A 57671-nucleotide genomic window follows, 5' to 3' on the forward strand; every position below is an offset into this window, starting at 1 on the left:
TTTGACCAGGAATAGTATTTAAACGCAAAGAGGTAGCTGCCGGCAGGCAGCGTATTGCCATTATCATTGGCAATCGTAGCTCCTCCATGGTGGCTGAAGATTGAAGCTGTGCTGGCAAAGTGACTATCTGTCGCGCCACTCTTCGTGGTTTCAGCCAGGTAGTTTGCCAAGTCATTGTATTCACTTTCAATGATTGGAATCCAATCACCCTCATCCGCATTTTCGTAGGCAGTTTGCGAGTCATTCAAGAAAGCCCAAATATCATCCACATCGTTGATAGTCACCGTAACATTGATAACTTCAGAATCTGTACCGTTGGTTGCTTCCACAATTGCTGTAATCGTCGGAGTTTCTTCGTAATCAAAGACGAGCCAATCAGCTACACGAAGCTCTCCGTTATTAATGGTGAAGGCCAATGGTACAGATTGCGAAATAAGGTTGTAGCCAACAGTTTCAGTCAGCGTGGAGGTGAGAGTCCCTAGTGTATTTCCACTTCTTGGATATTCGTCTACAGACAGATCCAACTGGATCGGGTCGTCCATCATGTCATCATCTACCGGGTCTGTTATCCCATCGCACGAGATGCTGAAAACAATCAATGAAACGCTCACTACAAGCAAAAAAAGTCTTAGGATTTTGGATGTTCTTTTCATAATTCTTTGGATTTCAATAATCAACCTTATTAGGATTTAGCTTTGGTAGCCGAACCTGATCCAACAAACCTAGTTTTAGATGTTGTAGAAGGCTAATTTTCGGTATGGACAAAGTATGGACATCAATATCAGCACTACGTTGGCATTCATTGGATCGCAATACTTTTGACGTTCTTTGTTAAGAAAATCGATCTTAAAATATCAATTATCTTCGGTAGGTAAACTGACAGGTATGAAATGCATGCTGCAACTTGTTTCAATTCTGCTGATGCTTCAGCCAACGCTGGCACAGAACAAGCTCAATATTGACAGCTTATTAAGTGCATATGATCAACAACAGGGACGTGTAAAACTCGAGACATCCAATCATATTGTGAACTACTACATGTACCGTGATATTGATAAAGCGGGAAAGTATGCACGTGTGCAAATGGCTTTGGCCAATGCGGTGAATTCTGACTCGACGATCGCTCTTGCCAATTATCAATTGGCGGTTTACCACAGCAATCTCAACAATACTGATTCGTCGACTTATTACAATACCGTAAGCCTGGATATAGCTCGTAAGATCAAACACCCTGTATACATTTCGCAAGCGCTTAATAGTCTAACGATCCTGGCATTTTCCGAAGGAGATCTACTCAAATCCGACAGCATCAATGACATCAATCTTGCGCATTGCATTCAGTACAAAGATTCTGTTGGCATTGCACTTTCCTATGACTTAAAAGGAACAATCAATCAAAACAAAGGCTATTACTCTCTCGCGCTAGCTCATGTTCTTAAAGCACTCAGATTGTTTCAGCAACTGGGAGATTCTATTCGTATTGCTGATTGTTTCAATCATCTGGCAACATTGGAAATGAACCTTGAGAACTATGAGAAGGCCATATCCTATAATGAGAAAGCATTAAAGATTTATGAAGACTATAACGACATCTACTATCAGGCACAAGCGCTCAATGACATTGGTGTGATGTACAAAAATTTGAAGCAGGAACAAAAAGCACTCGACTATTACACGCGAAGTATTGCTAAAAGCCAGGAAGCAAAGGTTCCTGCAATTGAAGCAGCGTCACTTTCAAATATTGGGGCTATATATATCCAACTCAACCAGCCAAAACAAGCGATTGAGTGGTTGAATAAATCCATTCAGATATCGCAATCATTAAACGCCAATCGACGAATTGCAATAGCAGAAAACCAACTAGCAGATGCCTATCTACAACTGAAGAATCCCTTGTTGGCTATTCGCTATGCCAGCAGTGCGGCTGACTATGCTACTCAAAATGAAAACCTATCCATCCATGCCATTGCAATCAAGCATTTGAGTCATGCCTATGAACAAGCCGGAAATCTCGGCAGAGCTATTGAATACCAAAAACGGCATCAGATACTAAGCGATTCATTGTTCAACAAAGAAAAGTTGGTGACCATTGAGGAGCTACGCGCCAAGTACGATTTGGAAACAAAAGAAGCTTACATAGCTTTACAGGAAGCAGAGATAAAACGATTGAATATTCAGGCAGCGAACGACCGGTTAACCAAATCGCTTTTTGGTGTTGGCATGTTTTCCCTTATTGCGATCGCTGGATTGATTTTCTTCGGCTTACGCCAGCGGATTAAGAAGAATCGTATTCTACATGAGAAACAAGCTGAGATCTTGCGGCAAGAAATCGAGTTTAAGAAAAAGGAACTTGCATCTCAGACGCTTCATCTTGTTCAAAAGAGCACGTTCATCAGCGAACTAAAAGAGAATCTGGAAAAAATCAAGCAATCACCAGAACTGTTTAAGATTGAATTTAAGCGCTTGATCATGCTCTTGAAGAGGGAGCACGCAGAAGATCAAGATTGGGAAGTTTTCAAGTCCTATTTTTCAGAAGTTCACAATGACTTTGACGTCAAACTTAAAAGTATCAATTCCGAGATCACTGAAAACGAAATACGGTTGGCTTCTTTCCTCCGAATGAATCTGACAACCAAAGAAATTGCGTCTATGCAAAATGTGCTTCCAGACAGTATCCTAAAATCAAAATACCGATTAAAACAAAAGTTGAATCTATCGAAAGAAGATGATTTGAATGGTTTTCTAGATGGTTTGTAAAGGCTAAAACAAGTTCAGTTATAAATTTGCTAAAGCTTTGCTCTATTGCAGTAAGTCGCCGCTTCGAAATCATCTACATTCATAGCGATGGCCTGGATATCAGGAAGCATATCCGTCAACCGAGCCACAATAGATTTGGAAAGCACTGCTTTCATCTCTGTGGTGCGGCCTTGCATGATGTATCCAAACACATGCACAAATGGAGCATTGACCTTCCCTCCCACCATGGATTTTTCATATCGATCCATTCTAACTTTGATATCCTTTTCGGCAAATAGTCCGCTGGCCACTGCCTCCTCATGAATGGCTTGCAGGAAACGCTCTTCTTGTTCAAGTGCAATAGTGTCGGTAGTGGTGTGCAGTAAAAAGTGTGGCATGTGTTTGAGTTGTAGTTTGAAAATAAACAGCATGTAGTTGAATGAAGGTTCCTTCTGAATATGTATATCTATTAAAACATATACTTGAAGCTGCCAAAATTCTGAATTTTAGCCGTAACTAAATCAACCGATCCAGTTGACCTTTTTTCTTGACAATGTTTTTATAATCCCACTGTATGGATTTCGACTTTTCAAGCCAACGCTTGAGATCAGAGGGATTGATTTCATCTACTGAGGTATATCTGGCTTCAGCAGCTTTGAACTTTCCCCCGGGCTTCAGTCCTTTCTCTTCGAAGGACTGGCCACTCCAAAAGAGCAGTCTAATACAATCTTTCAACTTACTATATCCAACGACTGGATTTCCTTCAATAAACCAAACCGGATGCGCATGCCAGACTTTATTTTCTGCTTGTGGCAAGCTTTCTTTTATGATTGAGGACAGTCTTTCACATATCTTTTGATCTTCCGGTGTTTGCCTGGAATTGAAGGTGAGGATAACGGGATGCATGAGTCAAACATAAAACATATTGATGAAGATGCAGGATCAAGTTTGAATGACACAGAGTAGTGAGTCACATTTTAATTATTATCGACAAATCAGAACTTTATCTATTTTTATCCGTTTGCTTAAATCGACAAATCAGAATTTTATCATTCAAACCTATGAAAGGAGATCATCTCGGAGAGCTGGAGGAGCTTGTATTACTAACCGTCGGTTCGCTATTCCCAAAAGCATATGCCCCAGCCATAAAGAAGGAATTGTTCGAAAAAATGGATCGCAAAGTGGTGCTTAGCTCCATCCACACGGTGCTCAACCGATTGGAAAATAAGCAATTTGTAATCAGTTCTTTCGGTGAGTCCACACCGGAACGTGGTGGTAAGCGTAAACGCTACTTTGAAGTCACTCCACAAGGATTCAATGCACTGGAAGCCTTGAAATCTAAACGTGATGCGCTCTGGGGAAATATGGTTCAACTGATGCCTAACCCAAGCTAAGTATGCCCCCTGCCATTCCACCTAAGTTTGCCTCCTCCCTACTCGCTCGCCTGATCAGCACGGAGTTCTACGAAGAAGTTTCCGGTGATCTGACAGAGGAATATCAGGAAAATGTGCGTGAAAAAGGGAAACTCTACGCCAACGCCATGTATCTACTTGAAGTCATTCGTTATGCGCGCATGTACCGATCAGAAAGAAAATATCAATCGTCAAACTCATTCAGTATGCTCCAAAATTACGTCAAGGTTGCCTTTAGAAACCTATTAAAGCATAAATCCTATTCCCTAATAAACATCAGTGGTTTGGGCGTAGGACTTGCGTGTGTCTTCATGATCTTTCTGTTTATCAAGGTAGAGACCAGCTACGATAAGTTTCACCAAGATGGCACAGACATCTATAGACTGCAGCATGTCTATGGATATATCAACGCGCAAGCTGCTCCAACGTATGCACGAGACTATTCTGAAGTCGCCAGTTTCAATCGAATCAATTTTTGGAAAACGGACCGAAAAGTTTCATTATCATCCGATGAAACCTACTATGAAGACGTATTGGTTGCCGATTCTAACTTCTTCAACTTTTTTACTTTTCCCTTAATCCGCGGAGATAAGGTTACTTGCTTATCAGAAAAGAACAATGTAGCTATCTCTAAGTCTCACGCTAAGAAATTCTTTGGTGATGAAGATCCAATTGGTCAGGTGTTGAAGATAGATAACGTCATCAATGGAGTGGAAACGCCGTTCAAAGTAACTGCTGTATTTGAGGACATTCCCTACAATTCTCATTTGCAATTCGATATAGTATTACCATTTGAGTTGTTGCATGATGATCGATCACTCAACATCATGAATCTCTGGCCAAATGATTGGATTGGCAGCTATGTAAAACTTAAACCCGGAACAGACCCTCAAATGATGGAGGAGAAGTACCAGGAAATGTGGAATAAATATTATGATGCAGAAGCAGATTCGATTACAATAGACTTCATGCCGATCGAAGACCTCTACCTCAAATCATATGATCTACGATCAGATTACACGGCTCATGGCAACATCAATCAAGTGCGTATATTTTCAGCAATTGCAGTCATTATCCTTTTAATAGCCTGTATCAACTTCATGAATCTTGCAACCGCTCGAGCATCCAAACGATCCAAAGAAGTAGGCGTGCGTAAGGTGATGGGAGCATTCCGCAAACAATTGATCATCCAGTTTATGGCTGAGTCAGCGATCATGACCTTCATAGCGGTGATTCTTGCTTTCCTCATTCTTACTGTTGCTATTCCCCCTATTAATAGGCTTGCAGAAATAGATCTCCTTCTTGGTCTTAGCAACGTTGTTCCTGTCATTATCGGGCTTCTGTTACTCACACTGCTTACCATCCTCATTACCGGGAGCTATCCAGCTTTGTTTTTATCTTCTTTCAAACCAATCTCTATTTTATCCGGCAATAACGATGCACGTGGTGGGAAAGGTTGGATCCGAAAAACCTTAGTTGTTTTTCAATTTACCATCTCTATTGCCTTAATCATTGGAGCGATGGTAGTGTACAAGCAAATGCTTTTTGTAAAGCAGAAGGATTTAGGTTTTGAACCGGAAAATACGCTGGTCATGCATTTTGGCAGCACCGATGCTCTTAGACGGAAATGGCCGATCGTGAAAGATCAGGTTCAATCGATTCAGGGTGTGAAATCCGTAATGGCGAGTAGGCAGGTTCCGGGAGACAATGCTTTTTACTGGGGATATAAATTCGAAGACTTTACGGACTATGAGCACCCACATGGAGATGCGTGGTTGGGTTATTACGTAGGCTACAACACACTGGATGCCTTGGGTGTAGAAATGGTGTTGGGTCGTACTTTCTCAGAAGATATTCCAACTGACAGCTCTGCATTTATACTCAATGAAAGTGCCTGGAAACAAGCCATCAAAGATTACGGGGCATCATGGGAAAACCCAATTGGTAAGACCATCGAATACCTTACCACCCACAGTGGAGAATGGGCGGTTGATAAAAAAGGTATGGTTATCGGGGTTGCGAAAGACTTTCATCATCATTCACTAGAGCGACCCATTGATCCTTTGATCATCCACCATGCCGCTAGTCGCAGACTCCTCGTTAAGGTTCAGGAAGAAAAGACAAGTGAAGTACTATCCAGCATCGAAGACCTATGGAGCAAGTGGAATGTTCCTTCCGACTTCAATTATCAATTTTTGGATGAATACTTTGAAGGAGCTTATAAGGACGAAGAACAATTCAATAAATTCATAATTATTTTTTGCTTGCTGGCTATTGCTATTGCTTGTCTGGGATTATATGGCCTTTCCTCCTTTGTGGCCGAGCAGCGAATCAAAGAAATAGCTGTCAGGAAAGTGTTGGGAGCTCACGAACATACCATTGCCGGAATGCTTTCGAAAGATTTTCTAAAACTCGTCGGAATAGCAGTCTTGGCTGGAGTGCCAATTGCCTATTATTTCACGAATGAATGGCTTTCCAATTTTGCATTTAGAATAGATCTGTCCTGGTCATTTTTTGTACTTGGTAGTTTAGTGTCCGCCATTATTGCCATAACAACTGTGAGCTACCACTCGATAAAAGCGGCCACTTCTAACCCGGTAAATAGCTTGAGATCAGAATGAAATTAAAGTTGTGAGGTGAATAATTCTCAGTAAGATTGATTTGGATCTTTAAAACTGACCATCCAGTTGATCCCAAATTTATCAGCGCAAGAACCAAAATAATCTCCCCAAAATGTATCCGAAAGAGGCATAGTAACTTTTCCTCCTGATGACAGTTCACCAAAAATGCGGTCTGCGTGATCTTTGGAATCTGCCGTCACCGAAATTGAGAAGTTATTTCCTTCTTTGAATTTTGCTGCCCACTCGCCACCAGTATCGCTTCCCATCAATACAGTTTCTTTGCTTATCGGTAGACTTACGTGCATAATTCTTTCTTTCTGATCTTCTGGAATAGTATCACCTCCTGCTTCGGAAGGCATTTCACCAAACCTGCCCATGAAAGCAAAGTCGCCACCAAAAACAGACTTATAAAAAGTGAACGCATCCTCACAATTGCCATTGAAAGTGAGGTAAATGTTAATAGTTGCCATAATTGATAATTTTAGTAAAAGTTAGCGATAGGATAGCCTACTTAAAAGAATTAACCTTAAATCTTGAGAAGAGGGTAACCTATTCCATCTTCAAAAAAGCCCCAAATTCATTTCTGGCATTCAATTTGAATTATCTCTGGTCAAAAGGTCAAGATGTTTTACTAAATGAACTGCTTATGAAAAGGTTATATATACTCTTAGCGTTGGTTACTTTAGGTCTGTCAGGATGCTACTATGGTGAAGATACCAGAGGCCCCAGAGGTTACGATGGTAGGGACGGAATAGATGGAGTGGATGGCGAGGAAAGTTACGTCTTTGAATACGAATTTAGCTTCACAGCACCGGACTATAGTGTCCTCTTAAATTTACCGAATGACTTTACCATGTATGATTCAGACGTGGCGCTAGTCTATTTTCTATGGGAAGTGACCGAAGATGGTACTGAGGTTTGGCGAGCACTTCCCCAGACGCTTTACTTCAGCGATGGTGTGCTTATGTACAATTATGATTTCACGAAATATGATGTGAGCGTCTTCTTAGATGGAACAGTGAATCTGGATGGCTTAGGGGCAAATACTACTGATAATTGGATCGCCCGAGTCGTCGTAGTTCCGGGGCAATTTTCCGGGCGTATCGACTACTCAGATTATGAGGTAGTGAAGGAGTATTTTGAACTTTCACCTTCAAAACTGGCAACCAATAATTATCAAAAACGCCCATAACAATCAAGTGATTTAATGAGGGATTAAAACAGATTTAATCCCTCATATAACATTCAATCAACCCTGACGTTGAATTTTCAATGAATCGGTTAAAAGAATTTTTCTGGCTATGTGCCGGAGTAAACAAATCCATCCTCAGTAATTGCCCCTCAGAATCGAGTAAATACGTGGGCATTGGTGCTACCATTTTTTTCACAGGAGTCTTTGCAGCACTTGCTGGGGGATATGCTCTTTACACCATTTTTGACAGCTATTGGATAGCAGCCTTTTTCGGCATCATTTGGGGATTGATGATCTTCAACCTTGATCGATTCATTGTATCAAGCATGAGAAAGAATGGAGAATCACGACAAGAATGGTTGAGTGCGACTCCACGCATAATACTAGCAATCATTATATCTATCGTAATAGCCAAGCCGCTTGAATTAAAGATCTTTGAGAAGGAAGTGGAGGCCGAGATATCTCTCATGATTCAGGAAGATCTTGCAGGTCAAGAGCAAACGGTGAAACAACGATTTACAGATACCAGAACAAGACTCAATGATGAGATTCAAATCTTGAAAAATGAAATAACTGCCAAAGCAGGCAAAAGAGATGAACTGCGACAGATCGCTCAGGAAGAAGCAGATGGTACTGGTGGCTCAAAGCAAAGAAATGCAGGTCCTATATATAAAATAAAGAAAGCAGATGCAGATCGAGTTGAAGAGGAACTTGAGGAATTAGTAGCAACCAATAACAATCAGATAGTTGAAAAAGAAAACGCGCTCGCCCAAATTGAATCGGAGGAAACTTCTGCACTTCAAGAACTAAAGGAAAGTCAACTTACGGGACTTGCTTCGCGCATAGAAGCTCTTGACCGATTGACTAAGAAAAGTAGTGCCATTTGGGCTGCTCACTGGTTTATCATGTTGCTTTTCCTGGCGGTAGAAACTGCTCCGGTTTTTGTGAAGCTAATTTCTCAAAGAGGCCCATATGATTTTGTGCTGAAGAAAGAGGAATACGGATTCGAAGCTGCGTATTATGAAGATCTGGCTAAGGTTAATTCCATCATCAAGAAACGAGCTACACGTCTCACTCAAGATGAGATCGATTATGTTCAGAATCGTCTGCAGCTAAGTTTGGAGAAGACATAAGTATCATATGCCAGAAGTCTAAGGTCTTGTCACGATCGTTTATCTTTAGGAAAGACAACATCTAACTAACATGAAAAAACTTGACAAGAAAGATATTGACCCTCAGGTATTCAAATTGTATGATGACTATGCACACAACCGTATGGAACGTAGAGAGTTTGTTGAAAAGCTGTCGCTCTATGCTGTTGGTGGTTTGACCCTCACTACGCTTATGAGTTCAATCATGCCTAATTATGAGGCCATTCAAGTGAATCAGAACAATCCTAAACTCAACACAGAGACGATTGAATATCCTTCACCAAAAGGTGGAGGTACTATCAAAGCGCAACTTTCACGTCCTAAAGATGCAAAAGAAAAACGACCAGGAATCGTCATAGTTCACGAAAACAGAGGGCTTAACCCACACATCGCTGATGTGGGTAGAAGAGCAGCTCTTGCAGGATTTATCTCTATCTCCCCTGATGCACTTACACCACTCGGTGGATATCCAGGTAATGATGATGATGGCCGCACTATGCAACGCAAACGTGACAGAAATGAGATGCTTGAAGATTTCATTGCAGCTTTTGACTACTTAAGGAATCATGCGGAATGCACAGGCAATGTTGGTGTGGTTGGATTTTGCTTCGGTGGGTGGATTTCCAATATGATGGCAGTAAAAGTGCCTAATCTAAAAGCAGCTGTTCCATTTTATGGTGGGCAGCCTTCTGCTGAAATGGTACCAGATATTCAAGCTCCACTCCTTCTCCACTTTGGAGAGCTAGACACACGAGTCAACGCTGGATGGCCGGATTATGAGCAAGCCTTAAAAGCAAATGGCAAGACATACACCGCTCATATGTATCCAAACGTTAATCATGGATTCCACAATGACACCACGGCACGCTACGATGAAGAAGCGGCTAAGCTAGCCTGGGATCGTACAATTGCCTTCTTCCGTGAGAATTTAAAGTAACATCCAGCATCTTATTTAGACAAAGGTGAAAGAAATTTACTCTTTCGTGCAACCTTAATATTCACATTAAGTTTATAGACAAAGGTGAAACTAATTAATCTACCATGAAAGGAACCTATCTCGGTGAATTTGAAGAGCTGGTCTTACTTACTGTTGGCATCCTGAATGACGATGCGCATGCGCTGGCTATTCAGAAAGAATTAGAAAATCAAAGTGGCCGACAGCCAATGATCAGTTCTGTGCATAAAGTACTGGTGCGCCTTGAAGACAAAGGATGCCTTGTTTCTCAAATGGGTGGCGCCACTGCTGAGCGCGGAGGCAGACGAAAGCGGTTGTATGAGATGACCGCTACCGGAAAAAAAGCATTGGCCACTTCTCGTGAGTTACGCAACAAAATGTGGGACAATGTACCGCAGGTAGTTTGGGAAGGAGGTAACTCATGACACAGATATACCCACCCAGATGGATGATGAGATTATTCCATTGGTTTTGTAGGGAAGAGCTCTGCGAAGCTATCGAAGGTGACCTCTTGGTTGCCTATGCAGATCGGCGGAAGCGCATGTCTCGTTTTCGAGCAAACTTCCTCTATTTCTTAAACGTACTCACTTTTTTTCAGCCATTTGCCATGCGAAAAGGTACACTCAATCCATTCGAAAACACGACCAATATGTTTATCAATCACTTCAAAATCGGGTTCCGTGTAATGCGAAGACACTTAACCTACTCATCCATTAATATCATTGGACTAGCCATTGGACTATCTGCAGTGATTCTGATTGCACTATTCATAAAGGATGAACTATCGTATGACCGCTTTCATACCAACGGCGAAAATATCTTGAGGCTGTCTTATAAATTAGAAACGCCAAATTCTACACGTCGAGCAGCAAAAATGCCGTTTCCAGTCAAAGATGTTTTAGCATCAGAATACCCTGAAGTTATACATGTTGCTCGGTTTTACAATTGGGGCGGGGACACTCCTTTGCTAGAATATGGCAATCATAAATATACAGAAGAAGGTATCTATTTTGCCGAGACGGATGTTTTCAAAGTTTTTGATTTTGAATTTATTTCGGGAAATCCAGCAACAGCTCTCAAAGATCCCAGAAGCATTATTTTGACCGAAAAGATGGTAATGAAGTACTTCGGCAATGAAGATCCGATAGGCAAGGTTATGCGCTACAAAAACGAAGACGATCTGATAGTTACAGCTGTGATGAAAGACATTCCTGACAACTCGCATATCATGTTTGACGTGCTTCTGCCTATTGAACTCCAACGTCAACGCTGGATGGGCTGGGGAGAATACTCCTATGATCTTGAAAAGGACTGGAACTGGGCAGCTGCATGGGTCTATGCATACATTTCACCCGAAACAGATAAAGCTGCTTTCGAAAAGAAAGTACAGGCAATTGCTGATGAATTTTTAAACACAGATGATCAACAGGGATTCACACTTGAAGTACAACCTCTTTATGATATTCATCTCAAATCGGACAAATCTTCAGAAGCAAGAGCAAATGGGAACATGACCCAGATTTACGGATTTGGTGCAGTGGCTATTCTCATTCTCTTTATCGCATGTATCAATTTCATCAACTTAACCTCAGCACAGGCAAATGAACGACTTAAAGAACTTGGCCTACGTAAGATCATGGGAGCCCAAAAGCATCAGCTCATTTCCCAATTCCTCACCGAATCATTTATTCTAATCTCCATTGCTTCGATTATTGCACTGATTATCTCATGGTCCACACTGCCCTTCTTCAATGAATTTATGAACAAGAAGTTGGTTATCAATCTTAGTAATGTTTCATTTATTGCTACCTCTATTGGTGTGGCTCTTTTCATTGCGATGCTTGCCGTCTTAAAGCCATCTCTCTCGGTTATCCGAGTCAATGCGGTACAAAAGTTTGATCTGAACAAGTCTAAACAACGATTTAACCGAATGATGATCATCGGTCAATTTGTGGTCTGCAACCTACTTTTTATTGGCATATTGGTAGTCAATGACCAGTTGGATTACTTGAAAAATAAGGATCTCGGTTTCGATAAAGAAGAAATGCTCATTTTGCGGCATGGACGCAACCTATCAAAAGATCAGTTTGAGATTTTTGAAAACAAACTGGCCTCAATTCCTGCAGTCAATAATATCCACCGCGGCTATATTGCTGGTACGTCAGCTTATACAAACACGTTTAAAATCGTAGGCGGTGAAGATGAAGAAACATACTCATTGGGCATTAAATGGATTGGTGACGGTTTTACAGATATGTTTGGCCTTGATGTAATTCATGGGCGAAACTTAGATAGAAGTATATCATCCAATATTAAGTCAAGCATTTTAATTAACGCTTCAGCTGCAAAAGCCTTAGGGTGGACTCATAAAGAAAGTATCGGCAAAACGTTGAGTTTCCTTCCGGGTGGAGCAGACGAGCCTGAAGACATTAAAGTGGTGGGTGTATTGGCAGATGCAAACTTTGAAAGCCTATATGATCCTGTATTGCCTAGTGTATTCCGAATGTCAGAAAACAGTGTAGGTAGTGAGGTTTGCCTCAAACTTGCAGGTTCTGAAAACTTACTAGAAACTTTGGATCGTATCGAATCTGCCTGGGATCTGGCCATTCCTGACTGGCCATTTGAATTTACATTTCTTAATGATAAGATTCAAGAACAATACAACAAAGAAGAAAGATTGGCAAGCGCGACCAAATACTTTACACTTTTGGCAATATTTATTGCATGCTCCGGGTTGTTTGGACTGGCATCTTTTGTGGTGCAACAGCGGACAAAAGAAATTGGTGTACGGAAAGTTTTAGGAGCTTCTCTCCGATCCATCTTTCTATTGATCAGTAAACGTTTCTTGTGGTTGATCGGGATCTCCTTTACCCTTTCGATCCCAGCAGGCTATTACCTCGCCAATCAATGGCTTCAAGACTTTGCTCATCGAATAAATGTAAGCCCGATTATTTTTATCGTAGCAGGCATTACCTCACTTGCCATGGTCTTAATCGCCGTAGGAAGCCAATCGTTAAAAGCCGCACATGCAGACCCGGTGGATACGCTGAGGTACGAATAATCTTGAATTACTAATATCTGATCTCCTAAAACGGCATTTTTCATTATTTACCCATTTGTAAAAGAGATCGAATACTTCAATTATCTAATTCAGCCATTGAGTCAATTGAATTGAGGATATGTCTAAGATTATCACTTCGGGAAAGACCCATCTTTTTTCTCAAGCGATAGCGAGCAGTCTTGGCGCTGTGATTTGAGATATTTAAAATGAACGCCAATTCTTTAATCGATAGGTTGAGTTTTATTAAGCAACACAATCGCAATTCATTTCTGCTTAGTGTTGGGTATCTCTGCAGTAATTTTTGTGAGAAGTTGTCACTAATCTGATCAAAATGCAATCGGAAATCATTCCATGATTCTTCAAGTCTTGTATTTCGATCCAATCTTTTCACAAGATGTCTCAATTCACGATTTACGTTCTCTTTAAGGTTGTGCTTTTCTTGAAATTTTTGAAGGTTAGTTTTTACCTCATTTAGCAGTTTCTCCCTTTGCAGTAGGTTAAGTGAACTTGATGTTGTTTCTTTTTTCTTAAGCTCCAGCTCCAATTTATGGTTTTCCAATTCACTTGCCATTATGTTTTTTGTTGATTGGATGACGTTGATTTTACGTGTATAAAAGCCCTTTTTCCGTCGGAAATAAAAGAACAAACCTAAGACTGCTAATGTCACTGCTAAGCAAACTGCAAGAAGATACATGTTCCATGCAGCAAAGAATGAAAGGTCAGAATTTAATAGCTCAATTTCCTTGTCCTTTTCATCGGATTCAAACTGTTCCTTATATTTTGCAATAGCTTCATCATAATCTTGATGAAAAGTTTTTCCTGCAATTGAATCACTTAAATCTTTGTACTCCATTGCTTTTTTGTAATTACCAAGCTGTCTGTTTATCTCGCTCAGCAGCTCCACAGAATAGGCTACTTTCATTGGTAGCTGCAACTTCCTTGCTAGTCTTAAAGACTCCTCACCAGCCTCTTTTGCATTCATTAATCGTCCAGACTTAAGCAATGCTCGTGAATAATAGTACTGTGCGTATTGTTGGATTTTAACTTCGGAGCTTACATCGATAGATTTTCTTAAATAGAATAAGCAAGAATCATATTTCTCCATCTTAGTATAAGTTGTACCTATATTAATCAAAGAAATTGCCTCTTTATTTTTATTGCCTTGCAAATGATGATATGAATAGATGAGTTTATGATCCCTTAATGCACCAGCATAATCTCCAAATTGATTTTTAATTACCGCTAGATTGCTGAGTGAGGTATACATCTTAGCATCCTCTAGTTCTGAATAAATCTCATATGCTTCCTCAAAAGCAGATTTAGCATTGGTATAGGCAAAGGTTTCAGCATATATCCGACCCAGAAAACTAATACACTCTGCCAGACGAGCTTTATCTGCTTGCTTACGTGCTATTTCATTCAATTTTAAGCCTAAGGCCAGCGCTTCATCTAATTCATTTTTATCATGCAAAATATTACCGAGTCTCAAACCATAAACTAGCGTTGAATCAGATCTACCCGCCTCTAAATAGAATTTAAATGAACGACTGATTTGGGTTGAATCACTGGTATTAATACTTTGCTTTTGGGGCGTACCTTGTACAACTAAACAATTGACAAGTAAAACTGTGGTGAAAATTGATGTAAAGTTGATCGATGGTTTCATAAAAGCACTCATACCAAATTCACCTTTTAAAATGAATTAATCTCAACTTATCAAATGATAATCGCAAGACTGTCTACTTTTTGTTGACCTTTTTTATCTTATTTCTATCATCAACTGATAATATTCTTGTTGAACTTGTAATCCAGAAGGCAGATGTCTTCTTTATTTAACCAACTACCAACCAATGATCGCTACGATAATTTTAGTATTCGTGCTGTTATTCTGCATTTTCTACATCTATTCATTGAAAAGAGAAAATTCACACTTGATTAACAATGAACAAATACTAAAAAGTGTAAACAAAAATGTGAATGAGGGCATATTCAGAGTTCGGGAAGATCAAAACCTGATTTACGTAAATAATGAACTCGCACGAATGTTTGGGTATAATTCTCCCGATCAACTAGTAGGAAAACAAACAGAGCAACTATTTAAAAGGCCTGAGGAGTATAATTTGATTGGAGATTTCCTAAGAAGAGAAACTTCAATCTCTAATCAGGAAGTTCAATTTAAGAGAAAGGATCGCACTACATTTTGGGGCTATATGAGCTGCACAAAGGTGAGATGCAAAGATGGTCTTATCTACTTTGATGGTGCGATTCGCGACATTACTAGCCAGAAAAGAGCTCAAGATTTACTTCACTACCATGCTCAGATGCAAAAGATTCTGTTAAATGTTTCTTCTCGTCTTATGATAATATCAGAAGATAAAGTTGACAATGCATTTGATCAATGTCTCACAGAGCTTGGCGAGCTAGTAGACGCAGATAGAGTATATTTTTTCAAGTATGATTTCACTGAAAACACATGTTCTAACACCCATGAGTGGTGTAGAACCGGTATTCCTTCGGTGATTGACTATTCCCAAAGTATACCATTGGACGATTCTTTATATGATCTACTCAAATGTCATTTTGATGGTCGCCACTTATACATTCCAAATGTTTTGGAAATGCAAAATGGTACATCAAAAGAAATATTCCTGGAGCAGGATATTAAAAGCCTGCTATCAGTGCCAATGATGAATGAAGGGAAATGCACCGGATTTGTTGGGTTTGATTCAGTAAGAGAGCATAGGCAATATTCAGAGAATGAAATAGCAATGCTTAAGCTATTCGCAAACATGTCGATGAATGTGCTGCGGAGAGTTCAGAATCACGTGAAACTAAGAAAGTTGCTTGAAAAAAGTATCGAACAGAACGAAAGACTAAAAGAATTTTCATACATCACATCACATAATTTCAGGGCACCAATTGCTAACCTAATGGGCATTCTGGAAACCATAAAATACGAGCCATTCGATAGTAACTATTTCGAAATGCTCCAACTGTCCACACAAAAATTGAACGAAATATTAGACAGCATAAATCAGCTCTTAAATTTTGAAACAAATGTCTCGCTTCTTGAAAAAAAGCAATGCAATCTCAATGAGGCCATTCAAAGAGTACTGAGTCAGTATACCGATATTATAAAACAAAAAAACGTGAATGTCACAATGGATATCCCTGATAGCGTAACTATAGATGGTTATATCTCATATCTGGAAAATATCTTAAAACAAATAATTGCAAACGCACTTAAGTACGGAATCACGGAGAAATCACAAAATATTGATATTTCAGTTGCTAAGAACGATTCAAACCTCATCCTTTCAATACGAGATTTTGGGCTAGGTTTTAATTTTCAAAAATATGAAAATAAGCTATTCAAGCCTGGCACGCGCCTCCATTCTCAACTGGCTGATGGTCAAGGTATTGGACTATTCATTTCCCGATACCTTGCAGAAGCGATGGATGCGAAGGTTATGATAAACAGCAGTGAAAATGTGGGTACTGAAGTTAGCATCATTTTTATCACATGATTGATTATTATGCGCTTTACTCTATTTCAAATCATCAAGCTGGTTTTGGTACAAATCCGTTTTAGAATCTTCATTTTCACTGGCAATATCTACTGCTTTTTTTAGGTTTTTTCTGGCTAGTTTCTTCTCTCCTTTCCCCTGATATGCTAAGCCTAGTCCAGCATACATTTCCGCCAAGAATCTATCTTCAGAATAATCATCAATACCTCGATCAAAAAAAGAGATCGCTTTATCAAAAGATTCATACTTGAGGTAATACTGACCAAGCCTGTTTTGCCAGTAGGCATTTGCATATCTACGCGTAGAAAGGACATCTGAAAATTCGTTCATAAACATGTCAAAGGCCTCGAAATTATCCCTTTTCCATGCCAGCCATATGAGGCTATTTTTTGTTGAGGCGTCTATGTCAGTAGGTAAATCAAAACGTTCACCACGTTCTTTAAAGTATTTTTCCATAAATGGAATACCACCTTTCTCCTCCAACTCATCGATTGTGCCGAAGACCAACGAACCATAATTGTGGTAGAAGAATTTGAGGCCGTGATACATAGAAGCATAGCCCATGGTTTCATGTTCTTCTTCATTGAAGAGCTCGTACTTCCAATTTAGATTTTGTGTATTTATTGCTCCCAAGTCTTGAGCTGTCTGATCTGTATCGTCAATTGAATAAATATCTTTTTTTGAGCCAGCAATGAAAAAAAATCTCTCCTCTTCTAAACTGAGAGTTCCTAGTAAATCCTTGCTTATATAGGATCCACTGGAGGCAATGGCACAAGTAAATGGACTATCCTTTCTAAGTATAAGTTCACTGGTTAGAAAGCCGCTATTCTCCCATCCAAAAATGATTCGATCGTCGGAAGTTCTAAATGATTTGTCTACATAGGGAACCAACTCCGACTCGATAAATGTGATAAAAGCATCCCACTTGTTAAATAGTTCTGAGCGATATGGACGATCCACCATGTTGATCCCAACGACAATCATTTTGGGCATTACCTGGTTTCCTCTCAGTGATTCCTGAATGGCCACTCCATTTGTATAATACCATTGGCCATCTAAAATGTATAGTGTCGGATACTCATCCTTGCTTTCCATATAGCTCTGCGGCAAATAAATTTGCAGCTCTATTTCTTGAGATAGGCCATTCGAGTTAATTCTGTGAGTTTCACCTACACTTGTATTGCTTTGTGCAAAGAGATTAGTGACTAGGAAGCACAAGCAAATGGTCAAAAAATGAGTCCTTTTCATATCTTAATTTTGACACGAATATCCAATTATTTGACTCAAATCAAACTCTTTACAACCGTATTAACAGCTCATTAACAATAAATTAAAAACAAATAAAATTCGTAATGGAAACGTTTGTCGATTGTGCTGTGAAAGTTTGTCTGGAACTAGTTAAAATCTGCTTTGCCAAAATTTCAGGTAGTGATCTTCATAGCGATATGGATTGTTCTTTTTGACTAGCGCATTGTACTCACGAGCTATCCGAATGATATCATCTGCTTCATTTCTATATCCAATGATTTTGTCTTTAATCTTCTTAGCCAACTTAGGATAATCACCGACAAGCTTAGCAGCTTTCTTCTCAAATTTACCCAGGTAGAAGGTATCATCTAATTGGCTCTCTTTATAAATAGCAAATGCCGATGATATATTTTCTCGGGTAATTGGTGACGAATAATATTCACGATATATGCTAAGAGGGCCTTCTTCATAAACAATCATAAAATCTCCGTCGATGGCGTTTCCGATGATTGGATTTTTAAATAGATACCCGTCAAAGACGATATAGACTATATTTTCCATCTCATATCGTTGAAAATCCATGTCTTCTAATGCTTCCTTCTTATTAATTAAAGTAGATAGCCCACCATAAGACCAATTTATCTCAATAGCGCCTCCATCTTGATAAACAAGCAAAACAGGATATGAAGTATAATAGGTGTACGATGCATCAACATCCCAGAAAGTCTCATCGGTAATATTCACAGCCTTTTCCAGGTATGGTCTTTCTGTAAAGAATTTCGTCCACTTTTCTGTCTCTAGAAGGTTCTGCGAATAGCTTGCGTTCATTATAGCAAGCACAAAACTGAAAATAACTGTTCGTCTCATTCAAAGAAATATATATCCTATTAGATGCTTTTCAATTTGATTTTCTTGTCATGTACTCATTGTACACCGTTTTAAGGCTTCAAAAGCTCAAAAAAGCAAAACCTTTTATATTTTGCAACAATGATTCACCGATACCTCTTTTTAGCCATTTTTATCTTGATATTTTCATGTTCTTCTGATTTTAACAATGAATGGAAGCGAGATCCATACGAAGGCACACATTTCAACAAGCTGGTGGTAGTAGGACTATCACATGACCTGGAGAATCGAAAATTTTATGAAAAAGAAGCGGTTACTCAATTGGAAAAATCTGGATTTCACGCGGTAGAAGGACTGAAAATTTTCCCTCAAGAGGTTACAGAGTTAGATCACAATCAAGATAGTATCACAAGTCTTATCGAAGCTAATAAGGTAGATGCAGTTTTGGTTGTTAAAATATTGCACGAAAATGATGAAACATACATGATGCCTGAGGATTATAGTAAGTTTAAAAAGATGTATTTCAGAAGAAGATCATTTCATACATATAACTCCAACTACTATGAACGTCCAGAAAAATATTACATGATAGCTACACTTTACGACCTTAAAGAGAAGCATCATGAAAACGAAGAGACTGTAATTTGGCGGGCGTCAAGCCTAATCATAAATCCGGCTGAGAACGTAGAAACCAAGAGGAAATTTATTGATGATGTAGTGGCTCACATCACAGAACAACACCTAATCGAATAATCTATTTTCGAGGTAGCTCCACAACGAAAGTGGCTCCTTTTGAAGCCTCTCTATCGTACCACACTTTCCCTCCTATTTGCTCTGTATATCTCTTTACAAGTGATAAACCCAATCCTGAAGAGCTTTCTTCACCGGTTGGTCTAGCACTTAGTTTGGTGAATTTTTCAAATAATTGATCTTCTTCTTCAGGCTTGATACCTGGGCCTTCATCCATTACCTTCACCACAGTACGCAGTTCATCAACAAGAATCTCAATGTCTATTTTTTGGAATTTTTGAGAAAACTTTAGGGAATTTGAAATCAGATTTTCAAAGATCAGCATTAGGTACATGCGATCTACATAAACCTTGGCATCTTCACCTAATACACTTATTTTAATTTCTTTTTGCCTTGCTTGTTCAGAAAGAGAATTTACCGCCTCCTTTACTACTTCTTTGATATTCAAAGTTTCAGGCTTCAATCGAAGGGCCCCTTCTTCCATAGTTGCCATATCAAGCACGTTATTTACTAATCCCTGTGCTTGTGCAGACACCTTCTCTATCATGGCAATGAACTTCTTTTGCTGGTCGATCTCTTGTTCTTCTTTTAGAATATTTGAAATTGTGGTGATGTTTGCCAGCGGGTTTTTCAGATCATGCGCCAAAATACGAATGATGTGATCTTTATCATCGATCAGCTTTTCCAGCTTTTTGGATTGCTCTGCTATAGTTTCTTTTTGATTTTCAAGTTGCTCATTTTGCCTCTGGAGATTCTTTAGAGCATTCGTCTGCACAGATTCGAAAACAGTAGAAATTACCAAAATGATCAACAACAGGCCTGGTAAGACTGACACGAACCACTCAGCTTTAAGCTCGGTATTGTAGGCCAAAGGCAACTTTACTCCTTTCAATTCCAGCCACCCAAACCATAACATTACAAAGAATGATAATATGCCCCAAACAATTCCATAATCACGATTAACAACTAAAAGTGCTAGTACTGGAGTAGAAATAATCCATGGATATACTGCGGACCAAATTCCTCCTGAATAATAAGTGAGGACACACACGGCAATAGAGCCTACAAGAATATATAAGTTGGCAATGAGTAGCAGCGACAACCTGGTTTTCACAAGAAATGCCAAGGCAATAAACCCTGCCACATTGAATATCATCAGGTATACTCCCAGATCAAATTCAAACAGCATGCTAAACCAGATATACGAATTGGAAAATAAACTGGTGAGTAAACACGATCGCACAAACAGCCTTGCTTTCCTCAATTTGAGAGAATCCTCGTGATAAGAGGCGTGTATGAAAAAGTCTACGAGTCCAGCAAAATTCATAATGACAGTCTTGTAAATCTAGTTATCAATGCGCGATCGTAAAAGCGATGTATGCACTTAGCAATATCCAAACACCTTCAACTATTCCAAGATAAACTGTTTTTGTAATTGTATGACGTTCAGCATATTGAATCAAAAAAGGAAGTGAAAGTGAGATTAAAGCTTCACAAACGATCACATAAAGAGGAGCATTAAATATCATGGTTACATTCTGATGATACCACCACCAGCCTGCGTCTTTAGCTAAATGCTCGTAAAGTGGAATGTACATTCCTCCCGCTAAACACAGCACAATCGAAGCCACTAACAGGCCTTTTTTCTTGGTAAGCAAAACCCCAACAAAACTCAGCTGCAGCAAAACATTGGACCAGGCAAATGGCATGTACATTGGAGAACTCCACACCATCAACTCATTGCCAGGATAAACCAGACTGTCTATTGTATCTACCAAGTAATGATCGGTAACCAACTCCAAAATTCCGGCAATGGTACCAAATACCAGTAGCCTTTGAATCAATGGATTCCGATACCTTATCGCATAAAACCAATAAAAACAGTAAAGCCCATACGTAATGATGCTTGCCGAGACTGGCCCACTTTCGAGTAGAGATGATACCATGGACCATCCAATCAAAATGCCTGACGATACCAAGATCACCAAGGTTGTTTTCTTATCTAATCCGGGGATTTTAGTGGTTTCCATATGTAGGTTAGGTTAATTATTAATTTTCTTTTGTAAAGCCAACCTCCTCTTAAAAATGGTTGGGGAGCTAATCTCATTATTCCATTCATCAACCAAACCCCAATCCTTCTTTAGAGATGGTGGTATAAAGAATTGTACATTCTTCCCATCATTGAAATGATGAATGATTCCCTCTAACAGTTTACTGTTAAAATAAGATGATACTTTCTGCACAAACTTGTGCTCTTCCAATTGACTTAGCTTGCCAATAATGAATTTAGAGACACTAAGAAGTATTCTGTCTTTTCTGTCACTTCGACTAGAAATACCGATACAAGCAGATAAATTCTTTCCAGATGCGGCGGAAAAATCCTGAAGAAAATAGTCAATAAAATACGTCGGTACATCATTCAACGCATTACCAGGTGACAGGTAATTCATAAACTGTATACATGCCTCTGCAAGTGCTTTTCCAGCAGCTGATTCTGCCGATTGGTGTTTTAAAATTTTCGTAGCCAATTCAAACCCTTCCTGATACGTATTTGGTAACAGTTTATGATCGACGCCCATCAAATGACCGACCACTTTCCAGCAGTGCATATAATCGGTCTGTTGCTGATCTGTTAAGTCTACATTCAATCGTTTCAAACCAGAAATAATCACAGGACCAAACGACATCAGCGTACCTGCCAGATCCTCTTGATTGATTGGTTCTCCGTACGTACTTGTATCAAATGGTTCTCTGCTCTTATGCTTTAAATAATACCTTATAGAAGCATGAATTAAGCGTACCTTTTGAATGGTAACCACTCCTTTACCTTTATCCGAAAGCCCTCCTTCAGCAAGTACATTGACTACCATCTGGGCAGTCTCCATCAATCTTCTCGCAAGTGGATCGATGTTGTTATTATGTACGAGCAACCGCCCGGTATCATACAATACCTGCGCACCTTTTGCACATGTGTAGCATAGTGGCAATGAACTCACATTGAGGAGCATGAATATTTCAGGCCCATAGAGGGAAAAAAGCTTTTCTCCACCCTTTATCTTTTGAGGATCTGCCCATTCTGGAAGATGCTGAGTAGCGGCAATATATTCGTCTAGTATTTCAGATAGCTCGCTCCCGAGTGCTTCGAACATTCCTTTTTCAAAGGAGGCATTCCTAAAGAGGTGCATCATCACCTCATTTACTTTCTTCTCATCTCCCGAAGCTATAATTTTTTGTACAGTGCTGTCGGCTATTGGATCAGTAACATTCCGAAAAGCATCCAATGCCTCTTCGGTGATTGCTGCGATAGCAAAAGAGTTGTTCATTCCGTTAGGTTCGGTGGGTTAATCAAAGATGTAATCTAACACCTTTCACCGATTGAATCGAAATGATCTTTTAAGAAAATATTGAAGTAATTTTTGAGATTAGATAGCGCTAATAACCTCTTTTAAACCATGATATGTCCAAGGTTTATCAACGAACCGATCAATTAAGTTTTGCGCAATAGCTTCACTAACTTCGCCTTCAGCAGCATAGCCTGAAATCATAACTTTTTTCGGAGCCGCTGTTATTTTCATTTCCTCCAACTCACGTAAAAATTCAACGCCTGTCATGATAGGCATCCGCTGATCCGTAAAAACGTACGCTACGTCGTTGTTCTTTAAATATTCAAGGGCTTCTTCGGGATAGGTGGTAGTAAAGACTTCAAAATCCTTTTTAAACATCTCCTTAAATAGCAGAAGATTGATCTCTTCATCATCGAGGTATATTACCGCAGGTTTATATTCACTCATTTCCCTAAAAAATATTGCTCTGGTTGAAAGTTCAAATTTAACTCAATAATGATTTAGTTTGAAAAACAACCAATTCATTTCGATGAATTAACCTCGTCTGCTCAGTAATAGGTCTTTCAAGTTTTGATATGACCATGGTTTACTAACGAAACTGTCTATCAATTTGGTCTCAAGCGCCTCATCTACTTCTCCCTCTTGTGTAAATCCAGATATAATTACTTTCATCGACTTATCCGACACTCCAAGTTCCTTCAACTCTTTCAAATACTCGACACCAGTCATAACCGGCATCAGTTGATCTGTAAGAATATAATCTAGCTCATGTCCTTTCACATATTCTATGGCATCATTTGGCGATGTGGTAGTGAAAATATCAAAGTCTTTTTTGAACATCTCTCTAAAGAGTATAAGATTAATCTCTTCGTCATCTAAATAAATAAGCGATGGCTTGGTTTCACTCATATTAGCTCGCTAATGGTAGTTTAATTATAAATTCAGTTCCTTCATCTAGTTGAGAGTTTACAGCGATTGTCCCTCCATGGCGTTCTACTATTCCGTAGGTAATCGATAAACCCAAACCAGTTCCAGCTCCTATTTTCTTGGTGGTAAAAAACGGATCAAAAATCTTTTGTAAATCGGCTTCAGACATACCTACTCCATTATCTGATATTTTCACCTCAGCTCTTTTACCATCAAAAGTTGTTTCAATATTAATTTTACCTTCTTTCCCTTTAGCAGCGACGGCATCAATAGAATTGCTGATGATATTAAGAAATGCCTGACTTAGCTGCCCCTTATAACCGTCTACTTCCATGTGCTGATCTGACAATTTCTTGTTGATACTGATCGCATCTTTATGCCTACTATTCAGTAAAAGCAACGCTACGTCAATGTCACCGTGAATATCTATTCGCGTTTTTTGCTCAGTCTCAGACCTTGAGAAAGTTCTTAGCCCTTTTACAATTTCTGTCGTCCGTTCAGCACCTACCTTGATACTCGTAATCATTTGATCTATTACTCCTTGTGCTTCATCATAATCCACTTCCTCGCGTTCTTTCACCAACTTCTCGATGGATTGTTTTAGGTCTTTATCATCCTTTTTTATCTCAGTTACATGCGATATTACGGGTCTTATTTCGGTGAATTTATCGCTCAACACATGAATTCCTGAATACACAAAATTGATTGCATTGTTTATTTCATGCGCTATACCTGCGGTCAATGTACCAAGAGAGGCCATCTTTTCAGACTGGACAAGTTGGGTCTGTGTCTCTTGTAGCTCATTAAGCAGCCTCCCAAGATCTTCTTTTTGTTCTGCTAGCTTCTTGGCAGCTTTTTTCCTGGCTCGATAGGCGGTGAAAATAAGAAATGAAAAACCTACCAGTACGACAAGAAATAGGATCAAAAAGACCAGTGCGCTTTGTTGAGAGTTTACCACGTTAGACATTTCGTTCAATCGCTCTTCTCTTTGCGCTATTTCATCATTTTGTTCAGCTATTCGGGTGGTTTGTTCCTCAAGAATTTTATTTCCTTCCGCAACATTCTCCTTTTGCGCATCTATCTCATCTCCCAATACATCTAACTCCTGCTCACGTGTGTTCAATGTGGCAGTTAAGTCAATTAGGCGTGCTTCAGATTCAGCGAATTCAATCCTAAGGCTATCTAGCACCTTGGTTTGTTGATCTATTTCTTTTTGTTTTCGATCTATTTCCTCGTTTCTTGCTCTAATTAATACCTGCTGTTGCCTCATGATCCCCAATGCAGCTGCTACATTCAAATTCATTGAATCAAATTGCACTTTTAAGGCTTCTGCTCGTAGCTCCATCGCCCTCACAGAGTCACGCACTTGTTTGAATATCTTAGCTACATCTACTTTAGATCCTCCAAGGTCATCCATGCCCGATTTTATTTTTAATCCCTGATTGGTGACATTGGCCTGATTAATTTCAAAGGTGACCTCTCCTGAATTTTTATTCAAAAAATTAATCATGACATCCCGCTGTTTATCATACCTATCTGTAAGGAGTAGGACACCCTTTCCTCCAATTCTATCTAACAGTGTTGGGATTGTTGCATTATATTGATTCGTAACGAAGATGGCATCTACATTTTCTGGAATGAGAACGTAGCTGGTAAAGGTGACCGTTACTTTTCTGCCAGCGAGTGTTTGATTTTGACTGGAAGTCCTGAATTCATCCTTCAATCCATTGTCTGTTGTGATAATATGGATTTTAAATGGTGTTTCCTTTTTAGGCCACTCAATGTTCTTAATAATGGAATATGTGCTTGATACCATTTGCTGCTGACGATCAGTCTGCGCAATGGCACTATAATTCACAAAAACCGTTATAAAGAAAAGTATTATTCCTTTTTTATATTTCATTCTAAGACTGGTGACTGCACGAAAGATAGGTATTTTCAGTGGGTTCATACAAGCAATTAGATAAGTCATAGTACTGATTAGACGAACAACGTATTAATCAAGAGATACATTTTACTAAAAATATTAGTAATTTTGAATCATGATCAATTCCTTCATTTTGCACTTGGATTTAGACACCTTTTTTGTGTCTGTAGAGCGATTGCGGGATAGGCAATTGATAGGCAAGCCGATCCTGATTGGTGGATCAAGTGATCGTGGTGTAGTGGCAGCATGTAGTTATGAAGCACGAAAATTTGGTATTCACTCCGCTATGCCCATGCGACTAGCGGTTCAGCTATGTCCAGAGGCCATTGTAATCAAAGGAAGTCACACGGATTACACGAAGTTTTCCATGGAAGTATCCGAGATAATACGAGAATGTGTCCCTGTTTTCGAAAAAACATCTATCGATGAGTTTTATGCAGATTTGACCGGAATGGATCGTTTCTTCGGTTGTTACAAAATGGCTTCTGAGCTAAGAGAAAAAGTGATCAAGGAAACACATCTTCCTATTTCTTTTGGCTTATCCATCAATAAAACTGTATCTAAAGTAGCCACGGGAGAAGCTAAGCCAAACAATAAGATATGGGTTCAATCCGGCTCAGAAAAGTCCTTTCTCGCTCCCTTGTCCGTAAAGAAAATCCCCATGATTGGAAGTAAAACTCAACAGACATTGAGAGGATTAGGTGTAAGAAAAGTGCATACGCTACAAGAGATGCCGAAAGATATGTTGGTGCAAATTTTCGGAAAAAACGGAGCTGCCATGTGGGAAAAGGCCAATGGAATAGATCATTCGCCCGTCATACCATACTCTGAGCGAAAATCCATTTCTACAGAACAAACCTTCAACAAGGATACGACAGACATCACCCGGCTGAAAAACATCATTTTGGCTATGACTGAGCACCTGGCGTATCAACTGCGACAGGAAAGCAAGTTGACTGCTTGTGTAGCGGTGAAGATTCGTTATTCAGATTTCAACACGTTTTCACAACAGATACGCATTTCATACACATCTGCTGATCATCTGCTGATTCCTCGGGTGATTGAGCTATTTGAAAAGCTCTACGATAGAAGACTGCTGGTTAGACTCGTTGGTGTAAGATTTAGCAGTCTGGTGCATGGAAACTATCAGATCAATTTGTTTGAAGATTCGGGTGAAATCATCAACCTGTATCAGGAGATGGACTGGCTCCGGCAAAAGCATGGTGATCGATCCATCGTGCGAGCAAAAGCTATGGGAGTGAATGCGATCCGCACATTCAATCCTTTCAAAGGTGATATGAGGGTGTCAAAAGTGAAACCTAACTCTCCTCTGTTCCCTAAAAAGACAGTGTGAGTTACCTTATAATATGTACCTCAACACACATACATATTACAGCTTCAAATACGGCACTCTCTCCGAGGAACAGCTATTGAATACCGCCCGACAGTGTGGGATCAGAGAGATGGTTCTCACTGACATCAACTCTACAGCAGGGAGTCTGAACTTTGTTCGACTCTCAGTTGAATACGATATCCGTCCCATTTTGGGCATTGATTTTAGAAATGGTGCACAGCAAAAGTTTATAGGAATTGCCAAAGACAATCAAGGTTTTCAGGAGCTCAACGAATATCTTTCTAAGCATCTACACGACAAAGAAGACTTCCCTGATCGCGGCCCAAAATTTAAGCATGCTTATATCATCTATCCATTCCATTTTTCATTCAATATCAAGCTTCGCAAAAATGAATTCTTAGGTATTCGTCCACAGGATATTATCAAGCTCTCGATGACCAAATGGAAGAACCATCTGGACAAACTCGTGATCTTACAGACGGTTTCATTCAGAGGTGGTAAAGACAATAAAATCCATTTCAATATGCATAGACTGCTACGTAGCATCGATAATAACATGCTGCTGAGCAGGCTACCTAAAGAGGAGGAAGGCCATCCAAATGATATCATGCATTCCGTAGGGAAACTTTTTGAAGCATACAAAGACTATCCGGAAATCATCGTAAACACGAAGAAACTACTGGATCAATGTTCCATTGAGTTTCAGTTCAATGATCCGGTCAATCATCAAAACCTGAAAGTATATTCTTCTTCAGAAGAGGAAGACATGCAGATGATTACAGATCTCTGTTATCAAGGACTTGCTTACCGCTATGGAGATCATCCAGATCAAAAGATATTTGATCGGCTGGATATGGAACTCGAAATGATCAAGTCAAAAGGGTTTGTATCCTACTTTCTCATCAACTGGGACATCCTTGAATATGCACGCTCGCAAGGCTACTACCATGTAGGGAGAGGAAGTGGAGCCAACAGTGTGGTCGCATACCTCCTCCGAATCACTGATGTCGATCCCATTGAGTTAGATCTCTATTTTGAGCGGTTTATCAACCTATTCCGCCAAAATCCTCCTGACTTTGACATTGACTTTTCATGGAAAGACCGGGATGACATCACGCGATACATCTTCGAGCGGTTTGGAGCCAAAGGGCAAGTATCACTTCTGGCAACCTACAGTACATTTCAAAATCGAGCAATCATTCGCGAGTTGGGTAAGGTATTTGGGCTACCTCCACATGAAATCGAAAAAGTAGGACAAACAGAGGAAAAAGATCTGGATCAAATCGGTCAGCTCATCCGCAGGTATGGTGCACGACTTACCAACTTTCCCAGTCATCTCAGCATCCATGCCGGAGGGGTACTCATTGCGGACAAACCCATTCATTATTTTACCGCTACCTCACTCCCGCCGAAAGGCTATCCGGTTACGCATTTTGACATGATCATCGCAGAAGATGTCGGACTTTTTAAGTTTGACATTCTCAGTCAACGTGGCTTGGGAAAGATCCGTGATTCTTTGGATGTGATCAAGCGCAATTGCCCCAACGATCCGGATGTAGATATCCATAATTTCAAGTCGTTCAAAAATGACCCTAACCTGAACTACAAACTACAAAATGCAGATGCCATCGGTTGCTTCTACATTGAGTCCCCTGCCATGCGGATGCTTATGCGAAAGCTACAAGTAAATGAATACCTGGGGCTGGTAGCTGCCAGCTCCATTATCCGGCCGGGGGTAGCAAAATCAGGCATGATGCGTGAGTACATTTTAAGGTATCGTCATCCTGAGCGAAGAAAGGATGCACACCCCGTATTACAGGATATCATGCCGGATACATATGGTGTAATGGTATATCAGGAGGACGTGATCAAGGTAGCTCACTTATTTGCCAAATTGGATCTCGGGGAAGCAGACATGCTCCGGCGGGGAATGTCTGGAAAGTATCGCTCTAGAGATGAATTTCAAAAAGTGAAAGACAAATTCTTTCAAAACTGCAAAGACTTAGGCCATACGTTTGAAATATCCGCTGACATCTGGCGCCAAATTGAAAGTTTTGCCGGATATGCCTTTGCTAAAGGTCACTCAGCCTCCTATGCAGTAGAAAGCTATCAGGCCCTGTATTTGAAAACCTACTATCCTTTGGAATACATGGTGGCAGTAATCAACAATGGAGGCGGCTTCTACCGCACAGAATTTTATGTACACGAAGCACGCATGAACGGTGGGGAGATCAAAGCACCCTGCGTCAATCATAGCGAAGGACTAACAGTGATTTTTGGAAAGACCATCTACCTCGGTTTCGGCATGGTAAAAGATCTGAACTATACTACAATTGATGCGATTGTTGCTGAACGTGAAAAAAACGGCGAATTTCTTGATTTGGACGATTTTACTGCTCGAGTAGGCATCTCATTGGAGCAGATCAAACTGCTGATACGTGTGGGAGCTCTGAGAGTATTTGGGTCAAAAAAAGACCTCTTGTGGCAGGTTCATTTTTCCATGGGAGCAGGTGTAAGCAGAGCCAGGAGTGGGCTTTTTAAAGTGCCCATAAAGAAATGGACGCTCCCTCCTCTTCATTACGACAAGCGAGAGGATGCTTTAGACGAGATGGACTTACTAGGCTTTCCCCTTTGCAATCCTTTTGACTTAGTAGCAACAGCTAGTACAGGTGTGTTCTCAAAAGACTTGTGTAATCACTTGCATCGGCAAATAGAAATGCTGGGCTATCTGGTGACTGTAAAAAATACCGGCACATCCAATGGAAAGCGTATGTGCTTTGGTACTTTCATTGATCGTGAAGGACAATTCATTGACACAGTCCACTTTCCTCCCTCGGCTGCTAAGTATCCTTTTCGCGGCAGAGGTGTTTACCAATTGACTGGAAGAGTGGTAGAAGAATTTGATTTCTACAGCTTAGAAGTAGTTCGTATGGAAAAAATCAATTACGTGAATTTGGAAGATGAGTCGAAGGAGATGGTACGATCGGTTATAGGATAATCCAACTTATTTCGATGAAAGAAATGGGCAGTAGCTAAAAAATAGCTATTTTTAGATAGCTATTTTCAACCAGTATGCTTAATATCCGCCAATTAGTAGCAATCTGCATAGCCCTATCCGCCGTTAGCGCAAATGCCCAAAGAGGTCTTATCGTGACTTCTGCATCCACAGATGTAATGGATCCGAATGGAGATGGGTACGTCTCATTGGACAACTCTGGTTTTTCCAATGATGGCTATTACCTAGATGAGTTTGAATTCCAAATGTTTGCACTGCCCATTTTTGGAGATGGTGATGTGCTTAATGACACCCAGGCAGGACCAAACTGCGGATCAACTGACCTTACAGTAGATCCAGATGGCCAAGCTGCTTATGCGGTCTTGGACGCTGATAACAACCTAATTTTTAGGTTACGTCTTGCAGATGAAAATCCGGCTGTGAAAGCATACACAATATTGATTGATACAGATGGAGCCATTGGAACTGATGATGACAATTTCAATGAATCTAATCTTGGTTTTGAAATTGATATCACGCTCATCAAAAGTAACTCTCAAGGAATACTCGTTTATGAAATTGATGGCGTCACAGGCTGTCCAACGCCTGTTTTAGAATACGATCTTTCCAGCAATTTTCAGCTTTCAATAGCTGATGAAGTAAGCTGTGGAGATGAAGATTACTTTTATGATTTCTACGTACCATTCGGAGATTTAACCGCTGAATTTGGAATTACCGTTGATAGTGAATTGCAATTTGCTGTAGTGACGAATATCTCCGCTACATGTGCTCTTGGTGGAAGTCTTTCAGACATAGGAGGAGTAGATGATGACGAATATGCGGGCTGCATTTCATGTGCATTTGAGGATCTGTCATCAAATCAATGTCCTGTACCATTTAGTAGTCTCATGGCTGGTGGTGAAGGGTTCCTGTCTGGTGCAACACCTACTCCAACCATGGAAGTACCGCTCAAAGAAGGAGATGCAATAATTACTGGAACTGCAGCCCCAACGGCTGAGTTAACCGTCGAAATTTTTGACTTGAGTAATAACCTCATTGGAACCGAAACTGCGATTACTGATGCCGATAGTATTTGGACCATCGCACTCGGTGCTGCTCTTGTTCAGGGGGATTCTGTAACTGCGATAGCACAAATTACAGGAAGTTGTGATTCTGGGGTTACTGGCTCGCAACTTAGTTTTGCTGTAGTAGTTCTAAACACAACTCCTCTCATTAGTGGAAACGCTACTACTTTGACTTACCAAGAAAATGATGGAGCAATTCCAATAGATCCAACTGTTCTCGCTAGCGATAGCGAAGATTTAGATTTTGCTAGCGCAACAATCTCAATAATCAGTGGATTTGAATCAGGAGAGGATGCATTGGTTTTTATGGATCAACTGGGGATTACCGGGAGTTACAATGCAGGAACTGGCGTATTGACTTTGAGCGGAGATGCTACAATAAACGACTACAACACAGCTTTACAGAGCGTGAGTTATATCAATAGTAGCGAAAATCCTATTGAATCAACGCGGACGATAGAATTTATCGTTAATGATGATACCGAAGACAGTGCGCCTTTCACGCGAGATATCAATGTTTCCGCAGAAAATGATGCTCCAACCTTGAGCGGCACCACGAGTTCTACTGAATTTGCAGCGCCTCCGCCTGATTTTATTGTGAATTCCACATTCACAATTAGTGATTTTGACGATACTCATATGGAAAGTGCTTCTGTAAAGGTTGTGGAATCAGCAACTAATAATTATGTAGATGGAGATGATTTAATTTTCACCGACCAGCTAGGAATTACAGGTGCTTATAATGGAACCACTGGGGTGCTAAGCCTAACCGGAACAGCTACGCTTGCAGACTATGGAACTGCTATTAGTAGCATCAGCTACAATTATACACCTCCCGGAGCAAGTAACTTAAATACACGGAGGGTGGAATTTAGCGTCTCTGATGGCGATGTTTCAAGCAATTTCCTAAATCAGTTTATCACATTTGCTTCAGCAACCAATTTTCCACCGGATGTTTTAGATGATGATGGCTTTCCTGTTGTTGACGCCATTTCTATAACAGTTATAGAAGATGGAATTGTAAACATTTGCTTAAATGTGAATGATCCAGATGGAGACTTAGTTACAATCATAAGTGCTACAGGGGAGGTTAATGGAAACTTAAGTATTACAAGTGATTTATGTTTAGAATACTCACCTGATGATGACTTTGATGGGTCGGAAATAATTTCTGTAACAGTATGCGACGCACTTGGTAATTGTGATGACCCTGTTGACATTGACATTGACATTCTTTCCGTTAACGACCCTCCAGTTTTAGCAGCTTCGACTGCAAATGTAAATGAGCGAACTACGTCATCAGTGTGTATCAACCCTTCAGATATCACTGATATTGAAGGGGATGATCATGTTTTTACTACTGGATCTTCTATAAACGGTGGTGTGGTAGAAGATGGAACAGGTGGAGATTTATGTTTTAATTATACTCCTCCAGATGGTTTTGTAGGAATGGATAATGTTGAGGTAACTATATGTGATGCTGACGACCCATCCATTTGTGCTACCAGCACGGTAGCTATTACAGTATTAAGCGTAAACGACAGTCCTATAATTCTTGTAAATGGCATTGAGTCAAGCACAATGGTGGTTGAAATTGTTGAAGATACCGCACAAGTTTTTTGTTTTGAAGTAATAGACGTAGATGGAGACAATGTTTCTACAGCATCTATCACCAATATTTCTGGAAATGGTTCAATGTCTGAAGTTGCAACTGAGTTTTGCTATAACTATACGCCAGCACTAAATGATAATAATACTTCAGTTTGGAATGTTATAGTATCCGATGACGCTGCTTCTCCATTGCAAGACGAAGTACAGATTACAATTAATATAATCCCCATCAATGATCCACCATCTCTAGATGCCATCACTATTGATGTAGAAGAGAAAACAACCTCTCAAGTGTGTGTCACGGCGACAGATATAGAAGGTGACACGCATCAATTTATTTCAGCAACATCACAAACAGCCAGTGCGATTATTGTGGATGGAGTTTCGGGTGATATGTGCTTTGACTACACACCGCCGGATGGGTTTTTAGGAATGGATCAGGTAGAGATAACTATATGTGACACTGCTGATCCTACTACGTGCAATACTGGAATTATTAACATTAACGTACTTGACGTGAATGAGCCTCCGGTATTTCTTGTAAATGGCTTGGTAACAAATGCTATTCAAATTGATGGCGAGGAAGACACTCCTATGGACATCTGCATAACTGCTGAAGACCCCGAAGGAGATATTGTTTCACTTACAACTAATATAACAGCTGTATCAGGAGGTGGATCTATGCAGCTAAATGGCGCACTATGTTTGAACTATTCTCCTGAAGAAAATCATGTGGGAACCGTTATTTATGAGGTTGAAGCATGCGATGATAATGTAGATCAGAAATGCAATACAGTTCAAATAGAAATCAGTCTTGCAAACGTCAACGATGCACCCACATCTGTTACGGACACGCTATTGGTAATTAGAAAAGTACAAGGATCAGTCAATGTACTCACCAATGATTTGGACATTGACAATGATCAATTGAGCTTGCAAACATCACTTATGAAAGAGCCAACAGGCGGAACTGTCAGGCTCGACCCAAACGGCACCATTACATATGTTTCAGATGTAACATTTAGAGGAGTAGATTCCTTGGTTTATGTTTTGGAAGATTCCGGATCACCTACTCTGACAGCTACAGGATTATTAATTATTCGTGTAGATGACGAGCCCTTTACTATTTATCAAACCATCTCCCCTAATGGTGATGGTATCAATGACTATTGGCACATTGAAGGAATTGATTTTTATCCAAACAATAGTGTAAGACTCTATGATAGATACAACAATCTTGTTTTCGAGCTTGATGGCTATAATAATGAAGATAGAGCTTGGAAAGGTCGATCAAACATAAATAGCAGTAAGACGCTTCCCGAAGGAACCTATTTTTATCGCATAGCCGCAGGCGAAGCTGGAACTTTCGGAGGATTTGTCGTCTTAAGAGGGGTGAGAAATTGATGAAGAACAAACTAATCATCATACTCTTATTTGCTTTCTGCATTACGTCTTTTGCTCAGCAAACTGCAAGTTTTGCGCAGTACATGTTTAATCCATTAGCTATTAATCCTGCGTACGCAGGTTCGCATAATCTTCTAAGCGCCTCATTTATTACTCGATTTCAAAATATAGGGTTGGAAGGTGCTCCAAGTACTCAAACTTTTTCGATTCATTCTCCACTATGGATAAAGAGTATAGCAGGAGGTGCATTATTGATACGAGATCAAATAGGTGTTATCAGTCAAACAGGGATCCATGGGGTTGGTGCTTACCGTATCTTCTTTGATGAAGATGGTTTGCACTCTTTATCTTTTGGATTACAGTTTGGAATGATCAACTACAAGGCAAACTATGCAGACCTCAACAGTTTTCAGCCAAATGATCCATTTTTTGATACCAACGTTGTACAAACCCGTCCAAACGTAGGTTTTGGAATTTTTTATCGAACAGAAAAATATTTTGCAGGCCTGGGGATGCCTCATCTAATGAATAATGTCTTTGATCGCGGCGATAACTTTACGACAGTAAAACAATCCATTCCATTTCTAGTACATGGTGGTTATGTGTTTACAATTAATCCACTACTTAAATTCAAACCAAATTTTCTCTTCAAGCTACTTGATGGGCAAGCGACAGAAATTGATTTAAATGGCAGCTTTCAGCTGGATGACCTATTGTGGGTTGGTGCCTCTTACAAATTTCCAGGAATTAATTTATTGACAGAATTCAGGGTATCAGACCAAATGTTGTTTGGCTATTCATACGCATTAGAAAAAGGAGAGCTGAGAGAAGTTGGGGTTGGGACTCATGAAATACTGATTAACTTCAGATTCAAGTTTACTAAATACCGTCTTGTAAGTCCTAGATATTTTTAAAATGACACGGCTCTATCATTACATCGCATATGTATTAATAACTTTCGTATCATACGGTCAGGGTAAGAGTGCGCTTGATTTACTGCGAGGAGATCGGCAGGTTGCAAATGAATTTTATGAACAGCTTGACTTTAGAAATGCCATCCACTTCTTTGAAAAATCTTTAGAAAAGAAGCCTGGAGATGTCGACTCGCAATTCAAGATCGCTAAAAGTTACCTTCAATTAAACGAAACTGATGCTTCAGAAGTCTGGTTGAGGAGCTTAGTTTCTAATCCAGAAGCAGATATGGAGATGAATTTGCTTTATGCTGAAGTTTTACGGAGGAATGGCAAAGCAGATCTAGCTAAAGAATGGTATGCAAGGATACTCGCCTACGAACACAACGAAGAAGTTGCTTCAAAACTCCATTTTCTTAATAATATTAGCTACTATCAACGAGATTCTGTCTATGAGATAGAAAACTTCAATTACAATTCTAAACAGTCAGATTTTTCTCTCCAGCAGCTTGGAGATGGATTGATTTTCTTATCTGCAAGACAGACCGAAAGGTACATTCAGCATCAGCCAGCGACAGCTTCCAATGAAGGCGAGGGAATGCTCAGATACTTCACAATCGATAGTGGTATCGTTAATCAATTGACATATGATGAGGATTTGAAACCGTATTTCCACGATGGGCCACTTTCCTTTTTCAACATGGAAAAAAATGTGGCTTTTACCAGAAATGATTTAAGAGATTCCAAAAAATCAAAAGGCACAAGTCGTGTAAACCTAAAAATCTTTCTAGCTGATTGTTCCAATCATCTCCGGTGGATCGACATAACAGCATTTGAGCACAATAGCGAATCATATTCTGTAGGCCACCCCGCCCTCAATACGAATGGCACCGTCATGTTTTTCTCATCAGACATGCCAGGAGGTTATGGGGGTGCAGATCTTTACATAAGCTATAATTACGACGGGAGTTGGAGTACACCTGAAAATCTTGGACCTACCATCAACACGACTGGTAATGAGCTATTTCCTACTATTTTCAACGATACTACTCTTTATTTTTCATCAACTGGACTTGGAGGATTTGGAGGGTTAGATATCTTCATGAGTAGTTTTAAAAATAATAAGCTTGCAAAGCCAAAAAATATGGGATCGCCCGTCAATTCCATCTCAGATGACTTTAGCTTAACCATGGATCAAAGTGGCAGAAAAGGGTTCTTTTCTTCTAACAGGTATGGCGGCCATGGTAGAGATGATATTTATAGTTTTAGAACAATCATGTACGCCGGAGTAGGCAAGGTGATAACCAAGCAATCAGGCTTACCAATAAAAGATGCAGCTGTCACGATCAATTCAATCGATGGCTCAGGTCATTGGAATTCTACTACAGATTCAGTAGGGAGCTTCCCAATTAATGTGCCCTACGATTCAAAATTCAGAATTTCTATAAAAAAACAAGGTCATTCTGATCTTTACAGTGAAGAATTTAGCACGCTTGATACTCGTATCAATTACGATACATTGAGGCTAAGCTTATGGGAAGATGATTTATACGCAAAAGGTAAACTGTATAGTAATGAAACTCAGCAGCTAATATCAGATGTAAAAGTCACTTTAGAGGATCTTGACAATGGTGTTGTAGAAACAATTATCACGGATGAAAGTGGTGTCTATGAATTTGCGCTTACACCAGGTACCAAGTACAAAATATCAGCTGATCATGAAGGATTTATTGCAAATGGATTTTCAATAAATACCACTAATATCTTCAGTGGCGACCTTCTTAATGACATCCTTTTAGAAGAAGAGTTTGTTGATAAATCAATCACATATTTCAAATTCAATGCTTCGGAAATTCAGGAAACTCACTATGATGAATTGAATCAGTTAATCAGAACACTCAAGAGATTCCCTGAGTCTATACTCAATATCGCTGCTCATGCGGATGCAAGAGGAACTGAAAGTTACAACAAGCGATTGTCCCAAAACAGGCTAAACAAACTTATAAGGTACTTTACCTCGAGAGGAATCCCGAAATGGAGAATCCAGGGCATTGCTTTTGGTGAGGAGCTCCTTTTAAATAAGTGCAGCAATGGCGTAGAGTGTGAAGAAGATGATCACTCCAAAAATCGAAGAGCAGAACTCAAAGTACAGGATCACTCCATTCACTAGTTATCTAAAGTATTCTTTACAGTAATCATTCGCTCCAAAAACATTATCATTTGATAATATTTATTGGAATCTATACTAACTTGAGGCCTACATAAAATCACCACACACCAGCGATTGAATCCAATAAAAAATCTTATTCGAAAAGGAGTTAGTGAATCTCAATCACTGGAGACCAGACAACATGTGGTTATCATGAACAGTGTTTCTCTGTTTGTGGCCTTTATTTTCCTTTTTTACACCTTCTACGGTATATATGTTGAAAGTATGCACACCATGCTTTCCACCGTATTCTTTATGTTGGCATGCCTCATAGCATATGGACTTAACATCAACGGCATGATCAGCGCAGCTAAAATATTACTGATGGGCATAACTTCATTCAGTGTTTTTTATACTTATCATATATACACATTGGGAGAAGCAATACTCACCATATATTTTCCCATACTTCTCGCATATGTATTCTTTTTCGATTTCAGCCAGGAAAAGAAACACTTCGTCATATCCTTCACTTTCACACTTTTAATGATTCTACTTTGTGTATTGGTACCTCGACATTTGTTTTATCGAATAGAAGTACCAGAATCGTTAACTCTGCTAAGTGATCAAATACATATTATAGTTACACTATGTGTGACTGGGATCTTGCTTATCATGGTTGTACGAAATAAAGACCATGCACACAAAAATCTTCTTTTAGAGAAGAGAAAGTTGGAGTCTACTCTTAGTGAACTTCAAGAGACGCAAAGCCAATTGGTCAATTCGGAAAAAATGGCTTCTCTCGGTCAAATGAGCGCTGGAATCAATCATGAAATAAAAAATCCACTCAACTTCATTCAAGGCAGTCTGGAAAGCATGAAGCAAAACATGAGCAAAGACACACTGAATGAAAATGATACATTCTTTCGAATAATGGATGAAGGACTCAAGCGATTAAACAAGATTGTGAATAGTCTAAGTCACTTTAGCCATCAGTCGCAAGATCACAACCAAGAGTGTAACATTCAGGAGCTCATTGATAATTGCCTCAACATTCTTGAACATAAATCAAAAGGGCGAATTGAAATTAAAATCAACTACTGCGAACATAAACTTGTGAGGGGCAACTCGGGACAACTTCACCAGGTTTTTCTCAACCTCTTAGGAAATGCCATGCACGCAATACCTTCATTAGGTAGCCTAGCGATTACTACGCAAAAAGATAAAAACTTTGTCCACATCGTAATTGATGATAATGGGATTGGTATATCTCCGGAAGTTCTCGATAAGATTTTTGATCCATTTTTCACAACAAAAAAACCAGGTGAAGGAACAGGTCTAGGCTTGGCGATTTCTTCTAAGATTGTATCAGATCATAAAGGCAGCATTGTGGCCACATCAGATCCTGGTAGTGGATCTACTTTCAGAGTATCTCTGCCGGTTTTTTAGAAATTATTAGAACATCAAACATCCCTGATACCAGTTAAAATCGTAGATGGAATACCTTCAATACTGTAATGGGGTTATTAATGATTCCGGCCTGCAAAACAGGTCGGTTTTTTTAACTGTTGAATCCAGAACGCACTAGCTTTATGAAAAAATGCTATGAAGCGATTGATCGTCATTACCGCCATTTGCCTTCCCTTTTATGCCAGTTCCCAACTACTCTTTCCAGAAAGTTTTGTCGTAATTTTTGATACCACCAGAAATTTTAAGGGCTCAATATCTCCATCACTGGAAATAAAAACACAACGTCAGCTTTATGTGGAATTAACCAACAGAGCAGACGTGGCTTTCAGGTTTAAAAATCACGGAATCACTGCTGCCAATAAATTTGAGTTGACCAGAGACGGAAGTGAAACTATTCTTAGTGGCGGATTTATGTATGGGAAATTTAAGACGTTTTATGACAATCCTTTTGTGCTAGAACACTATGTTCAGTATCAATGGGCAGAAGCGAGGGGTCTCAATCAAAAAATAGCGGTAGGGTCGAACTTGCGATATAAAATATTTAAATCACAAAAAGGTGGAGCGTTTGCTGGGGTTGGTCCATTCTATGAATATGAACTTTGGAATTATCGAGGAGTGCCCGAAGATCGACTGCCACTAATAATGGATGATGTAGAAAGGAAAGTATTAAAGCTTAATGTCTACCTAAGTACCAAACGAGCGTTATCCGAAAAGATTCGCTTCGAAGGAGCCCTGTATTTCCAAGATGAGTTCAATGATATCTTTAATAACCCCCGGTGGGCAGGCTCTACGAGCTTCTCTTATTCATTTACTGAAAACATCGCTTTTGCAGTCAACCTCCAAGTCATTTATGACTTTGCCCCATTGGTACCTATTGATAAGTTTTGGCTCAATACATTTTCTGCTCTTGAAGTTACTTTCTAGATAAAAAAACCCCGCCCTTTTTAGAGAGCAGGTTTTTCCATTGTTATTTATAGGGTATATGTTTCTTCGTAAGCCTCCGGACAATCTATTGACAGCTGATCTCCAGGCTCAATACTTGAATGATGCGATGTAATTTTTTGATCTTGAATCACGAATGAAAATCGAAGTTTATTCCGTTTCTCAAACCCTCCGCTTTTCCAAATCAATTCGTAAACCCCACTATCCACCTTCAGACCGTTAATTCGCTGTGTTACAATATCGACTGGAACGACTTTCACATCATCTTTCTCAAACAGGTCGTGATACAATCCCTGCACTTCGCCTTTCGATTTTCTGATTTTTGAAGAAAAAGCAGGAATCATCATGGCATTATCAGCATAGAGATCCATGAGGGTATCAATGTCATGATCATTGACTGCTCGAACCCATTTATTCAAAACTGGAACCCGCAGCTCTTGCATGATATCAGCCTTTTCTAATACAGGCTGTACATCAGGTTTAAATGTGTTTTTGAATTCTGCAATGATATCGCTGGTCGATTGTCCCAGTCTCCTCATGAATACGTATTGAATACCGGCATGAACGCCTAATAAAAGTAACAGTCCTTCAAATATTCCCATCTCAAATACGAGAATACCACATACTACGGCCATAATTAGTGCATACCTTCCTTCTGATCTTACATTCGCAATGTTGGCAATCATTTTCCATCCAGAGTATACCATAATAATTCCAAGTGCATACTCCGGTAGGTGCTCCAGGATAGACGGGAAAAGTACGACCATCACAAGTACAAGTGAAGTAAATAGATTGGAGAGCTTGGTCACGGCTCCTGCTACGGTGTTGGTTGTGCTTTTTGCTAAACCATCCAGGTTGGTCATTCCGCCGAAAAATGTAGCTCCCAGATTCGAAATCCAGACTGGTAGCAAACCATTATTGGTATTTGCTTTACGTTTTCTGGGATCCATCTTTTCAATTGCCACGTGGCTCATTACTTGTTCTATAACATCTATCGAACCAAGCATAAGTGCAAAACCCACCATTTTTAATAAAGTAAAGAGTGTTTCAGACTGCCCCATCCCGTCAAGGTGCGGAAGTGGTGCACTCAGCTGAAATGGAATGGAATCTATTGCCACTCGAGGAAGCGGTAAAAAGAAACTTAGTGCAAAACTTGTGACCATAATCACCACATAAGGGAGAGCAGGCATCCGCTTTTTGTACGATTTGTAAAGCATGACAAAAAGTATGAATGAGACAATACTAAGTGCGATTACAATTTCTCTTTCCAGATTTAACCAAGTATCTGTTTCGTGTTCTATGTCATAAAGAAACGGTACAAACTTGAGGGCTATTTTTAACCCTACACCTGCCAAAAGCCCTTCTACCAAGTAGTGAGGAACTACACGTAGGATAAAACGTTCCCACTTAAATTTCCATACGGCGGCCTGAAAAAGTGCAGTAAGTGCAATCACGAATGGCATGTTTTCCATACCAAATGAACTAACACCCAGCGCAAGTGCTGGTGCTAACCCTGCTGCTACTCCCGGCATTCCAGTATAATTTCCCGGTCTGAATAAGTAAGTGATGAAGCTGACGATGCCAGCAAAAATTACAGTGTATAACCCTGTCATTATTGGGTAGTCGGACATTAAACAAATGCCGACAGTCAATGGAACTGCCATTACACCTGTAACAGTCCCAGCAAGTGCATCTCTACGTAGATACACAAATATATTTTTAGATTGATCATTCATGATTCTATTAATTCAATTTTATGAAATAGGAAAGGAGTATTACCTCATCGAGAATGCGTGAGGAATACAAAAAATAAAGGCCTAAAGTGGTTTTAATGAATTAACAGAATGGGATTTTGAGACAGCAATGCTGAATAACGAGGGAAGCTCCTGTACGCGCACGATGCGGTAGCTTGATAAGATAATCATCTGCCAGATGTGCTAAAAAGCGAAAATTAAAATGGGTAGCGGAAGCGAGATCAAAACTTCCCAGTAAAAGAACAATCTCTCGCTCAGTCTCCTTTTCTTTGACTTCTTCCTTAAGTTCTCGTTCTTCTTTGGTTTCCTCTGCTTGCTCGTCGCTTAGCAAGAGACTAACCTCTGAGAGGGTAATCAAACCCATCAGAAGGATGGCGAAGTAATTTAGTAGATGCTCTTTACGAAACATTCAACACGAGATTAGGAAGGTAATTTAGATATTTTCTTGGATGCCCAACATGCATTTCGATTAAAGTGGCAAATGGTGAAACTAACCTTGAATCTTAGCAAATAAAAAACCCACTCTTTTTACAGAGTAGGCTTTTTGAAGAGGAATTCGCTTATTTAATCACATGGTTTATTTGGCAACACATGAATCTTTCTTCGCTTATGAAAGGGTGACCCGGTATGAGGGTCACCCTTGACTAACCACCAAAAAACACATTTCTTACTTTACCCATGGGATGAGTGATAGTAGTTCTTGTTTGCAGTTTCTGCTTATCGGTATATGTGTGTCCGCTATTTGTACATGAGATGATGTTATATTTTCGATCTGATCCAATCGAATGATGTATGACTTATGTAGTCGATAGAAATCAGTCCTCGGCAAGGTTTCTTCCAGGTTTTTCATGGTGATATGAACCGTGTGAGATGAATTATCACATTTCACTTTCATGTAGTCTCCGTATCCTTTGATGTACTGGATACTTTTGAGAGATACGCGTTGTATCTGTCTGCCCACATTGAGGAATATACTTCCTTCAAACTGGTCAATTTTGTCACTAATGTTTAGTGTTTCTGATTTTAATACTTGCATGATGGTAGTCAATTTATGTGTGTTTAGTATTTGGTTAAAACTTGTATGAGTATGTCGTGCGGTGCTGTTTCATCTCCTCCGAAGTAGGGATAGAGCATATAGTACAGCCCTCTAGTACATGGTGCATTTCGTTCGATTTTCACCAGGTCATACCCTTGCAGGTAGAATACATAGTGATCATTGGTCAATTGAAGCTGGTAATCAAAAGCCTGATCCAGATCCACAATGCCAATCAGTTCTGTTCTTCTTTCGCCATTCACGTAGGCGTAGGCATGAATCTCAAGCTTCCCTTCTAACCAGCGCCAACCAAAGCGTGCGCTGTTTTGGTGATGGTTTGAGTTGCAATCTGCAAATCCCATGAGCTTATTGATGTCATGCTGATTCTCTTGTGTCTGCGTCTCATAAATTGCCGATTGATTGAAAATGGCAGAGAAACTGAGCGTCTTTGACTGAAGTGATTGCATCTTCCAGCCATTGTCGTGTTTCCCTGAAGGGATGACGAAGTTCTCATAGGGATCTTCTAGTGCTGGCTCACAAGAAAAGAGCGCGGCTAACAGAAGTGTGACAAGAAGTGTTGCTAATAACTTGTTCATGGCAGTAATCTTATAAGTGTATAAGAAGTTTGATTCCAGTGGCCGACTGTCTCGCTCGAATACCAGCTGTAATAGCTGCTGAAAACATATCGGTAATCTTGATTTCTGTTTCTACCTCTGGCATGATGATGAAGAATTGCTCATTTACAAACCCTGCCTTCGGTGTAAAGAAGAAGCGCATATTTCCACATTTGGTTAATGGAACTATTGCCTCCATCCCGTAGAAGGGATACTTCTCTCCCAGACTCTCTTGTGTTGATTTCAAATTGGCCTGATGCATCAGACCCAGTCCCCAGCCTTTCTGACTCTGAATTCTCAATCCGAATCCTTGCTGAGCTCCCATCACAGTTTGCTGAAGAAATGCTTGACCTGTTAGGGTTTGGGCATTTGCAGTCATTTGCATTGCTGTAATCAGGATAATTGTTGTGAGTATTTTTTTCATGGCTATGTCTTTTCATGGTGGTTTTTGTTTTGCTATAGATTAGAAATCTTGAATTGAAAGTCGCACATGGCTGCAAAGTCCAGGCCTGCGTCTAGCATTTCATTGTCATCGTCAAGGGCGCAGCTCCAATAGATCTTTACAGTTTTTCCTGCTGCATGCGCATCATTGAATCGTTGGATTATTTTGAAGAGGTAGCTAGCAGATGATGAATTGAAAAGCTCGAATTTGAAATAGATAGTCAGATCATCTTTTCTCAATAGATGCGTCTCCATGTCAGCCAATATTTGGCAGTATTTGATCCAGGCATCGTCTGTTACACTCCATCCTACTGCTGTGATCAGGTTCAAACTTTCCAGATATCTGGTGGTGAATACTTTCAGTTCACTTTTTACTAATCGTAGTGGAGAAATCTCTTCCTGAATATTGGTATGTATCATTTGTGCGCTCATGATTCTTGTGTTACTTGTTCCTTACTGATTTTTATGCTTAGAATGAAAGGGCTACAGAAGCCTGGATTGTTGGGCGGAAAGCTCTCGAGCCCACACCTAGTCCCAATCGAACATGTTTCACAGGCATGAAATCTGCAAGCACAGATGGTGTGATTACAAAGTTTTCCCCATTGGATACGCCTGTTCTTACATTGGCTTTTAGCAAAAAGCTTTCTCTGGCCACTATAGGCACTGCGAAGTAGATACCTGAGAAGTCTTTTTCATAGTGTCGTGGAAGCGCTTCTTTGTCTTGCTCACTCATCATGAATGATTCCATTAAAGAAGCTTCCTGAAAGAATACTCCATATTCCCATAAGAAGCGATTTTCAAACCCGATGGCGGTTCCTGTTTTCGGACTCATGTGAGTTCTCTCAACATAAGTTTTGATGATTACTTTTTGTGCTGATGCGGTTCCTAGAACTGCGGCAAAAAGAAGCGATAGTAGTATGTACTTTTTCATTTTCGTATGTGTTTTTAATTCTTTGATGATTCAAAATTGAAAAAATCGTAACCCCTGTGTGAGAGGGAAATTCGTGTTTTGAAAGATTCCGAAAATCGCTTATTTGAGCATGTGAGATGCGTATCGTTGAAGCACTTAGGATATTGCGAGATTCACGTATGGTTAATTTCCTGAGTTTGGATTACGTGATTTTGGTAGTGGAACGATCCTAAGCGAGTGACACATAGCAGAACTAGACTCACAGTAAAAGAGTCACACTGAAATTGTTTCAGTATATCAGATGGATAGGCTTACTGTTAATAAACTCCGCCTGTTCGCGGCAGGACAGTTCAAGGTGATACCTGGAGCATAACAAGCATGTGTACAACTAGAAGTCTGAAATTATTTCAGTAGCTAATTGAACTAGATTTTATAAGTGAAAATAAATTTGAATTCGACGCGCTAGCTCATTGGTGACATTGAAATGCTAATAGCAAGCTAAATAGGAGTAGTTTGAAGAAGCTTCTAATAATTATAGTTTGCTTTGATAAAACTACCTACAATAGAAGTACGACTGTTTTTTTACACGATGTTACGCTCCACTGCGTACATTACCAGACCTGCGATATTTTTGCATCCGGTTTTTTCCAGCAGGTTTCGCTTGTGCGTCTCTACTGTGCGAATGCTGATGAAGAGTTTGTCTGCTATTTCCTGATTGGAATATTCATTGGTAATAAGTACCAAAACTTCCTTTTCTCGCTCTGATAAATCGGCCTCCAATGTAAGCCGTTCCTTGGGCTTTCTGCCTGCAATATTGCCAATGATTGTCTTATACACTTCGTCAGAGTAATGATCCTTTCCATCAAGAACCTTCTTAATGGCATCTACCAGTTCATTCTTATCTGACTTTTTCAGCACATAGCCATTAGCTCCTAATGCAATCATTTTGTTGATGTATCCGGCTTCATTATACATGGATAATACGAGTATCTTTTGGTCCGGGTAATTTTCCCTCAGACTTTTCATGAATTCCACTCCATCCATAACAGGCATATTGATATCAGTGAGAACTATATCGTACTCATTCTCTTTTAATAGCTCCAGTGCCTCCAATCCGTTTTCAGCTTCATCTTTGATGACAAATTCTTCGTCCCCTTCAAAATAAAATCGGATACCATCTCTTATAATCTGATGGTCATCTACAAGTAATAATGTGCGCATAGGCTATTTTAGATTTAGTTGATTGGCATTTTTACCATTACTCGTGTTCCACTTCCAACCTTGGAGTCAATATTTATTAAACCATTTACTCTTCGAACTCTGTGAGTAATGTTCTGCAATCCATTTCCATTAAGTACATCTTCTACTACAAATCCCTTCCCATCGTCTTCTATATTGAGACTTAGCAATCCACCATCACGTTTAATATTCATCTGTACTTCAGTAGCTTCACTGTACTTAGCTACATTGTTTAGTGATTCTTGAATAACACGATAAACTTGTGACTTTACAAATGGAGAAATGTCATCTTCTTTGAGATCATAATTGCTATTTACGTTGATCTGGTCTGGCATATATTCAATTAGCTTTTCAATGGCGTAGTTTAAGCTATGCTCCTCGATCTGCTTGGCAGAAATATTATTTATCAGATACCCTAAATCGTCAATGGACTCATGAGCCAGGTCCTTGACTTTATTCATATCACTGTCCGGATATTTTTCTGATATCTTGCTCACAAACATGCTAATTGCATTCATTTTTTGTCCAAGGTTATCATGAAGCTCCCGGGCAAGCTCCTGCCTATCTTGCTCTTGTCGTTCCATGAGTTTGATTTGACTTTCATGTTCGGCGGTTACATCGACCAAGGTACCGTAGAATCGGACCCCCTTTTCATCTTTGAAGTCTGGTCGTAATACTACTTTAAAGTTGCCGACAGTCGAATCATTCTTTTTATTTATATAAAAGCGATGTTCGTGGTGATATTCTTCGTAGTTGTCAACTGCTTTTGTAATTCCCTCATCAAAGATTTGTCTGTCTTCGTCTTTGATGAGCTGAGCAAATTTCCTGAATGAGATTGTGTCTCCTTCTATTTGCAGTTTGAGCATGTGCTTGAAATTGGAACTACAGATCAGCACGTCTAAATCAGCGTCATATTCGAAGCTCCCCGATCGGGTCAGCTTTTCAGCCTGACTGAGGATTGATTTTGCTTTGATGGTTTCCTCGAGCATCATCTTTCTGGAAGTTACATTGCTGCACTGCCCTACGATTCCTGTGACTGAATTTTCATTGACTAGTGGAGACTTCTTCACCTCGAGTACAATTCGTTTGCCATTCTCGTGAATGTATTCAAGCTCATAGGACATCGACTTACCAGACAGTTTGACAAATTCATCATTTTCAAGGGCTTTCTTGGCAGGTTTATTTGGGAAGAAGTCTAATTCTGATCCGCCTATTATCTCTGATTCATGAAGATTCAGAAATTCACAAAATGCCTTGTTTACCTTTAGATATTTTCCGTTTATGTCTTTAAGGAAGATCATATCTTCGAAACTATCGAAGATGGTATCCAGAATCAGGTTTTTCTCTAAAAGTTCCTTTTGAAACCGATGTTTCTCCCGCGAGATCGTGGAGGAATACATTGCACGCTCCATTGCGATCGGCATTTTTTTTAGATTTGATTTGAGTACGAAATCGTTTGCGCCTGCTCGCAATAGGTCTGCGGCCAGCTCTTCGCCGACTGTACCAGACAATAAAATAACGGGTAACACTGGATACATTGACCTTACGTACTTGATTGCTGATAATCCATCATAGTTCTTAAGATTATAGTCTGATATAATAATATCAAATTCATCAAGGTTGGCTTCCAAAAACACCTCCTTGGATGAAATACTTTGAAGCTCGTACTTGAGCTTTGACTTCTTAAGCGCTATATCCAACAGTTCCACATCATCTGGATTGTCTTCCAGATGTAGAATACTTATTCTTTCCTTCCAGCTAGTCATTTCTTTAGTCTTTATCTTTTCATTATCATTTAATTACTCGTCAGGTATTTGGTTAATCAGCACCCAGTACATACTTATTTCCTTAGTCATTTGCATGAAATTGGTAAAGTTGATAGGTTTTACTACGTAGCTGTTCGCTCCCAGCGCATAGCATTTTTCCAAATCACGGTTTTCTTTAGAGGATGTCATTACCACAACTGGTATCTTATCAAGGCTTTCATTCTTTTTAATAATTTCTAACACTTCCATGCCATTGAGCTTTGGTAGCTTCAGATCTAGCAATATCAAACGTGGTTTTATATTAAGATCTCTTTTAGAATATTCTCCTTTTCCCGTCAAGTAATTGATAGCCTCTTCTCCATCTTTTAACCAAACTATTTCATTAACGAAGTTGGAATTCTTAAGTGATCGCATGGTCAATTCGGCATCATCCGGATTATCTTCTACTAATACAATTTGTACGTCATTGGTGAGACTCATATCTACGTCTTGTTAAATTTTAAATAGAATGTTGCTCCTTTTCCTTTTTCTGATTCTGCCCATATATCTCCTTCATGAGCATTCATAATTTTGACACATAGCGATAGGCCTACACCAGTACCTTCAAATTCAGAATCACTATGGAGACGCTGGAAAACCTGAAAAAGCTTATCGTAATAATCCATACTAAAACCAACACCGTTGTCGCTAATGGAGATGATCCAGGCATCCTCTTCATCTTGTGAAGTAATGGTGACCTGTTGATTTTCTTCATTTGAACTATATTTTACGGCATTGGAAATGAGGTTAGAAAAAACCTGAGCTAGCATTTCCTTATCCCCATGAATAGCAGGCAAAGGGTTAATCTTAATTACATCTTTATATGATGGAAACAGATCATTTATGATGTGTTTAATCAGAGTGGTTGTATTGACAGAAACATGACTTAGCACCTTGCGATTCATCCGACTAAACTCGAGTAGGTTATCTATGAGTTGACCCATTTTTCTACTGTTTGCGGCTATTCTAGCTACATATTGAGGTGCGTCTCCCTTAAGAGTTTTGGCATAATCTTCGAGAAGTGCCTCTGAATATCCATTGATAGCCCTTAGTGGAGCTCTTAAATCATGAGAAACAGAGTAAGAGAAGGCTTCGAGTTCTTCGTTAGCGGTCTTCAGTTCAGACGTACGCTCATCGACCTTAGATTTGAGTGTCTTGTTCAGCTCCTTAATTTTTTGTTCATGCACCTCTTCTTTGGTAATGTCCCAGTTTACGCCGATCATACGCACGGGTAATCCATCATCATCCCTAAAAACTTCTCCTAAGGCCTTTATGTGTCTAATCACTCCATCAGGCCAAACCACTCGAAACTGCGTATCAAATTTTATGTCTTGATCCAATGATTGCTGTACTTCTTTGTGTGACCTTTCTTTATCCTTAGGGTGTACACCTTGCTGCCATGCTTCATAACAACTTGAAAAAGCTCCTTCATCAACACCATATATCTTATACATAAACGCATCCCAGGTGAGCTCATTCTCGGGAATATTCCAATCCCAAACTCCGAAAGAAGCTGCTTTTTGAGCAAGATCAAATCGCTGATTGAGAATCTTTAATCCTTCCGCTTTTTCCTGCAGCTCTTTCTGCGCTTCAATCTTATCATGAATATCCTGAAATAACCCTTGCAATTTCACAACTTCCTCATTTTCAAAGACTGGCCGACCAACTGCTCTCACCCATCGTTCATTCCCCTTTGCCGTAATGATTTTCAATTCCAGATCCCAAGATTCTTTGCTAGCAATTGCATTATCAATCGCTTTTTGAATAATCTCTCTAAATTCCGGGTGATAAAAATTGATACCGTCTTCCAATCCAATTTCTACAGTTTCCTCAAGTTCATGAATCTGATAGACCGTTTCGCTCCAATAGCATTTACTTTGAGCTATATCTACTTCCCATGAGCCTATGTTCGCAATTGAGGATACCTCTGTAAATAATTCATTCATCTCATGCACCTTTTGCTCAGATTGCTTCTCTTTTTGCATGGCTAGTTCGCGATCAGTTACATTTTCAACCAAAGCAAGCGCATATTGCTTCTCTGTACCCTCATCTACAAGTGTTACGTTCAGCCTGACATAAATAGTTTCACCCCTTTTGGTAATGTATCTTTTGTCTATAGTATAGCTATCAATTTGGCCGGCGAGTAATTTTTTATAAAGCTCGCGATCCTTTGCAACATCCTCTTGATGTGTAAATTCTGGAAACTTCATGCTTGTCAATTCTGCTTCTTTATATCCTAATAGCTTACAAAATTGATTGTTAACTAAAAACGGGATTCCTTCATCTCCAACAAGTGCTATTGCAAATTGAGCCTTGTTGAAAATGTTAGTAAATTTTCTCTCACTTTCCTTTAGCCTGTTTTGGGTCGTAACCTCTTCTGTAATTATTTCAGTAAACATGATTAGGCCACCTATATCATTGTTGGAATCAATCCAGGGTTCCAACTTCCACCTTAAATAGATTATTCCCTTGTCAGTCTCAAATGAGTCCATACTTGCACTGAGCCTTTCACCTTTCAATACTCGTTCATACTGATCCAACCATTCTGGCATTTCTTTAATCTGTGGAAAAATTTCATAATGTGATTTTCCTATGATATCCTTATCAACAAGGCCATAGTCCCTGAACCAACCATCGTTGGCCATGATGTATTTCATGTCTTTATCCAACATTGCAATGGCTCCAGGCGCGAACTTTACGAATGTCTCAAATTGGTTTTGAATCTTCTTTCGTGCATCTATTTCCGCCTGAAGAATGTCAGGGCTTTTGTATTCCAGTGCCTTCGGTATTACGAAACCTAAAACGGTAGCAGTAGCAAGTGAGACAACACCAGTTAAAAGTTTAGTAAAGCCGCTCAACCGATACATCGGTTCCCAAAAAAGCACTACATCGATTAAATGTGTGAAACCACATAACAGTATGAATGCACCGAACAAAAAAATCAACCATTTTAGCTTCCCAATCCGCTGCTTTCTGATGAACCACAGCAACATGATGGGAATCGATAAATAAGCCAGAAAAATGGAAAGATCTGATGAAATATAGAGCCAACCTTCAGTTTGGGACCAATTACCACAAGACCATCTGGCTGGCCAGTTTTCTGTGTTAAACAATCCAGAGAAATACGAAATAATGGTTGGATTCGCTACTTGTGCCGTAGGAGCCTTACAGATGACTACATCTTCAATATGAAGGTAAATCTCTGGCGGAGAATTGGGCTTTTTTTCATTTGCAACGGTATACAAAAATACAGATAGTAATACCGTTGCAAACAGTAGTGCTTTCTTTTTCATCTAGGTGGTAGCTAATTCTTACTTACAGAATATATTTCAAATAAACCGTTTTTACAAAAACAGTCAGGTGAAATGTTATGTAATTAGACCAATAATTCACTATTATCGTCCAAAACGGATTTAATTAATCAAGGTACTGTTACCTACTAGAGGCCTTTAAAGGGGATATTACCCTTATTAACAGTTAACAGCCTCAAACATATCTACTATCACGGTAGGTTTAATAATTAATATGTTGAACAACAAATTATAATCGGTGAATGATATGATATCCCTGTCCAGTACAATTTTATGCTTTGTTCTATTTAAACCACTGAAGACGGAATGGCCCAACTGTAAAAAACATTGGACTCCTTTATATCACAGCTACTATTTTTTAACGGTTACATTTAAATCTGGCACACTGACTAAATCAAATGTGGCTGATGCTAGTTCAGCCTTACCCTTTGATGATTCAATTGATCTTAGGATTTCCTTGAATATTTCATTCTTCACCATCCGTCTTCTTTTAAAGTCGACAATATAGCGAAGCGTAAATTCGACCCAGTTATCATTAGCCATGATTGAAACAGCCGGATTTATGTTTGCCTGTTCAATTAAATACTTATCAGTCATTTCTTGCCAACTACCTTTGGCTTCTTCTACAAAATCACCAGTTATTTTTATGCCAACCTCTTTTATAAGTTCTTCAGTGAAGTGATAGTCTGAGCCGTATCTGATAGGTATTTTTACTTCATCCCAGAGAAATGGAAAATCTGCCGAGTAGTTGAACACAGGTTCTTTAAAAACAAAACTATTTGCAATTCTCACAATTCTTCCGTTATATAAATCTCCATCAACCCATTGTCCAAGTTCCATTAGAGTTGTTCTAAGCACACCGACATCAATAACATCGCCCTTGATTCCGCCAAGCTGAACACGATCTCCGGTTTTGTAAAAACCTCCAAATAAGATGGCAAGCCATCCTGCAACTGATGCGATCACTTCTTGCAATGCAAAAGCAATACCTGCACCAGCAACTCCTAGTGCTATAGTTAAACCTCCTAGCTTATTGCTATAAACAATGCTGAAGTATATGATGATCGTTACCCATGCTAGAAATGAAGCGAACTTCTTTGCTTTATACCTATTATCAGTATCCTTAATTTTCGAGAAGATCTTACTTTGAGTAAACCTACCAATTGACCAAATAATGAGTGCTCCAATAATAAATGCGACAACCTTCCCTATAGTATCATTAAAAAGAAGTTCTTCAATCTTATCCATCTGTGTCCTTTTTGGTATATCGGCTGAATTTACAATAAATCTCATATAAAAAAAGGGCTCAATGAGCCCCTTAATTATTATAAAATCATTTCTGATCAATTAGCCAATCTCAACTAATTCTATGTCGAATACCAAATCTTTTCCTGCAAGTTCATGATTTGCATCCACTGTAATCACTGCATCAGAAACTGCTGTGACATTTACGTAAGTCTGATGTCCAAGATCGTTGGTAGCTACTAGTTTTTGACCAACTTCAGGATTCATATCATCAGGCAATTGGTCTTTAGGAACCTCCTGAATTAACTCATCTCTATGGTCTCCATATGCTTCTGCTGAAGGAATAGTAACAGTCTTTTTCTCCTTTAGCTCCATCCCACTTACTGCCTCGTCAAAGCCTTTTATCATTTGTCCTCCGCCTACAGTAAACTCAAGTGGATCGCGACCCTCAGAAGAATCAAATACCTCTCCTGAAGTGAGTTTGCCAGTGTAATGCACTTTTACCTTGTCGTTAGCTTTAGCTTTCATTTGTTTATGTTCTTGTGATATAATACTGCAAAGGTAAGAAATTTATATAGGGATGCTTAATTCAATGATATTTATATGTAACTACATTTAATGTAAATACGTATATTTAATCCAACTATTCATGAAAGGAATCTTATGAAAAATGTAATTCATAGAGCAAACAGCCGTGGATCTACAAATTTTGGGTGGCTTAATAGTAAACACACCTTCAGTTTCGGCCAATATTTTGATCCTGAGCGAATGAATTTTGGCATGCTACGTGTACTCAATGATGACATTGTAAAGGGTGGAGCTGGTTTTCCTCCTCACCCACATAGCAATATGGAAATTGTTTCCATACCTCTCAGTGGTGCATTGACGCATAATGATAGTACTGGAATGGAAAAAGTAATTAACTCCGGTGAGGTTCAGATTATGAGTGCAGGAAGCGGAATAACACATTCCGAATATAACGCCAGTAAAACGGACGATGTTAATTTTCTACAGATTTGGGTGATTCCAAAAGAGGATAATATAAAACCAAAGTACGATCAAAAATTTTTTAGAAGAGCTGAGCGGAAAAACACTATCCAACCTGTTGTATCTCCAGGAAAGGATGGTGGTCTTTGGATCAATCAAGATGCCTGGTTTTCTTTAGCTGATCTAGAGGCTCAAAAATCTATTCACTACACCATTAATAAGGAAGATAATGGCGTCTATGTTTTTGTAATCGATGGAGAAATAATCATTGAAGGAGAAACATTATCTAAAAGAGATGCTATAGGTATTCAAGACATTACTGAGATTGAGGTAATCGCAAGGGATAACTCCAAAGTATTATTGATAGAAGTCCCTATGAATTGATTTTGCGTTAGCTGTTTTCAACAAAAAAGCCCACTCATTATGAGCGGGCTTTTTTATGATTATAAAAAAATTGAATTTATTGATTTTCCGCAAACGGAGTAGGGAATTCGCTAAGTCGCGCATCTCCTGTTCTATCTAACGGAAGGTCGCTTAATCTGCCGTATCTGCGAAGATCAACCCAACGATGACCTTCACCGAATAGTGAGTATCTTCTTTGCGTCAACATCTCGTCTTCTACTTCCGAATCCACTGCAGGATTTGCTGTAGAAGCTCCAAGACCTGCAGCAGCTCTGATAATATCAAGCACTCTAAGTGCCTCTGCATTGTCCGAACCTATATTTGCTTCAGCATAAATTAGAAGTAACTCTTCATTTCTAATAATAGAAACCGGAGACGTATTGCTGGCATACATTGTCACTTGTCTATCGCCTGACAGTCCATCAAAAGTTACGGTAATAGGTCCTAAATCTGGATCATCCTCTGGATCAAATAAGCTTGTTTTACTAGTTACCCTTGTATCGAAAGCTTCGGCATCAGCTTCGAAAGAAGGATGAGCCATGTATCTCTGCTGATTTGGAACATAAAACAATGGATTTGCTATGTCATTACCAGTTAAACCGAATACATGCACAGGACCTTCATCCAAACTTGCTGTTTCATCCATGAATGAATCTGCTAAGATTGTAAGTGCACCTGCTTTATCATCTTGATAAATTGCAACTCGGGCCGCAATGGCTCTATTGAATTGAGCAAATGTTGCTGGAGTGCCATAGCCATTGCTTACAGCAAAATCAAACACATCTTCGCCTGCAGCAAACTCGCTAGCAGCATTTAACAATTCTGTATTAGCATCATTCAACATGGTTCTTATTGCAGTCAGGGCATTATCATAAGTAACAAATGCTCCAAGGTTATCCGGATCAGATACATCAATTCTAACACCATTAGAAAACTGACGATTCGCTACCATTAACAAAGCATATGCTTTATAGGTACGTGCAAATCCTCTATATCCATCCAGCGCCTCTGTACTTAGTGCAGTACTTGAATTATCAACCGCTGTAATTAGTAGGTTGGCAGACTGAACAATTTTATACCAAGCTGCATATGCTCTGGTTGTTAAAAACCCATTATTATCCAATGGTCCTACAAGAATTTCACCAGTATATCGTGGATCTACCTGTGTTAAATCATTGTATTCTCTTCCTAGGATACTTACAGTCTGGAAATGGAAAGACAAATCATTTCTCATGACAGCTTCTAATCCAGTTGTAAGTAACCTCAAATCCTGCTGAGATGCACCTTCTTCAAAACTTGAAACTGTAGGTGCATTGGGATTATTTACTTCATCCAAAGAGCACGCAGAGAGCGTTATCAGGACAAGTAAAACTGCTATTTTATTATATATTGATTTCATAACTATATGTCCTTTCTATTAAAATTTAATATCTAAGTGAAAGTTGATGAACTTACTTGCTGCATAAGGTGTAACCTCAACCGTGTTTGCAAGTACGTTGTTACCAAAGTTAGAAGCCTCAGGATCATAACTATTGTAATCAAATATGTTTACAAGGTTTCTTCCTGAAACGCCGACTTTAACTTGTGAAAGCTGAGGTATTAAATCACTTGGTAGTGTATAAAACAACCCGATCTCTCTCAATCTGATGTAGCCTGCATCCTCAATTAGTGGTGCTGGATTGGCAAACGCCTGACTTACACGATATGCTCCGTTGCTAAGTGCTCCTGAAGGATCTACTCCAAAATCATCATAATCCCATGTATTACCCGCAAGGTCATAAAGAAGCGTAGTTAAGTTGATAGCTTCACCACCTTGCTTCCAATGCCATAGGAAGGTTAAATCGAAGTTCTTATAGCTTACAGAGTTAAACCATGACAATTGAAAATCTGGTTCAGCATTTCCGTATACTGCAAATCCATCTCCATCCGGATCGCAATTATTACAATCAGCCGCTACATAAGTACCTACAATTTGAGTAGCACTCTCTCCTTCTTTAATAAGGTATGTCCCTAAGGAAGCAGCAAATCCTCCAGTTGTAAATGAAGGAACATCGAGTTTAGTTACGGTTGATTTGTTTTTCCACCATCTCAAAGTTGAATTCCAAGTAATGTTATCGTTTTGAATAACCGTAGCATTCAATCCAATCTCAATTCCTTTATTCTCAAGTTCAGCTCCATTCACTACTCTATTAGTAAATCCTGAAGATGGTTCATTCTGAGCTTGAAGCAATACATCCTTAATTTTCTTATTGTAGAAGTTGACAGTCAATCCAATTCTATTATCTAGAAGTCCGATATCTGCGCCAATTTCAAGTTCTGTCTGTCTTTCAGGCTCAACATTTACATCGCCCAGAAGGTTACCTGGAGATACACCAGCGCTTCCACCAATGAACTGAGGATTGGTCAAGATAAATCTCTGATTGAATTGAGAGAATCTACCTGCTTCACCATAAGCTATTCTAGGCTTGAAGTTATTGAGCACTGGAACGTTCCAGAAATCAAACTCGTGGAGGTTGATTGCCAAACTAGCTTTTGGATAGTAATAAAGCTTATCAGCATCACCATTGTTGGTAGACTTGTCGCCTCTAATTCCAACTGTCGCAATCAACTTATCTTGATAATTAGCCTCTTCCTGAAAGAAGAATCCCTGATCTTCCTGAGGAGTAATTATTTGTTGGACACCAACGTTAGCTGATTGCCCCAAATTAACTTGAGACCCATTAAGACCAGTGGCAGTTGTTATCACAGTGTTCTTATCAAAATTTTGCAAGAAGTAACCTGCTTGAGAAGTGAGGCTCAATCCATTATCCATAAAATAAGAATGCACCAATGATGCAGTCATATTATAATTAGTATTGACTGTGCTACCAGAAATAGCCGCTCCTCCAAGTGAGGTAGTTGGTCTGAAATATGAAAGTGTTCCTGGAAAAATACTTGATGTACGAAGTGTGTATTGATCAAGCCCTCCTTGAAGAACCAATTTCAACTGGTTATCATCTTTCGTTAGAATTTTTACATTAGTAGTAATTCCTCCGATGTACCTATTAACTTCTTCTCTGTTGGTTGTAAGAGCGTTTGTCTCTAACGCATTTGAACCTGCTGGAGCAGCTGGATAAACACCATTCACTGGAAAAAGATCCTGCCAAGGATATGTGAATGCTAATGCATAACCCACTGTTCTATTCTGGTTACCATTGTTAAAGAATCCTTTATCCGCCTGCGAGTTGATGTAGTTATTGGTTATATAAATATCAATCCAATCATTGAATTTATGACCTACGTTTAATCTAACTGACTCTTTCTCGTAACCTGTATTTTCAACCAAACCCGGCTCATCTTTCACTGTTAGACCGAAGAAAAAGTCAGTCTTCTGATCACCACCAGAAACTGAAAATCTTGATGTTCTCGATACCCGTACGTGATCAAAGACTTCAGCTTCGTAATCTTTAAAGCCACCATTATTGAAAGTGGTAACTGCTGCTGCGCCGCCTACTGCTAATACTGATGCATCTGTCCAGTCTCTTAGGCCAAGAAGTTTTGTTGGAGATCTTAAACCAATTGTCTGCGCAAATCCAACTTGTGCCTTTCCGCTTTTCCCACGTTTGGTAGTGATGATTACCACACCTCCTGCTGCTCTTGATCCATATATAGCTGCCGCAGATGCTCCTTTGAGAATCTCAATTGACTCAATATCTTCTGGATCGATATCTGCTATTCTGTTAGTTGCATCATCTTGATTAGTTGAAGGATTACCTCCTCCTGCAGCTTCAGAAACAATGTTGTTTCCTAAGGAAGTTGTAGAATTGTCGATGTAAACCCCATCTATAATGAACAGAGGCTGTTGATCTCCGAAGATCGAGGTTACACCTCTTAATCTCATTGAAATACCACCGCCTGGTGCTCCTGAGTTGGCTCTGATATCGGCACCTAGAAATTTACCAGAGAGTGATCCATCCAGTGTGGATTGATTTGTAATTCCAGTAAGATTTGCGGATGAAATAGAAGCAACTGAGTTTGCTAAGTTTGAACGCTTAACAGATGTTGCAAGACCGGTTACTACTACCTCATCGAGGTTCGTCACATCCGTTCTCATGACTAGGTCTCCAGCGTCTGCTGCAGCCACTTCCTGACTCGAATATCCTATAGAAGAGAATACTAGAACTGCACCTTGAGGTACTGCCAATTCATATTCTCCATTGATTCCAGTAATAGCTCCGTTTGTCGTCCCTTTAACTAATACTGTAACACCCGGTATAGGCTCTCCATTGGAGGCATCCGTAACCGTTCCGCTGACCCTAACGTCCTGGGCCAT

At 39.5% G+C, this 57671-nt stretch carries 46 protein-coding genes (2 of these 46 cut by a window edge); 18 read left to right on the forward strand and 28 right to left on the reverse strand.

Translation table 11 applies throughout. The annotated features are described in order from the left end of the window. Positions 1-653 carry the 5' portion of a cadherin repeat domain-containing protein gene (locus ABJG98_RS08110; protein WP_348278996.1) on the reverse strand. It extends 304 nt beyond the left edge of the window, so 653 of the gene's 957 nt are visible here — the first part of the coding sequence; it begins with the start codon at positions 651-653; the stop codon falls past the left edge of the window. Between the two features lie 241 nt (positions 654-894). Here ABJG98_RS08110 and ABJG98_RS08115 point away from each other — a divergent pair, with 241 nt between their 5' ends. Beyond that, a complete protein-coding gene (locus tag ABJG98_RS08115) occupies positions 895-2757 on the forward strand; it encodes a tetratricopeptide repeat protein (RefSeq protein ID WP_348278997.1) in 1863 nt (620 codons plus the stop codon). A gap of 29 nt (positions 2758-2786) precedes the next feature. On the opposite strand, the gene ABJG98_RS08120 is transcribed toward ABJG98_RS08115, so the two are convergent. Together ABJG98_RS08120 and ABJG98_RS08125 are read right to left on the reverse strand one after the other, a co-directional pair. Further along, positions 2787-3134: a 5-carboxymethyl-2-hydroxymuconate isomerase gene (locus ABJG98_RS08120; RefSeq protein ID WP_348278998.1), complete on the reverse strand. Its 348-nt coding sequence runs from the start codon at positions 3132-3134 to the stop codon at positions 2787-2789. Positions 3135-3252: 118 nt separating this feature from the next. Then, positions 3253-3642 carry a DUF1801 domain-containing protein gene (locus ABJG98_RS08125; protein WP_348278999.1) on the reverse strand — a complete coding sequence of 130 codons (390 nt, stop codon included), beginning with the start codon at positions 3640-3642 and terminating at the stop codon, positions 3253-3255. A 155-nt stretch (positions 3643-3797) separates the two neighbouring features. Between ABJG98_RS08125 and ABJG98_RS08130 the strand changes: the two genes are divergently transcribed. Both ABJG98_RS08130 and ABJG98_RS08135 read left to right on the forward strand, forming a co-directional pair. Continuing rightward, positions 3798-4130 (forward strand): PadR family transcriptional regulator, encoded by a 333-nt coding sequence (locus ABJG98_RS08130; protein ID WP_348279000.1) that lies wholly within the window; start codon positions 3798-3800, stop codon positions 4128-4130. A 2-nt stretch (positions 4131-4132) separates the two neighbouring features. Beyond that, positions 4133-6769, forward strand: coding sequence for an ABC transporter permease (locus tag ABJG98_RS08135; RefSeq protein WP_348279001.1), 2637 nt, complete (start codon positions 4133-4135; stop codon positions 6767-6769). Between the two features lie 26 nt (positions 6770-6795). On the opposite strand, the gene ABJG98_RS08140 is transcribed toward ABJG98_RS08135, so the two are convergent. Further along, a complete protein-coding gene (locus tag ABJG98_RS08140; protein WP_348279002.1) occupies positions 6796-7239 on the reverse strand; it encodes a VOC family protein in 444 nt (147 codons plus the stop codon). A gap of 176 nt (positions 7240-7415) precedes the next feature. Here ABJG98_RS08140 and ABJG98_RS08145 point away from each other — a divergent pair, with 176 nt between their 5' ends. The 5 genes from ABJG98_RS08145 (at position 7416) to ABJG98_RS08165 (ending at position 13128) form a co-directional block, all read left to right on the forward strand. Beyond that, positions 7416-7961: a hypothetical protein gene (locus ABJG98_RS08145; RefSeq protein ID WP_348279003.1), complete on the forward strand. Its 546-nt coding sequence runs from the start codon at positions 7416-7418 to the stop codon at positions 7959-7961. An 80-nt stretch (positions 7962-8041) separates the two neighbouring features. Continuing rightward, on the forward strand, positions 8042-9094 hold the full coding sequence (locus ABJG98_RS08150; RefSeq protein WP_348279004.1) for a DUF4407 domain-containing protein: 1053 nt from the start codon (positions 8042-8044) through the stop codon (positions 9092-9094). A 70-nt stretch (positions 9095-9164) separates the two neighbouring features. Further along, positions 9165-10049 carry a dienelactone hydrolase family protein gene (locus ABJG98_RS08155; RefSeq protein ID WP_348279005.1) on the forward strand — a complete coding sequence of 295 codons (885 nt, stop codon included), beginning with the start codon at positions 9165-9167 and terminating at the stop codon, positions 10047-10049. Positions 10050-10153: 104 nt separating this feature from the next. After that, entirely contained in the window at positions 10154-10492 is a 339-nt protein-coding gene (locus tag ABJG98_RS08160; RefSeq protein WP_348279006.1) for a helix-turn-helix transcriptional regulator, read from the forward strand. Beyond that, positions 10489-13128 carry an ABC transporter permease gene (locus ABJG98_RS08165; protein WP_348279007.1) on the forward strand — a complete coding sequence of 880 codons (2640 nt, stop codon included), beginning with the start codon at positions 10489-10491 and terminating at the stop codon, positions 13126-13128. The genes ABJG98_RS08160 and ABJG98_RS08165 overlap by 4 nt, the downstream gene beginning before the upstream one ends. A 76-nt stretch (positions 13129-13204) precedes the next feature. Here ABJG98_RS08165 and ABJG98_RS08170 read toward each other — a convergent pair whose 3' ends face one another. Further along, positions 13205-14794, reverse strand: a complete 1590-nt coding sequence (locus ABJG98_RS08170) for a hypothetical protein (protein ID WP_348279008.1) — start codon at positions 14792-14794, stop codon at positions 13205-13207. A gap of 184 nt (positions 14795-14978) precedes the next feature. On the opposite strand from ABJG98_RS08170, the gene ABJG98_RS08175 reads away from it, so the two are divergent. Next, positions 14979-16655: a PAS domain S-box protein gene (locus ABJG98_RS08175; protein WP_348279009.1), complete on the forward strand. Its 1677-nt coding sequence runs from the start codon at positions 14979-14981 to the stop codon at positions 16653-16655. Between the two features lie 21 nt (positions 16656-16676). Here ABJG98_RS08175 and ABJG98_RS08180 read toward each other — a convergent pair whose 3' ends face one another. Both ABJG98_RS08180 and ABJG98_RS08185 read right to left on the reverse strand, forming a co-directional pair. Beyond that, positions 16677-17903, reverse strand: coding sequence for an alpha/beta hydrolase-fold protein (locus ABJG98_RS08180; RefSeq protein WP_348279010.1), 1227 nt, complete (start codon positions 17901-17903; stop codon positions 16677-16679). Positions 17904-18053: 150 nt separating this feature from the next. Then, the gene (locus tag ABJG98_RS08185) at positions 18054-18770 is read right to left on the reverse strand and encodes a hypothetical protein (RefSeq protein ID WP_348279011.1); all 717 of its coding nucleotides are present in this window, start codon (positions 18768-18770) and stop codon (positions 18054-18056) included. A 120-nt stretch (positions 18771-18890) separates the two neighbouring features. Between ABJG98_RS08185 and ABJG98_RS08190 the strand changes: the two genes are divergently transcribed. Then, a complete protein-coding gene (locus ABJG98_RS08190) occupies positions 18891-19502 on the forward strand; it encodes a hypothetical protein (protein WP_348279012.1) in 612 nt (203 codons plus the stop codon). 1 nt (position 19503) lies between these two features. Here the strand turns inward: ABJG98_RS08190 and ABJG98_RS08195 are convergent, their stop codons facing one another. From ABJG98_RS08195 to ABJG98_RS08220, 6 genes are all read right to left on the reverse strand, one after another. Next, positions 19504-20826, reverse strand: a complete 1323-nt coding sequence (locus ABJG98_RS08195) for a HAMP domain-containing sensor histidine kinase (protein ID WP_348279013.1) — start codon at positions 20824-20826, stop codon at positions 19504-19506. Between the two features lie 25 nt (positions 20827-20851). Next, entirely contained in the window at positions 20852-21529 is a 678-nt protein-coding gene (locus ABJG98_RS08200; protein WP_348279014.1) for a hypothetical protein, read from the reverse strand. A 12-nt stretch (positions 21530-21541) separates the two neighbouring features. After that, a complete protein-coding gene (locus ABJG98_RS08205) occupies positions 21542-22822 on the reverse strand; it encodes an oxygenase MpaB family protein (protein WP_348279015.1) in 1281 nt (426 codons plus the stop codon). Positions 22823-22921: 99 nt separating this feature from the next. Then, positions 22922-23290 carry a response regulator gene (locus tag ABJG98_RS08210; RefSeq protein WP_348279016.1) on the reverse strand — a complete coding sequence of 123 codons (369 nt, stop codon included), beginning with the start codon at positions 23288-23290 and terminating at the stop codon, positions 22922-22924. An 87-nt stretch (positions 23291-23377) separates the two neighbouring features. Continuing rightward, entirely contained in the window at positions 23378-23752 is a 375-nt protein-coding gene (locus ABJG98_RS08215) for a response regulator (protein ID WP_348279017.1), read from the reverse strand. 1 nt (position 23753) lies between these two features. Beyond that, complete coding sequence (locus ABJG98_RS08220; protein ID WP_348279018.1) at positions 23754-25673, reverse strand: YfiR/HmsC family protein; 1920 nt, start codon at positions 25671-25673, stop codon at positions 23754-23756. A gap of 139 nt (positions 25674-25812) precedes the next feature. Here ABJG98_RS08220 and dinB point away from each other — a divergent pair, with 139 nt between their 5' ends. The 7 genes from dinB to ABJG98_RS08255 all read left to right on the forward strand — a co-directional run bounded on the left by dinB (position 25813) and on the right by ABJG98_RS08255 (position 39600). Next, complete coding sequence (gene dinB, locus ABJG98_RS08225; protein ID WP_348279019.1) at positions 25813-27051, forward strand: DNA polymerase IV; 1239 nt, start codon at positions 25813-25815, stop codon at positions 27049-27051. Between the two features lie 13 nt (positions 27052-27064). Next, a complete protein-coding gene (gene dnaE / locus ABJG98_RS08230) occupies positions 27065-30049 on the forward strand; it encodes a DNA polymerase III subunit alpha (protein ID WP_348279020.1) in 2985 nt (994 codons plus the stop codon). Positions 30050-30123: 74 nt separating this feature from the next. Continuing rightward, the gene (locus ABJG98_RS08235) at positions 30124-34146 is read left to right on the forward strand and encodes an Ig-like domain-containing protein (RefSeq protein WP_348279021.1); all 4023 of its coding nucleotides are present in this window, start codon (positions 30124-30126) and stop codon (positions 34144-34146) included. Continuing rightward, on the forward strand, positions 34146-35060 hold the full coding sequence (locus tag ABJG98_RS08240; protein WP_348279022.1) for a type IX secretion system membrane protein PorP/SprF: 915 nt from the start codon (positions 34146-34148) through the stop codon (positions 35058-35060). Before ABJG98_RS08235 ends, ABJG98_RS08240 begins: the two co-directional genes overlap by 1 nt. Position 35061: 1 nt before the next feature. After that, positions 35062-37227 (forward strand): OmpA family protein, encoded by a 2166-nt coding sequence (locus ABJG98_RS08245; RefSeq protein WP_348279023.1) that lies wholly within the window; start codon positions 35062-35064, stop codon positions 37225-37227. Between the two features lie 114 nt (positions 37228-37341). After that, positions 37342-38655, forward strand: coding sequence for an ATP-binding protein (locus tag ABJG98_RS08250; RefSeq protein ID WP_348279024.1), 1314 nt, complete (start codon positions 37342-37344; stop codon positions 38653-38655). Positions 38656-38811: 156 nt separating this feature from the next. Continuing rightward, the gene (locus tag ABJG98_RS08255; RefSeq protein ID WP_348279025.1) at positions 38812-39600 is read left to right on the forward strand and encodes a DUF481 domain-containing protein; all 789 of its coding nucleotides are present in this window, start codon (positions 38812-38814) and stop codon (positions 39598-39600) included. Positions 39601-39647: 47 nt separating this feature from the next. Here ABJG98_RS08255 and ABJG98_RS08260 read toward each other — a convergent pair whose 3' ends face one another. From ABJG98_RS08260 to ABJG98_RS08320, 13 genes are all read right to left on the reverse strand, one after another. Beyond that, positions 39648-41354 (reverse strand): SulP family inorganic anion transporter, encoded by a 1707-nt coding sequence (locus ABJG98_RS08260; protein ID WP_348279026.1) that lies wholly within the window; start codon positions 41352-41354, stop codon positions 39648-39650. Positions 41355-41454: 100 nt separating this feature from the next. Further along, positions 41455-41781, reverse strand: a complete 327-nt coding sequence (locus ABJG98_RS08265; RefSeq protein ID WP_348279027.1) for a hypothetical protein — start codon at positions 41779-41781, stop codon at positions 41455-41457. A gap of 258 nt (positions 41782-42039) precedes the next feature. Next, positions 42040-42408, reverse strand: coding sequence for a LytTR family DNA-binding domain-containing protein (locus ABJG98_RS08270; protein WP_348279028.1), 369 nt, complete (start codon positions 42406-42408; stop codon positions 42040-42042). Between the two features lie 23 nt (positions 42409-42431). Then, positions 42432-43001 (reverse strand): hypothetical protein, encoded by a 570-nt coding sequence (locus ABJG98_RS08275; protein ID WP_348279029.1) that lies wholly within the window; start codon positions 42999-43001, stop codon positions 42432-42434. Between the two features lie 10 nt (positions 43002-43011). Then, positions 43012-43443 carry a hypothetical protein gene (locus ABJG98_RS08280; RefSeq protein WP_348279030.1) on the reverse strand — a complete coding sequence of 144 codons (432 nt, stop codon included), beginning with the start codon at positions 43441-43443 and terminating at the stop codon, positions 43012-43014. A gap of 32 nt (positions 43444-43475) precedes the next feature. Continuing rightward, a complete protein-coding gene (locus tag ABJG98_RS08285; RefSeq protein WP_348279031.1) occupies positions 43476-43892 on the reverse strand; it encodes a SiaC family regulatory phosphoprotein in 417 nt (138 codons plus the stop codon). Between the two features lie 37 nt (positions 43893-43929). Then, on the reverse strand, positions 43930-44391 hold the full coding sequence (locus ABJG98_RS08290) for a hypothetical protein (protein WP_348279032.1): 462 nt from the start codon (positions 44389-44391) through the stop codon (positions 43930-43932). 561 nt (positions 44392-44952) lie between these two features. Further along, positions 44953-45591, reverse strand: a complete 639-nt coding sequence (locus tag ABJG98_RS08295) for a response regulator transcription factor (protein WP_348279033.1) — start codon at positions 45589-45591, stop codon at positions 44953-44955. A gap of 14 nt (positions 45592-45605) precedes the next feature. Further along, a complete protein-coding gene (locus ABJG98_RS08300) occupies positions 45606-47375 on the reverse strand; it encodes a PAS domain S-box protein (protein ID WP_348279034.1) in 1770 nt (589 codons plus the stop codon). A 33-nt stretch (positions 47376-47408) separates the two neighbouring features. Beyond that, complete coding sequence (locus ABJG98_RS08305; RefSeq protein ID WP_348279035.1) at positions 47409-47855, reverse strand: response regulator; 447 nt, start codon at positions 47853-47855, stop codon at positions 47409-47411. Positions 47856-47857: 2 nt separating this feature from the next. Then, a complete protein-coding gene (locus ABJG98_RS08310; protein WP_348279036.1) occupies positions 47858-50707 on the reverse strand; it encodes a PAS domain-containing protein in 2850 nt (949 codons plus the stop codon). A gap of 369 nt (positions 50708-51076) precedes the next feature. Continuing rightward, a complete protein-coding gene (locus tag ABJG98_RS08315) occupies positions 51077-52018 on the reverse strand; it encodes a mechanosensitive ion channel domain-containing protein (RefSeq protein ID WP_348279037.1) in 942 nt (313 codons plus the stop codon). A gap of 54 nt (positions 52019-52072) precedes the next feature. Next, positions 52073-52498 (reverse strand): peptidylprolyl isomerase, encoded by a 426-nt coding sequence (locus ABJG98_RS08320; RefSeq protein ID WP_348279038.1) that lies wholly within the window; start codon positions 52496-52498, stop codon positions 52073-52075. A 135-nt stretch (positions 52499-52633) separates the two neighbouring features. On the opposite strand from ABJG98_RS08320, the gene ABJG98_RS08325 reads away from it, so the two are divergent. Then, entirely contained in the window at positions 52634-53341 is a 708-nt protein-coding gene (locus ABJG98_RS08325) for a pirin family protein (RefSeq protein WP_348279039.1), read from the forward strand. A 76-nt stretch (positions 53342-53417) separates the two neighbouring features. Here ABJG98_RS08325 and ABJG98_RS08330 read toward each other — a convergent pair whose 3' ends face one another. Then, the gene (locus tag ABJG98_RS08330) at positions 53418-54758 is read right to left on the reverse strand and encodes a RagB/SusD family nutrient uptake outer membrane protein (RefSeq protein WP_348279040.1); all 1341 of its coding nucleotides are present in this window, start codon (positions 54756-54758) and stop codon (positions 53418-53420) included. 18 nt (positions 54759-54776) lie between these two features. Further along, positions 54777-57671: the 3' portion of a SusC/RagA family TonB-linked outer membrane protein gene (locus tag ABJG98_RS08335; protein ID WP_348279041.1), read on the reverse strand. The gene runs 63 nt beyond the window's last position; 2895 of the gene's 2958 nt are visible here — the last part of the coding sequence; its start codon lies beyond the right edge, outside the window — the gene reads right to left on this strand; the stop codon is at positions 54777-54779.

It is taken from the genome of Ekhidna sp. (assembly GCF_039960695.1).
GTDB lineage: Bacteria > Bacteroidota > Bacteroidia > Cytophagales > Cyclobacteriaceae > Ekhidna.

Bases quoted from the DNA above. Each gene is read 5' to 3' on its own strand.
- ABJG98_RS08115 (WP_348278997.1), top strand. From the start codon at position 895: ATGCTGCAACTTGTTTCAATTCTGCTGATGCTTCAGCCAACGCTGGCA.
- ABJG98_RS08120 (WP_348278998.1), bottom strand. From the start codon at position 3,134: ATGCCACACTTTTTACTGCACACCACTACCGACACTATTGCACTTGAA.
- ABJG98_RS08125 (WP_348278999.1), bottom strand. From the start codon at position 3,642: ATGCATCCCGTTATCCTCACCTTCAATTCCAGGCAAACACCGGAAGAT.
- ABJG98_RS08130 (WP_348279000.1), top strand. From the start codon at position 3,798: ATGAAAGGAGATCATCTCGGAGAGCTGGAGGAGCTTGTATTACTAACC.
- ABJG98_RS08135 (WP_348279001.1), top strand. From the start codon at position 4,133: ATGCCCCCTGCCATTCCACCTAAGTTTGCCTCCTCCCTACTCGCTCGC.
- ABJG98_RS08140 (WP_348279002.1), bottom strand. From the start codon at position 7,239: ATGGCAACTATTAACATTTACCTCACTTTCAATGGCAATTGTGAGGAT.
- ABJG98_RS08145 (WP_348279003.1), top strand. From the start codon at position 7,416: ATGAAAAGGTTATATATACTCTTAGCGTTGGTTACTTTAGGTCTGTCA.
- ABJG98_RS08150 (WP_348279004.1), top strand. From the start codon at position 8,042: ATGAATCGGTTAAAAGAATTTTTCTGGCTATGTGCCGGAGTAAACAAA.
- ABJG98_RS08155 (WP_348279005.1), top strand. From the start codon at position 9,165: ATGAAAAAACTTGACAAGAAAGATATTGACCCTCAGGTATTCAAATTG.
- ABJG98_RS08160 (WP_348279006.1), top strand. From the start codon at position 10,154: ATGAAAGGAACCTATCTCGGTGAATTTGAAGAGCTGGTCTTACTTACT.
- ABJG98_RS08165 (WP_348279007.1), top strand. From the start codon at position 10,489: ATGACACAGATATACCCACCCAGATGGATGATGAGATTATTCCATTGG.
- ABJG98_RS08170 (WP_348279008.1), bottom strand. From the start codon at position 14,794: ATGAAACCATCGATCAACTTTACATCAATTTTCACCACAGTTTTACTT.
- ABJG98_RS08175 (WP_348279009.1), top strand. From the start codon at position 14,979: ATGATCGCTACGATAATTTTAGTATTCGTGCTGTTATTCTGCATTTTC.
- ABJG98_RS08180 (WP_348279010.1), bottom strand. From the start codon at position 17,903: ATGAAAAGGACTCATTTTTTGACCATTTGCTTGTGCTTCCTAGTCACT.
- ABJG98_RS08185 (WP_348279011.1), bottom strand. From the start codon at position 18,770: ATGAGACGAACAGTTATTTTCAGTTTTGTGCTTGCTATAATGAACGCA.
- ABJG98_RS08190 (WP_348279012.1), top strand. From the start codon at position 18,891: ATGATTCACCGATACCTCTTTTTAGCCATTTTTATCTTGATATTTTCA.
- ABJG98_RS08195 (WP_348279013.1), bottom strand. From the start codon at position 20,826: ATGAATTTTGCTGGACTCGTAGACTTTTTCATACACGCCTCTTATCAC.
- ABJG98_RS08200 (WP_348279014.1), bottom strand. From the start codon at position 21,529: ATGGAAACCACTAAAATCCCCGGATTAGATAAGAAAACAACCTTGGTG.
- ABJG98_RS08205 (WP_348279015.1), bottom strand. From the start codon at position 22,822: ATGAACAACTCTTTTGCTATCGCAGCAATCACCGAAGAGGCATTGGAT.
- ABJG98_RS08210 (WP_348279016.1), bottom strand. From the start codon at position 23,290: ATGAGTGAATATAAACCTGCGGTAATATACCTCGATGATGAAGAGATC.
- ABJG98_RS08215 (WP_348279017.1), bottom strand. From the start codon at position 23,752: ATGAGTGAAACCAAGCCATCGCTTATTTATTTAGATGACGAAGAGATT.
- ABJG98_RS08220 (WP_348279018.1), bottom strand. From the start codon at position 25,673: ATGAAATATAAAAAAGGAATAATACTTTTCTTTATAACGGTTTTTGTG.
- dinB (WP_348279019.1), top strand. From the start codon at position 25,813: ATGATCAATTCCTTCATTTTGCACTTGGATTTAGACACCTTTTTTGTG.
- dnaE (WP_348279020.1), top strand. From the start codon at position 27,065: ATGTACCTCAACACACATACATATTACAGCTTCAAATACGGCACTCTC.
- ABJG98_RS08235 (WP_348279021.1), top strand. From the start codon at position 30,124: ATGCTTAATATCCGCCAATTAGTAGCAATCTGCATAGCCCTATCCGCC.
- ABJG98_RS08240 (WP_348279022.1), top strand. From the start codon at position 34,146: ATGAAGAACAAACTAATCATCATACTCTTATTTGCTTTCTGCATTACG.
- ABJG98_RS08245 (WP_348279023.1), top strand. From the start codon at position 35,062: ATGACACGGCTCTATCATTACATCGCATATGTATTAATAACTTTCGTA.
- ABJG98_RS08255 (WP_348279025.1), top strand. From the start codon at position 38,812: ATGAAGCGATTGATCGTCATTACCGCCATTTGCCTTCCCTTTTATGCC.
- ABJG98_RS08260 (WP_348279026.1), bottom strand. From the start codon at position 41,354: ATGAATGATCAATCTAAAAATATATTTGTGTATCTACGTAGAGATGCA.
- ABJG98_RS08265 (WP_348279027.1), bottom strand. From the start codon at position 41,781: ATGTTTCGTAAAGAGCATCTACTAAATTACTTCGCCATCCTTCTGATG.
- ABJG98_RS08270 (WP_348279028.1), bottom strand. From the start codon at position 42,408: ATGCAAGTATTAAAATCAGAAACACTAAACATTAGTGACAAAATTGAC.
- ABJG98_RS08275 (WP_348279029.1), bottom strand. From the start codon at position 43,001: ATGAACAAGTTATTAGCAACACTTCTTGTCACACTTCTGTTAGCCGCG.
- ABJG98_RS08280 (WP_348279030.1), bottom strand. From the start codon at position 43,443: ATGAAAAAAATACTCACAACAATTATCCTGATTACAGCAATGCAAATG.
- ABJG98_RS08285 (WP_348279031.1), bottom strand. From the start codon at position 43,892: ATGAGCGCACAAATGATACATACCAATATTCAGGAAGAGATTTCTCCA.
- ABJG98_RS08290 (WP_348279032.1), bottom strand. From the start codon at position 44,391: ATGAAAAAGTACATACTACTATCGCTTCTTTTTGCCGCAGTTCTAGGA.
- ABJG98_RS08295 (WP_348279033.1), bottom strand. From the start codon at position 45,591: ATGCGCACATTATTACTTGTAGATGACCATCAGATTATAAGAGATGGT.
- ABJG98_RS08300 (WP_348279034.1), bottom strand. From the start codon at position 47,375: ATGACTAGCTGGAAGGAAAGAATAAGTATTCTACATCTGGAAGACAAT.
- ABJG98_RS08305 (WP_348279035.1), bottom strand. From the start codon at position 47,855: ATGAGTCTCACCAATGACGTACAAATTGTATTAGTAGAAGATAATCCG.
- ABJG98_RS08310 (WP_348279036.1), bottom strand. From the start codon at position 50,707: ATGAAAAAGAAAGCACTACTGTTTGCAACGGTATTACTATCTGTATTT.
- ABJG98_RS08315 (WP_348279037.1), bottom strand. From the start codon at position 52,018: ATGAGATTTATTGTAAATTCAGCCGATATACCAAAAAGGACACAGATG.
- ABJG98_RS08320 (WP_348279038.1), bottom strand. From the start codon at position 52,498: ATGAAAGCTAAAGCTAACGACAAGGTAAAAGTGCATTACACTGGCAAA.
- ABJG98_RS08325 (WP_348279039.1), top strand. From the start codon at position 52,634: ATGAAAAATGTAATTCATAGAGCAAACAGCCGTGGATCTACAAATTTT.
- ABJG98_RS08330 (WP_348279040.1), bottom strand. From the start codon at position 54,758: ATGAAATCAATATATAATAAAATAGCAGTTTTACTTGTCCTGATAACG.